Origin of the sequence: Photobacterium lipolyticum (assembly GCF_003026475.1) — a bacterium.
GTDB classification, from domain to species: Bacteria; Pseudomonadota; Gammaproteobacteria; order Enterobacterales; family Vibrionaceae; genus Photobacterium; species Photobacterium lipolyticum.
The window spans coordinates 1-57,671 of sequence record NZ_PYMC01000009.1 but is presented as its reverse complement, the minus strand read 5'-3'; the positions used below and the strand labels follow the sequence as shown (position 1 = coordinate 57,671).

Annotated in this window: 50 protein-coding genes and 2 pseudogenes (1 of these 52 running past the window's edge); 33 read left to right on the top strand and 19 right to left on the bottom strand. The window is 45.7% G+C overall.

From position 1 onward, the window contains the following. From C9I89_RS13535 to C9I89_RS13505, 7 genes are all read left to right on the top strand, one after another. A protein-coding gene (locus C9I89_RS13535; protein WP_146155068.1) for a cadherin repeat domain-containing protein crosses the window boundary here: on the top strand, positions 1–1,465 show its final stretch. The gene continues 1,625 nt to the left of window position 1, outside the view; only the last 1,465 of its 3,090 coding nucleotides appear in the window; its start codon lies off the left edge, out of view; the stop codon is at positions 1,463–1,465. A 302-nt stretch (positions 1,466–1,767) separates the two neighbouring features. Continuing rightward, entirely contained in the window at positions 1,768–2,919 is a 1,152-nt protein-coding gene (locus C9I89_RS13530) for a 4Fe-4S dicluster domain-containing protein (RefSeq protein ID WP_107283867.1), read from the top strand. Between the two features lie 35 nt (positions 2,920–2,954). Next, positions 2,955–3,734 (top strand): FAD/NAD(P)-binding protein, encoded by a 780-nt coding sequence (locus C9I89_RS13525; protein ID WP_211315250.1) that lies wholly within the window; start codon positions 2,955–2,957, stop codon positions 3,732–3,734. 1 nt (position 3,735) lies between these two features. Next, the gene (locus tag C9I89_RS13520) at positions 3,736–4,530 is read left to right on the top strand and encodes an NADH-quinone oxidoreductase subunit B family protein (protein WP_107283865.1); all 795 of its coding nucleotides are present in this window, start codon (positions 3,736–3,738) and stop codon (positions 4,528–4,530) included. 12 nt (positions 4,531–4,542) lie between these two features. Continuing rightward, a complete protein-coding gene (locus C9I89_RS13515; RefSeq protein WP_107283864.1) occupies positions 4,543–5,838 on the top strand; it encodes a Ni/Fe hydrogenase subunit alpha in 1,296 nt (431 codons plus the stop codon). A gap of 73 nt (positions 5,839–5,911) precedes the next feature. Continuing rightward, a complete protein-coding gene (locus C9I89_RS13510; protein ID WP_107283863.1) occupies positions 5,912–6,409 on the top strand; it encodes a hydrogenase maturation protease in 498 nt (165 codons plus the stop codon). Between the two features lie 209 nt (positions 6,410–6,618). Then, positions 6,619–7,089, top strand: coding sequence for a GNAT family N-acetyltransferase (locus tag C9I89_RS13505; protein WP_107283862.1), 471 nt, complete (start codon positions 6,619–6,621; stop codon positions 7,087–7,089). A gap of 112 nt (positions 7,090–7,201) precedes the next feature. On the opposite strand, the gene C9I89_RS13500 is transcribed toward C9I89_RS13505, so the two are convergent. Next, positions 7,202–8,782 carry a BCCT family transporter gene (locus tag C9I89_RS13500; protein WP_107283861.1) on the bottom strand — a complete coding sequence of 527 codons (1,581 nt, stop codon included), beginning with the start codon at positions 8,780–8,782 and terminating at the stop codon, positions 7,202–7,204. A gap of 375 nt (positions 8,783–9,157) precedes the next feature. On the opposite strand from C9I89_RS13500, the gene C9I89_RS13495 reads away from it, so the two are divergent. The 9 genes from C9I89_RS13495 (at position 9,158) to C9I89_RS13455 (ending at position 17,641) form a co-directional block, all read left to right on the top strand. After that, a complete protein-coding gene (locus C9I89_RS13495; protein ID WP_107283860.1) occupies positions 9,158–9,781 on the top strand; it encodes a DUF502 domain-containing protein in 624 nt (207 codons plus the stop codon). Positions 9,782–9,967: 186 nt separating this feature from the next. Further along, the gene (locus C9I89_RS13490; RefSeq protein WP_107284002.1) at positions 9,968–10,315 is read left to right on the top strand and encodes a RidA family protein; all 348 of its coding nucleotides are present in this window, start codon (positions 9,968–9,970) and stop codon (positions 10,313–10,315) included. 294 nt (positions 10,316–10,609) lie between these two features. Beyond that, positions 10,610–11,245, top strand: coding sequence for a DUF3157 family protein (locus C9I89_RS13485; RefSeq protein ID WP_107283859.1), 636 nt, complete (start codon positions 10,610–10,612; stop codon positions 11,243–11,245). A gap of 402 nt (positions 11,246–11,647) precedes the next feature. Continuing rightward, positions 11,648–12,373 (top strand): response regulator, encoded by a 726-nt coding sequence (locus C9I89_RS13480; protein WP_107283858.1) that lies wholly within the window; start codon positions 11,648–11,650, stop codon positions 12,371–12,373. 21 nt (positions 12,374–12,394) lie between these two features. Next, a complete protein-coding gene (locus C9I89_RS13475) occupies positions 12,395–13,840 on the top strand; it encodes an ATP-binding protein (protein ID WP_107283857.1) in 1,446 nt (481 codons plus the stop codon). A 30-nt stretch (positions 13,841–13,870) separates the two neighbouring features. Beyond that, complete coding sequence (locus C9I89_RS13470) at positions 13,871–15,133, top strand: ABC transporter substrate-binding protein (RefSeq protein ID WP_107284001.1); 1,263 nt, start codon at positions 13,871–13,873, stop codon at positions 15,131–15,133. Between the two features lie 315 nt (positions 15,134–15,448). Then, a complete protein-coding gene (locus C9I89_RS13465; protein ID WP_245905488.1) occupies positions 15,449–16,279 on the top strand; it encodes an SDR family oxidoreductase in 831 nt (276 codons plus the stop codon). 141 nt (positions 16,280–16,420) lie between these two features. Next, positions 16,421–16,903 carry a GreA/GreB family elongation factor gene (locus C9I89_RS13460; RefSeq protein ID WP_107283856.1) on the top strand — a complete coding sequence of 161 codons (483 nt, stop codon included), beginning with the start codon at positions 16,421–16,423 and terminating at the stop codon, positions 16,901–16,903. Positions 16,904–16,975: 72 nt separating this feature from the next. After that, positions 16,976–17,641: an alpha/beta hydrolase gene (locus C9I89_RS13455; RefSeq protein ID WP_107283855.1), complete on the top strand. Its 666-nt coding sequence runs from the start codon at positions 16,976–16,978 to the stop codon at positions 17,639–17,641. A gap of 232 nt (positions 17,642–17,873) precedes the next feature. On the opposite strand, the gene C9I89_RS13450 is transcribed toward C9I89_RS13455, so the two are convergent. The 4 genes from C9I89_RS13450 to C9I89_RS13435 form a co-directional block, all read right to left on the bottom strand. Beyond that, positions 17,874–18,848 carry a LysR substrate-binding domain-containing protein gene (locus C9I89_RS13450; protein ID WP_107283854.1) on the bottom strand — a complete coding sequence of 325 codons (975 nt, stop codon included), beginning with the start codon at positions 18,846–18,848 and terminating at the stop codon, positions 17,874–17,876. 349 nt (positions 18,849–19,197) lie between these two features. Further along, the gene (locus tag C9I89_RS13445; RefSeq protein WP_107283853.1) at positions 19,198–20,604 is read right to left on the bottom strand and encodes a YfcC family protein; all 1,407 of its coding nucleotides are present in this window, start codon (positions 20,602–20,604) and stop codon (positions 19,198–19,200) included. Positions 20,605–20,667: 63 nt separating this feature from the next. Then, positions 20,668–21,777, bottom strand: coding sequence for an NAD/NADP octopine/nopaline dehydrogenase family protein (locus C9I89_RS13440; protein ID WP_107283852.1), 1,110 nt, complete (start codon positions 21,775–21,777; stop codon positions 20,668–20,670). Between the two features lie 177 nt (positions 21,778–21,954). Continuing rightward, positions 21,955–22,902 (bottom strand): LysR family transcriptional regulator, encoded by a 948-nt coding sequence (locus C9I89_RS13435; protein WP_107283851.1) that lies wholly within the window; start codon positions 22,900–22,902, stop codon positions 21,955–21,957. 412 nt (positions 22,903–23,314) lie between these two features. On the opposite strand from C9I89_RS13435, the gene C9I89_RS13430 reads away from it, so the two are divergent. Beyond that, the gene (locus C9I89_RS13430) at positions 23,315–24,628 is read left to right on the top strand and encodes an anaerobic C4-dicarboxylate transporter family protein (protein WP_107283999.1); all 1,314 of its coding nucleotides are present in this window, start codon (positions 23,315–23,317) and stop codon (positions 24,626–24,628) included. 502 nt (positions 24,629–25,130) lie between these two features. Next, complete coding sequence (locus C9I89_RS13425; protein WP_107283850.1) at positions 25,131–25,865, top strand: DNA/RNA non-specific endonuclease; 735 nt, start codon at positions 25,131–25,133, stop codon at positions 25,863–25,865. A 114-nt stretch (positions 25,866–25,979) separates the two neighbouring features. Here the strand turns inward: C9I89_RS13425 and C9I89_RS13420 are convergent. Continuing rightward, a pseudogene (locus C9I89_RS13420) lies at positions 25,980–26,204 on the bottom strand (helix-turn-helix domain-containing protein); the annotation flags it as partial. Positions 26,205–26,424: 220 nt separating this feature from the next. On the opposite strand from C9I89_RS13420, the gene C9I89_RS13415 reads away from it, so the two are divergent. The 3 genes from C9I89_RS13415 to C9I89_RS13405 all read left to right on the top strand — a co-directional run bounded on the left by C9I89_RS13415 (position 26,425) and on the right by C9I89_RS13405 (position 30,183). Beyond that, entirely contained in the window at positions 26,425–26,802 is a 378-nt protein-coding gene (locus C9I89_RS13415) for a SpoIIAA family protein (protein WP_107283849.1), read from the top strand. A gap of 115 nt (positions 26,803–26,917) precedes the next feature. After that, on the top strand, positions 26,918–27,793 hold the full coding sequence (locus C9I89_RS13410) for a 6-carboxytetrahydropterin synthase (RefSeq protein ID WP_107283848.1): 876 nt from the start codon (positions 26,918–26,920) through the stop codon (positions 27,791–27,793). Between the two features lie 329 nt (positions 27,794–28,122). Then, positions 28,123–30,183 carry an ATP-binding response regulator gene (locus tag C9I89_RS13405; RefSeq protein WP_170107699.1) on the top strand — a complete coding sequence of 687 codons (2,061 nt, stop codon included), beginning with the start codon at positions 28,123–28,125 and terminating at the stop codon, positions 30,181–30,183. 66 nt (positions 30,184–30,249) lie between these two features. Here C9I89_RS13405 and cqsA read toward each other — a convergent pair. Both cqsA and C9I89_RS13395 read right to left on the bottom strand, forming a co-directional pair. Further along, positions 30,250–31,424 (bottom strand): annotated as a pseudogene (gene cqsA, locus C9I89_RS13400) (alpha-hydroxyketone-type quorum-sensing autoinducer synthase). A gap of 390 nt (positions 31,425–31,814) precedes the next feature. Then, the gene (locus C9I89_RS13395) at positions 31,815–33,614 is read right to left on the bottom strand and encodes an RICIN domain-containing protein (protein ID WP_107283845.1); all 1,800 of its coding nucleotides are present in this window, start codon (positions 33,612–33,614) and stop codon (positions 31,815–31,817) included. Between the two features lie 317 nt (positions 33,615–33,931). On the opposite strand from C9I89_RS13395, the gene C9I89_RS13390 reads away from it, so the two are divergent. Then, a complete protein-coding gene (locus C9I89_RS13390; protein WP_107283844.1) occupies positions 33,932–35,179 on the top strand; it encodes an SGNH/GDSL hydrolase family protein in 1,248 nt (415 codons plus the stop codon). A gap of 193 nt (positions 35,180–35,372) precedes the next feature. Here C9I89_RS13390 and C9I89_RS13385 read toward each other — a convergent pair whose 3' ends face one another. The 6 genes from C9I89_RS13385 to C9I89_RS13365 form a co-directional block, all read right to left on the bottom strand. Further along, the gene (locus tag C9I89_RS13385; RefSeq protein ID WP_107283843.1) at positions 35,373–36,776 is read right to left on the bottom strand and encodes a methyl-accepting chemotaxis protein; all 1,404 of its coding nucleotides are present in this window, start codon (positions 36,774–36,776) and stop codon (positions 35,373–35,375) included. 243 nt (positions 36,777–37,019) lie between these two features. Further along, positions 37,020–37,505, bottom strand: coding sequence for an acyl-CoA thioesterase (locus C9I89_RS13380; protein ID WP_107283842.1), 486 nt, complete (start codon positions 37,503–37,505; stop codon positions 37,020–37,022). 201 nt (positions 37,506–37,706) lie between these two features. Then, positions 37,707–37,868, bottom strand: a complete 162-nt coding sequence (locus C9I89_RS22535; protein ID WP_170107698.1) for a hypothetical protein — start codon at positions 37,866–37,868, stop codon at positions 37,707–37,709. Positions 37,869–38,022: 154 nt separating this feature from the next. Next, on the bottom strand, positions 38,023–38,256 hold the full coding sequence (locus C9I89_RS13375) for a thioredoxin family protein (protein WP_107283841.1): 234 nt from the start codon (positions 38,254–38,256) through the stop codon (positions 38,023–38,025). Positions 38,257–38,266: 10 nt separating this feature from the next. Beyond that, entirely contained in the window at positions 38,267–39,250 is a 984-nt protein-coding gene (locus C9I89_RS13370; RefSeq protein ID WP_107283840.1) for a permease, read from the bottom strand. 77 nt (positions 39,251–39,327) lie between these two features. After that, positions 39,328–39,855, bottom strand: a complete 528-nt coding sequence (locus tag C9I89_RS13365; protein ID WP_107283839.1) for a sigma-70 family RNA polymerase sigma factor — start codon at positions 39,853–39,855, stop codon at positions 39,328–39,330. A 504-nt stretch (positions 39,856–40,359) separates the two neighbouring features. On the opposite strand from C9I89_RS13365, the gene cspE reads away from it, so the two are divergent. The 3 genes from cspE (at position 40,360) to C9I89_RS13345 (ending at position 42,586) form a co-directional block, all read left to right on the top strand. Further along, positions 40,360–40,569: a transcription antiterminator/RNA stability regulator CspE gene (cspE, locus tag C9I89_RS13360; RefSeq protein ID WP_107283838.1), complete on the top strand. Its 210-nt coding sequence runs from the start codon at positions 40,360–40,362 to the stop codon at positions 40,567–40,569. 579 nt (positions 40,570–41,148) lie between these two features. Continuing rightward, entirely contained in the window at positions 41,149–41,823 is a 675-nt protein-coding gene (locus tag C9I89_RS13350) for an ATP-binding cassette domain-containing protein (RefSeq protein ID WP_107283836.1), read from the top strand. Then, positions 41,816–42,586: an ABC transporter permease gene (locus C9I89_RS13345; RefSeq protein ID WP_107283835.1), complete on the top strand. Its 771-nt coding sequence runs from the start codon at positions 41,816–41,818 to the stop codon at positions 42,584–42,586. Before C9I89_RS13350 ends, C9I89_RS13345 begins: the two co-directional genes overlap by 8 nt. A gap of 297 nt (positions 42,587–42,883) precedes the next feature. On the opposite strand, the gene C9I89_RS13340 is transcribed toward C9I89_RS13345, so the two are convergent. The 3 genes from C9I89_RS13340 to C9I89_RS13330 form a co-directional block, all read right to left on the bottom strand. Then, a complete protein-coding gene (locus tag C9I89_RS13340; RefSeq protein ID WP_107283834.1) occupies positions 42,884–44,017 on the bottom strand; it encodes a helix-turn-helix transcriptional regulator in 1,134 nt (377 codons plus the stop codon). A 305-nt stretch (positions 44,018–44,322) separates the two neighbouring features. Beyond that, on the bottom strand, positions 44,323–45,666 hold the full coding sequence (locus tag C9I89_RS13335) for a nicotinate phosphoribosyltransferase (protein WP_107283833.1): 1,344 nt from the start codon (positions 45,664–45,666) through the stop codon (positions 44,323–44,325). Continuing rightward, positions 45,653–46,258 (bottom strand): nicotinamidase, encoded by a 606-nt coding sequence (locus tag C9I89_RS13330; protein ID WP_107283832.1) that lies wholly within the window; start codon positions 46,256–46,258, stop codon positions 45,653–45,655. Before C9I89_RS13330 ends, C9I89_RS13335 begins: the two co-directional genes overlap by 14 nt. A gap of 269 nt (positions 46,259–46,527) precedes the next feature. On the opposite strand from C9I89_RS13330, the gene glgC reads away from it, so the two are divergent. Beyond that, entirely contained in the window at positions 46,528–47,745 is a 1,218-nt protein-coding gene (glgC, locus tag C9I89_RS13325) for a glucose-1-phosphate adenylyltransferase (protein WP_107283831.1), read from the top strand. A 94-nt stretch (positions 47,746–47,839) separates the two neighbouring features. Here the strand turns inward: glgC and C9I89_RS13320 are convergent, their stop codons facing one another. Together C9I89_RS13320 and C9I89_RS13315 are read right to left on the bottom strand one after the other, a co-directional pair. Beyond that, a complete protein-coding gene (locus tag C9I89_RS13320; protein WP_107283830.1) occupies positions 47,840–48,211 on the bottom strand; it encodes a hypothetical protein in 372 nt (123 codons plus the stop codon). Positions 48,212–48,271: 60 nt separating this feature from the next. Next, positions 48,272–48,850, bottom strand: coding sequence for a CDP-alcohol phosphatidyltransferase family protein (locus tag C9I89_RS13315; protein ID WP_107283829.1), 579 nt, complete (start codon positions 48,848–48,850; stop codon positions 48,272–48,274). 287 nt (positions 48,851–49,137) lie between these two features. Here C9I89_RS13315 and C9I89_RS13310 point away from each other — a divergent pair, with 287 nt between their 5' ends. From C9I89_RS13310 to C9I89_RS13280, 7 genes are all read left to right on the top strand, one after another. After that, positions 49,138–50,247 (top strand): tetratricopeptide repeat protein, encoded by a 1,110-nt coding sequence (locus C9I89_RS13310; RefSeq protein ID WP_107283828.1) that lies wholly within the window; start codon positions 49,138–49,140, stop codon positions 50,245–50,247. 31 nt (positions 50,248–50,278) lie between these two features. After that, positions 50,279–51,802 carry a 4Fe-4S dicluster domain-containing protein gene (locus tag C9I89_RS13305; protein WP_107283827.1) on the top strand — a complete coding sequence of 508 codons (1,524 nt, stop codon included), beginning with the start codon at positions 50,279–50,281 and terminating at the stop codon, positions 51,800–51,802. Beyond that, complete coding sequence (locus C9I89_RS13300) at positions 51,802–52,119, top strand: hypothetical protein (RefSeq protein WP_107283826.1); 318 nt, start codon at positions 51,802–51,804, stop codon at positions 52,117–52,119. The genes C9I89_RS13305 and C9I89_RS13300 overlap by 1 nt, the downstream gene beginning before the upstream one ends. Before the next feature lie 123 nt (positions 52,120–52,242). Continuing rightward, a complete protein-coding gene (locus C9I89_RS13295; protein ID WP_107283825.1) occupies positions 52,243–53,511 on the top strand; it encodes a 4Fe-4S binding protein in 1,269 nt (422 codons plus the stop codon). Then, entirely contained in the window at positions 53,508–53,726 is a 219-nt protein-coding gene (locus C9I89_RS13290) for a hypothetical protein (protein WP_107283824.1), read from the top strand. Before C9I89_RS13295 ends, C9I89_RS13290 begins: the two co-directional genes overlap by 4 nt. A gap of 193 nt (positions 53,727–53,919) precedes the next feature. Next, positions 53,920–54,801: a helix-turn-helix domain-containing protein gene (locus C9I89_RS13285; protein ID WP_107283823.1), complete on the top strand. Its 882-nt coding sequence runs from the start codon at positions 53,920–53,922 to the stop codon at positions 54,799–54,801. A 331-nt stretch (positions 54,802–55,132) separates the two neighbouring features. Continuing rightward, positions 55,133–57,508, top strand: a complete 2,376-nt coding sequence (locus C9I89_RS13280; RefSeq protein WP_107283822.1) for a Lon protease family protein — start codon at positions 55,133–55,135, stop codon at positions 57,506–57,508. Positions 57,509–57,671 lie beyond the last annotated feature (163 nt).

Sequence of the window (57,671 nt, the reverse complement as noted above, 5' to 3'; positions counted from 1 at the left end):
CTTTGATGTCATCAGCGGAGCAAGCGAAAACTACCTGGCTTCGGCAGCGAAGCTTCTGGATGTCACTATTACCAAGGCGAATTCAACCCTTGCCGTTGCCGGGAATGTCCGTGCGGTTTATTCGCCAACAGGCACCCAGTTGGATTCGCCGACAGTGAGCGGGGCGGGTGGAGTACTGACCTATAGCCTGCGTTCGGGTTCACCTACTGATGTCGTCGACGTTGATCCGTTAACGGGCGCGTTGGCAATTAAAAACGCCGGAGCAACAACTGTTGTGGTCACCGATGCCGGCGGTAATGGGGTTAAATCTGGTACAGCAAGCTTTTCTGTCCTTATCGACCGGGCGGAAAACCCGGCTACCGTGACCTACCCGGAAACGGTTTATCAGCCGGGTAAGCAGCTTATACCTGAAATAAAAAATAACGTTACCAGTGTTACGTTCAGTCAGTACGATGAATCGCGAGATCCCGTGAAGCTGCTTGATACGGTAACCGGTAAGGTAGAGATTAAAACCGCCGGTAACTATCATTTTTCGGTGGTTGCAGGTAACACGAGAAACTATAACGAGCATCGATTTACCGTCGAAGGCTCGGTGAAAAAAGCGCCGCATCCGGGGTTAGCCAAGACATTAATAACGGTAGAATATGCGCCGTTGAAAAAGGTTGCATTACAATCACAATTACCGAAGGCTTTAGGAACACGCAGCTACAGCCTTGGTGATGAAAAAACCAAAGCCTATGTCGAGGTTGATCCGAATACCGGTGAGCTGACTTTGCTTGATTACGAAAGCTTGGGTAAAACAACAGCAACGATAGTGGTTTCAGAAGCTGAAAGTGACAATTATCTGGCTATGCCGCCAACCTCGCTCCTTTCTGCTCCGTCGGTTACGATCACGCCGCCGCAACCTGGGCATGCAACCCGGGATGCGACATTAGCGCCAATAGGGTCAATACTGGATAGCAATCTGAACAATGCTCAGTATACAAACCTTAAAGAGACTGAGGTACATTTTGCCGGTGTCGGTAATGTACTGAAGCTAACCGATGATGAGCTGCAAAAGTACGGGCCCGGCGTGAAATTTGTGGTTAGCATGCAGAAGGTTGGTGAGACCGATATTACGAAAAGAAAAGCCGTTATGTTTTTTGCGCTACGCTATGACGGTTGTGCATCGGAGGTCAATATCCTGACGTTGCCAACATTACTTCAAAATAAGCAGTCTATTGAAATGGATGCGCCGGGAGCCTGTGAGTTCGGCACAACAAATCGTTACCTGAAGCTTATTGCCATTGATAACACCCTGACCGCAGGCGACTGGCAGCTGGCGAGTCCGTTTGTGATTTATCGCCGTTCCGATCGGTTCTTCTCACCGGCAAGTTTCGGTGGGACCTATGTCGGTGGCGTACCTGGCGTGACCCCGTCCAACCTGCACGAGTGGGATCGAATTGAATTTAGCATCAGTAAATAATTTGGCACAAAGAAGTGTGTGACGACCTTCTTTAGAAGCTAAAGATAAAAAAATTTAAGTCCCGGCCATCGCGTCGGGATTTTTTGTAAGTATTACGACCCGCCAAATGTTGCTTCTCCATCAATGGGCGAGTTATTCCTTGTATGTCTCAGAGTACTTTTCACCTTTGATTTCCGGCTATTCGACGGTATTGCCGTTACAGCAGGGTTCAGAGCAAACTCCTGGTATAAAGACCTTGCTTTAGCCATCTGGCCAACTCCCCATGTTCTATACTGATAAAAAATGACGACGTGGATTAATGGTTGGAAAATATTTCAAACCCGCATAAAAAAATATTAGACAGGGAGGATTTCCACGCCCTGTTTGATGTGTTGCATGCACTTGATTACAAGATTGTCGGGCCGGTGGTCAAAGATGGCGCGATTGCCTTTGATCGTGTCACTTCTCCCCGTCAGCTTGCCGCCGGCGTGATTGATGAGCAATTTCCCGGCAGCTACCAGCTGACAGCAAGTCATTCACCGCGCTATTTTGACTGGAATACCGGCCCTCAGGCGATAAAGCCATTTCTTTTCAAGCCTCGTCAGGCACTATGGACTTGTGATGTCGATGACCACAACCTGGTTTTTAATCCATGTACTGTTGAAGTCGAAAAGCAGGCTTTTATTGGTGTAAGGGCCTGTGATTTAGCTGCGCTGGCTCTCCAGGACAAACACTTTTTGCAAGGCGCCTATCAGGACGAATTTTACCAGGCACAACGAAAACAGATGTTGATCGTGGCGGTCAATTGCAGCCGGAGCGGCAATCAGTGCTTTTGTGTTTCGACCGGAGACGGCCCCGAGGCCAGCTTTTATTACGACATTGTGCTCGATGAGCTCGATGAAGGTTTTTTGCTTGATGGCGGCAGTGAAAAAGGCCAGCAAGTGATGGCGCAGCTTCCGCTGACATCTGCCACTCCTGCTCAGCAGGGCAAAGCCGAACAGCAAGTGAAATCAGCGGCAGAGGCCCAGAAAAAAAAGATGCCGAGAAAATCCCAGCTGGCCGGTTTGGTTAAGGTTCTGGACAGCGATCGTTGGCTGGCGGTGGCCGAGCGCTGTTTGGCTTGTGGTAACTGTACCTTGGTTTGTCCTACGTGTTTTTGCAGTAAACAGGAGTCAGAGAGCGACATCTGCCTGGCGAGTGCTTCGCAAGTCAGGCTATGGGACTCCTGTTTCAGCGAGGATCACAGCTATATTTTTGGCAAAACGGTTCGTCCGACAATTGCCTCACGCTATAAGCAATGGCTGATCCACAAGCTGGTGGTCTGGCAACAGCAATACGGGCGTTCAGGATGTGTCGGCTGCGGCCGCTGTGTCACCTGGTGCCCGGTTGCCATTGATTTGGTCGCAGAAGCGCAGTTATTGGTTAACGAAGCCAATGGAAGCGAAGGCAAAAATAATAACGGAGGACACGGATGACCAAAGCGATGCCCATACCGGCCACCCTGATAAACATGACAGAAGAAATCCCCGGCATTGTGACGTTGTCACTGAAGCTTGAGGCGGATGCCCCGTTTGAGTGCCATTACGGCCAGTTCAACATGCTGTATCTGTTCGGCGTCGGCGAGGTGGCCATTTCAATTATGGGGTGGAAGGAGGGTGTGCTGCTGCATACCGTCCGTGCCGTCGGGCGAGTGACGCAGGCACTTACGGCCATTAAGGTCGGGCAGCAAATTGGTCTTCGGGGTCCCTTCGGAAATGGCTGGCCGCTGACGGAAGCCATTGCCAAAGATTTGGTGTTTATTACTGCCGGGCTGGGGTGTGCCCCTGCCGTTGCGGCGATAAACCATGCGATCACGCATCGTCAGAATTATCGTAAGATCGTGATCCTGCAAGGGGTGAAACATCGTCAGGATTTGTTGTGGAAACAACAGTATGACACCTGGCGTGATCATCATAACTGCCAGGTATTGCTGGCTGCCAGCGAGGAGAAAAAAGGCAAGATGCACTGGCAGCTGGGCTTGGTTACCGAGCTGCTTAACAATGCGGATTTTGATATCGACAACTGTGTCGTCATGATGTGCGGTCCTGAAATTATGATGAAGGCGGCGATCAAGCAACTCGCCGAGCTTGGTGTTGCCGATGATGCTTATTATTTAAGCATGGAACGTAACTTTCAATGCGGTCAGGGATTTTGCGGACACTGTCAGATTGGCCCGTATTTTGTCTGTAAGGACGGGCCGGTATTTCATTTTCCAGCCATCAAGCCCTGGTTTGGACTGAGCGGATTTTGATATGTCAAAGTTGACGGTTGCCATTCATAAACTGACTTCCTGCTCCGGTTGCCAGCTGGCCTTTCTCAATCAGGGGGAGGGGCTATTAAGTTTGCTCGAGCGGGCCGAGATCCTTCATTTCATTGAAGGGGGGATTTATAACCCGGAGTGTCCGGTCGACATCGCCTTTGTCGAAGGCAGTATATCGACGCCCCATGATCTGGAGCGGGTAAAAGCGATCCGAAGTCGCAGTAAGCTTGTGGTTACTATCGGCGCTTGTGCGACTTCAGGCGGGGTGCAGGCCCTGCGCAACTTTTCGCAGTTGTATGGCAAGGCGTCTTCAATGAAATTGCAGGTCTATGCCCGGCCCGATTTTATTGAAACACTGGATAATTCTGAACCTGTCGCCAGCGCAATCAACGTTGATTATGAATTGTGGGGCTGTCCGGTTTCAGCGGCGCAGGTTAATCGATTTTTGGTCCAGTTGCTGCTCGGAACAAAAGCCAAAGCGGAGAAAGAAAAGCTCTGCATGCAGTGCAAGCGACAACAGATTGTTTGTGTGCTGGTCACCAAGCAGGCACCCTGCCTCGGCCCCACCACGCGTACCGGATGCGGGGCAATGTGTCCTGCTTACGGCAAAGCTTGCTACAGCTGCTACGGACCTTCAGAGCAGCCCAATTGCCGCAGTCTTGCCAATCGACTGAAGGGGATTGGGCTGGTGGATTGGGAGGTGGTAAACCGTTTTGCGCAAATTCATTGCCATTCCCCTGAATACCGTAAAGAGATCGAGTATTGGGCACCGGACAGCAAAAAATAATAAGGAGCGGATATGGCCAGGCGGAAAATCAGAATCAAGGTGCCTTTTATTACCCGCGTCGAGGGGGAAGCATCACTGGAATTTGATGCCGATGATGATCAGATAGATCGGTTGCATTTGAAGATCTTTGAGCCGCCCCGTTTATTTGAACAATTCTTGATAGGAAAAAATTATATTGATGCCCCCGAATTGAGTGCCCGTATTTGCGGGATCTGCCCCATGGCCTATCAGCTGACGTCAATTTTGGCCTTTGAGAAATTATTTCAGGTAGAGATCCCCGAACCTATCGCACAGTTAAGGCGGGTGATGAATCTGGGGGAGTGGATTCAAAGCCATGCCCTGCATATTCACTTTCTCGCCTTGCCGGATTTCTTCGGTTTTGACAATGCGCTTGAGATGGCAAAGCATCATCCCGATGCCTTTAAGCGCGGAGTCAGGATCCAGGCACTCGGCAACGATGTTATGGCACTGCTCGGTGGCCGCAGTGTTCATCCGATCGGGTTAAAAGTCGGTGGCTTTGAACGCTTGCTTGCTCATGATGAACTCAATGCACTTAAATCAAAGGCGGAAGATACCCGCCAGCTGGCGCATGAGCTGGTTGTTTTCTGCGCTTCGCTGAAGCGTCCAGATTATTCATACGGTTTTGATTATGTGAGCTTAAAGTCAGATAACTGCTACCCCATCAATGGGGGCAGGATTGCCAGCGCTTCGGATCTGATCATTGATGTCGAAGATTATCAGGATTATTTCAAGGAGCATCAGGAGCCTCATTCGACGGCACTTTATTCGATGTTGAATGGACAGGATTATCTGGTGGGGCCGCTGGCACGGTTTAATAACAATTTTGCTCAGCTAGACGATGAAACCCGGCAGTTGGCGGTACAGGTGGGTCTGGACGGGGCGAGCCTGAATATGTTTGACAGTATTGTGATCCGGGCACTTGAACTTCACTATGCCATCAATGAAATCTGCCGCCTCCTCGATAGCCTCTATTTGCCCGACGAGCCGAGCGTGGTCGTCACGCCAAGGGCCGGGGATTGCTGCCATGCAACCGAAGCGCCCAGGGGCCTGATTTATCATCGTTATAAGCTCGATGAAAAAGGCAGGATAATAAACTGCACCATAATACCGCCAACAAGTCAGAACCAGGCCCGGATCGAGCAGGATCTAAAACACTCGGTACAGGTATACGGACTTGAACATAGTGATGAAGAGCTGAAGCTGTTCTGTGAACAGGTGATCCGCAACTATGATCCCTGTATTTCCTGCTCGACTCATTTCCTGAAACTGAAAGTCAACAGAGTCTGATACAGAGCAAATTCAGTTATGCTCACCGGCAACAGGATTTGGGGATATTACATGCGCGGTAAAACGGAATAAGATGATCAATATCATTTGCTTTGGCAACCAACTTTGCAGTGATGACGGTGTGGGTTATGCGGTATTTGAACTGTTACAAACAGAACTGGCCTCCAGGCCTGCAGACGAGTCACGCATTCAACTGTTTTACGCTGCTAACTCCGGACAGCGGGCATTGCCTCTTTTTTTCAATTGCACCCATACCATTGTGGTTGATGCGCTTGAAAGTCAGTCATTCGGACGTCCAGGCAAGCTTTACTGCTTTGATGGGGATGATCTAGCGTCAATGACTGGCACAGACAGAGAAACGCATGTCAGCAGCCACATGATGGCATTGCCGCAAATCTGGCAGTTGATAAATACGCTGATGGATACGCCGCCTGAAATGACCGTTTTTGCGATAGAAGTGGCTGACGTAACAACGTTTAATCAGGCCATCAGCGGCAAGGTCGCCAAAGCGGTTCCGAAAGTTGCTCGCCGGATAATCCAATTCTGCGACCGATTGCCAATGACCGAGTGATAATATTGCATTCTGTTTACCTAAAATTTTAATTCTTTGATCTGCTATGCAAATAGGTGTTTATAAAATCAATAAAATACATTGATGAGGTCGATGTCTCGTTAAGACTTATATTCAAGTGAATCCCTCACCTTGAAGCCACTTGGGTATATACAGTCAATGCTGTTGTTGGCTTGAGCATATTCTATGGAAGCATTAGAAAAAAAATCATGAAATTACGATTAGCGACAGAAAAGGATTTAGACGAAATCTGCCATCTATCACAGCAGATCAATACACAGCATTACCATGGCGCGCCCCAGGTTTTTGCTGCGCCAAAAAGCATTCACAGAGACAGATCATACTGGCGCGATAACTTTAATGCAGAAGGGGCCGTGTTCATCGTGGCTGAAATCGACGATAAGGTTGTCGGTATTATCCTTGCGTTTATTACTGAAAACACGACAGTCAGCTTCATACAAAAAAAGAAACTGTGCCGGATAAAAACTATCGTCGTGTCAGAGCGTTTTCAAGGTCAGGGCATTGGTAAAAAATTAATGGAGGCTGTCGAACTGTGGTCAATCGGCGAAGGTGTTGATGAAGTCCGGCTGGAAGTCATGGAATTTAATGACAAAGCACAAGAGTTCTACGACTCCATTGGCTTTCGAACCCAGTCGCGGATATTATCAAAATCGATCTGATGCGGAATAAAAAATCAGTCTCAACCACTGGATTGAGACTGATTAGGAAATACCCCATGATCATTCAAGTCAGCTTAAATGATCAACATAACAATGGGGTAACGGTTAATCATTATCGGTATAAAGCCCGTTCGGTGTTTAAGCCCTTAATCAGGCTGACGCACATCAACAACAGAACAAAGGTGAATGGCAGGGCTGTCGCCACCACGCCAGACTGTAATGCCTGAAGTGCTTCTTTACCGCCAATCCAAAGCATGACTGCTGCGATGGCACCCTCTACCGTTGCCCAGAAAATTCGCTGCGGAATTGGTGCATCCACCTTACCACCAGCCGTGATACTGTCGATCACCAGTGAGCCTGAATCCGACGAGGTGATGAAGAAGATTAATACCAACACAATCGAAAGGACAGAAATTACAGAGCCAAACGGTAAGGCATCGTATACGTGGAACAAAGAGAGTGAGATATCACTCAAACCATTCGCACCCAGCTCACCGACTTTATTGGCCACCTGATCAAGAGCGATACCGCCGAAAACCGACATCCAAATTATGGTCATTAGCGTTGGAATAAAGGTCACTGCAAACAGGAATTCGCGTACGGTACGGCCTTTAGAGATACGGGCAATAAACATACCTACAAATGGTGACCATGAAATCCACCACGCCCAATAGAACACTGTCCAGCCGTGCATCCATGTCGTGTCGTCACGACCATGTGGGTTGCTCAGGCCAATGATATTTTCCACGTAAGCCATGAATGTTTCTGGAATCGAATTCATCACAACATCAAAGCCGACGTAAGTAACGAACATCAGCAGGGCTAATGCAAACAACATATTGATGTTACTCAGCACCTTAACGCCGCCATCGATACCACGAACAACAGATAAAATGGCAATAAAAGTTACGAACGCAATGACGACAAGCTGCATACCAATGCCGCCATCGGTACCAAATACGTGGTTGATACCGCTGGTGGCTTGTTGAGCGCCCAGACCAAGAGAAGTTGCCAAACCAAACAGGGTTGCCAGTACCGCCATAATATCGACGACATGACCAAGCCAGCCCCAGGCTCTATCGCCAAAGATCGGGTAGAACACAGAACGCATCGACAGCGGTAGCCCCTTGTTAAAGGCAAAAAAAGCTAGCGCGAGTGCGACAATCGCATAGATAGACCAGCCGTGGATACCCCAGTGGAAGATAGTCGCTCCCATGGCGAGTGATTTTGCTTCTGCCGTGTACGGCTCGACGTTAAACGGCGTGCCCCACCAGTCAGTAAAGTAAGCCGTAGGTTCAGCTACGCCCCAAAACAGAAGGCCGATCCCCATACCTGCAGCAAAGAGCATCGCCAGCCATGAGGCAGTAGAGTGCTCTGGTGCGGTATCTTTGCCGCCAATACGGATCTTACCGAACGGTGACAGCATCAATACCAAAGTGAAGAGCACGAAAAAGTTGGTTGACCACATGAAGAAGACGTCAAAATCTTCAATGATGCTGTTCTTAAGGTTGTTTAGCGCTTCTTTAGCGGTATTGGGATCGACGATTAGCAGCGTTGAAAGGAACAGAAGAATAAGGCCTGCGCTGATTCCGAATACGGAGTTATGAATATCAAAACCCCACTTTTGAATGTTGTCCTGACCAACCTGATAATCGGTTGTTTCGATACTGTATTTCTTTAATATGTTATCCATAAATGATATTCAAACGTTTCGTTTTTGATCCTTTTTTATGAAAAAAGTAAAAGTGGAATGACCCTTAGAAATAAAGATAATTAGACCACTAAATATAAATCTGGCGAAATATTAACAAATACGGCATTAAAATTCAAATCAAGCTGGTTTGTACAGGTTTTTCTGCCGGGTTGGCGGTGTTTTGTTGTGGCTTTATGTTACGTGTTCTAAACGTTTATTGGCGGGGTGAGTTAGGTCTGAAATACTGACAGCGGTTTCGATTTAAGTGTTGAGCAATAATTACTTAAATTAGAGTGCTACCAGCGCATTGAAAGTGTTTACCCGTCGAAGGGGGCCTATGCTTTATATCAGCCCCCTTGCATGGAGAACGTCACAATGTTTGGTTTTATCAGCAAAAATATTATTACCGGGCTTGTGACAATATTGCCTGTTGTACTCACTCTCTACCTCCTCTACTGGTTTGCTGTATCAGTAGAGTCAATATTAGGAGGTCTAATTCAAGCACTCCTCCCGGGTGAATGGTACTGGCCGGGCATGGGGCTTGCTGCCGGACTGCTGGTCTTTTTTACCGCCGGACTGATGATGAATGCCTACCTGGTGCAGCGCCTGTTCGCCAAAAGTGAACAGGTTTTCTACCATATGCCGTTAGCCCGAACCTTATATCCTGCTCTCCGCGACTTTTTTGACTACTTCTCACCAACGACCCGCAAGGAATTTGAACAGGTTGTCGCCGTGACTTTGGGGGAAACCGGGATGCAAGTGATAGGTTTTGTTACCCAACCGCTCCCAGAACGAATGCCGGAGTCTTTTCGCGATGAGGACAGTGTCTTAGTTTATCTTCCCTTAAGCTATATGATAGGTGGCTACGCAGTGCTAATCCCCCGCAGCGCAGTACGTCCCCTTGATATGAAAATTGAAGAAGCGATGCGGTTTAGCTTAACCGCCGGGATGGCCGGAACCACCTCTAAGACCAGCCCCCCAGATCATAAGGATGATTAACTTGGGTATATCTCATTTTGCCTGTTGTTCTTGGCTAAGCGATGGGGGGATAAAATTTGTGTAAAGTTACTATTTTTTATTATGTTAGCTTTTAATAATACCGTTACACTATGTGTCTTATGCCCTTTGATACCGATTGATATTGGTGAGGGCATTTTTTATTAATTACAAAGAAGGCTGATGATAATGATTGAACGTCTGGAAACTGGTGCCCGCATGAGCCGTATTGTTAAGCATAACGGCACTATTTATCTATGTGGCCAGGTATGTAAAGACGCAACTCAGGGGATCAAAGAGCAGACTGCAACCATGCTGGAAAAGGTTGAAGATCTTCTTGAGCAGGCAGGCAGTGATAAAGAGCATATGCTGTCAGCAACTATCTATATCAAAGATATGAAAGATTTTGCAGCAATGAACGAAGTTTGGGATAACTGGGTGCCGGAAGGTCATGCTCCTGCCCGTGCTTGCGTTGAAGCAAGTATGGCGCGTGACGTTTTACTGGTTGAAATTTCTGTTGTTGCAGCAGAAAAATAAACCGCAGTAATTTTGCTTAGGGTTGCTAAGGTTAAACGTTATTTCTTTTGCGTTACTTGTACTACAACATCGAAGCTCCGTACTGGGGCTTTTTTTGAAGATTGATATTAATACATCATGAATCCTGATGTTGTTACGGCTGTTTATTAATACTGATATTCGGAAATATGCCTGTACACCATTTACGTTTTAAAGGGGTAGGCCTCTTTAGGCTATCATTAAACCTGTTACTATTTGCTGTAGTATCAGGTGATTGTATTGATTGGTATAAGTAATAAGTAATAAGGATGAAAAATGAAAACAATGACCCGGTTATGTGGGGTATTGGTGGCATTGGCAACGACGGGCAACGCTTGGGGCGCCGATCAAATCGTCAATCTGCAAGATGGCAGACAGGTTGTGTTGCATGATGATTTTACTTGGCAATACGTCGCGCCTGTTATTGAAAGCCCCAAAGCTGTCGGGAAGACACAGGCTGACGTTAAGGTAGGTACCGATAGTGCCAAGCCTGCGGTTATGGCAATTCCAGTAGCCACCGCAAGCCCTGCGGGGATTCCGGTGGCAACAGCGCAAAAAGCCGTTCGGGTTGAATTGGGTGTGAGTAAAAATATCCAGCAACTCAGTAAAAGCGGTATTGATGTGTTATTGCAATCAGCACGGTATGAAAACGGCGAATTGGTCATTCCAACCATGTTAACTAATCAGGGGACGGGATCCGTTGTTTCGGTGGTCCTGAAGGTAAAACTGATGAGTGAAAACGGTAGGGAGCTGGCCAGTGAAGATCTGCCAATCTGGTCATCTATCAAGCGCGTGCCAGAGACTTATTTCCGCCCGAAAACCCAGCAGGAAGGCAAGCCAGTGAAACTTCCTGTACCTGAAGCTTCAGCGTATTTTATCAGTGCCGAAATTATTGAGGTTGAACACTGGTAATAATGGCTTATTGAATAGACAGCAGGCATGCCACCACATGCCTGATTTTGTTTTTATCGCCAACCACTTCAAGACGAGATTCAGATCTTCCTTTTGAGATAGAATTCTTGCTGTTCTGGCCATTCGACCCGTTTAAAGAAGGTAACCCTTTACCGTTGTAATACCTATTGGGATAATAGTCTGAATTGCCCCGATAATTGTACTGTGATTAGTATTATTGGCCTGTAGCTTATGAGCTGCGGTGAATAATACGTGTTTTGTGGTGCATGAAAATGCCCTCAAAACCCTGCAGGCTTCAAATTTTCAACCAGATAACAGTGATTTCAATTAAACATTGATTAACACTGTGCTGATAGTATAAATAGGCTGGTTTTTTAGTAGCCAGTATTAAAGGAATACCGGATGATTGCGAACAAAAAGGTCCTCGTAGTTGATGATGATCAGGAGATTCGTGAACTCTTAGATGAATATCTGACAAAAGCGGGTTTTGACGTTACTACAGCGGCTGAAGGCGAGGAAATGAAGCGTCGGCTGTTGATGGGGTATCCTGATCTCATCCTGCTGGATGTGATGATGCCGGGTGACGATGGTTTTACCCTGTGTCAGCATATTCGTAAAACCTCTGATGTCCCGATCATTATGCTCACAGCAGTATCAGATGAGATGGATCAGATCATTGGATTAGAGCTGGGTGCTGATGATTATATCGCCAAGCCATTTAGCCCGAGACAACTAATGGCGCGAATTAAAGCGCTAATGCGCAGGGTGCGTCCGACAGAAACTCAACAGCCTGCAGCAGTCCCGAAAGTGATTTGCTTTTCTCACTGGCGGTTAGAGACCCTGTCTCACCGTTTGTATGATTTGGAAAAAAATGAAGATTACGAGCTGTCAGGCAGTGATTTTTCGTTGTTAATGCTATTTCTATCCCGTCCCAATGAAATATTGGATCGAGATACTATTTCCTGTGCGACCCGTGGCCGTGAAGCCTTGCCTTTAGAACGTGGGATTGACGTGCAGCTGAGCCGTTTACGCCAGCGTTTAGGTGATAAAGGCAAACATCCGAGGCTGATCAAAACGATGCGTGGAAATGGTTATATTTTTACCGCAGATGTGACGTACGAAAACTAGCCAGGTTTGGGTAATGATTGAATGAATTTGAAAAAATTATGGCCAAAATCGCTGGTGGCGCGCACCTTGTGGCTGACTTTACTTGCGGTGTTTCTGGCACAGATGATCGCGACCTTGATTTGGTACGGCCAATCGAAACAGCGGGATCTGGAAGGGCTCGAATCGACTTCTGCCAGTATGGCGACCATGTTCGCTTCCACGGTGAATTTTTTCCAGTCGTTACCCCTGCAATACCGGCACATTGTGCTCGATCAGTTGCGTAATATGGGGGGGACTCGTTTTTTTGTTTCTTTCAATGAAGAAGAGATCCTGATTGATCCCATTCCGGCGTCAAAACTGAAAAACACGGCAGTAAATGCCATTCAAAAAGTACTGAATGAAAAGTTACCGAGGCTTAATGTTATCAAGGTGGAATTCTCACGCCCTGAGACCCTGCACGTGTTAAAAAATGACATTTTGCTCAGTGATTTACCGCCTTCCTGGGCGGATCATACTCTGAGTTTGGAACCGCTGAACCCTCCGATTCTGGTTGTTCAGCTTGAGCTGGCAACCAACGAATGGTTGTATATTGCCGCATTGCTTCCCGCGCCATATGTCATGCTGGAAGATGAAATTATTACCAGGCAGCAGGTGATTTTTCTCGCGTTTATTACCGCTTTGCTGCTGGTCTTTACTTACTTCATGGTTCGTCGCCAGACGAAGCCTCTCAAGCGTTTAGCCAATGCCGCAAATGCGTTAAGCCTGGATATCTACCAGCCTCCGCTGAAAGAAGAGGGGGCCAGCGAGTTAGTGACGGCAACGCAGGCTTTTAACCGAATGCAGATGCGATTACGCCGCTACATAGATGACAGAGAACACTTGTTCTCGGCTATTTCCCATGATTTGAAAACCCCCATTACCCGTCTCAGATTACGCGCAGAGCTGATAGACGATGAAGCGAAAATCGAGAAATTCAATCGGGATCTGGATGAGTTGGAGATGATGGTAAAAGGGGCGCTGCAAACGGTTCGCGATACAGATTTGCATGAGAATTTAGTGCAGGTTGATCTCTCTGAAATGCTGCAGAGTATCGCCGAGAGCCATAATAACGGTCAGAAGATCGTGACTATTCCTGATACGCCGATTGCACCGTTAATGGGTAAGCCTTTAGCGCTTAAACGTTGTCTGACCAACCTGATTGATAATGGCGTGAAATACGGCGAGAAGGTCGAGCTTATCGTGGCAGATGAGCCTGATGCACTGGTATTAATCATTAAAGATCAGGGGAAAGGGATCCCGGAAGAATCAATGGAAGCGGTGTTTGAACCCTATTTCCGAGTAGCAACGGATGATGAAGGTCATGGCTTAGGTATGGGGATCGCCCGTAATATTCTTCATGCCCATGGCGGCGATCTCACGATTCATAATTCAGAACAGGGCGGCTTAGAAGTTAAAGTCTTTATCCCGCGACTGGTTGAAAATGTCTGACGCGGCGCTGAAATACAGAAGAACGAGATGATGAAAATAACCCGAACGCTGTGTGCAATAACATTCGCAATGACTTTCGCCGGTACGGCGGCCACCGCCCATGCCGGGGAAGTGGAAGTACTTCACTGGTGGACATCCGGTGGCGAAGCCAGATCAGTTGCGGTGCTGAAAAGCATGATGGAGCAACAAGGCAACAGCTGGAAAGATTTTGCGGTTGCTGGTGGTGGCGGTGAAAGTGCGATGAGGGTGTTAAAAACGCGTGCGGTATCAGGTAATCCGCCATCTGCAGCTCAGATCAAAGGGCATGATATTCAGGAGTGGGGCCGGTTAGGGTTTCTGACTAATCTGAATGACGTTGCAACAGCCGAGCAATGGGGGGAGGTCATACCGGAAGTTGTTGCGAATGTGATGAAGTATCACGGTGAGTATGTTGCGGTACCCGTGAATGTTCACCGTGTTAACTGGTTGTGGGCAAACCCGCAAGTGTTCAAAAAATCCGGTGCACAAGTGCCGACAACGCTTGATGAGTTCTTTATCGCCGCCGATAAAATAAAAGCCGCGGGTTTTATTCCTTTGGCTCATGGCGGACAGCCATGGCAGGACGTGACGCTTTTTGAAGCGGTCGCATTAGCGGTTCTTGGCTCTGAAGATTACAACAGGGCATTTGTTGATCTGAATATGGATGTGCTATCTGGCGAGAAGATGGTTGAAGCCTTCACGCAGTTCAAAAAAATGCATGATTATATTGATACGAAAGCCCGTGGACGCCAATGGAACACGGCGACCTCAATGGTCATTAACGGTGAAGCAGCAATGCAGATCATGGGCGACTGGGCCAAAGGTGAATTTGCTGACGCAGGTAAAGTACCGGGTATCGATTATATCTGTGCCCCGGCTCCGGGAACGGCTGAGCAGTTCACCTTCAATATTGATAGCTTTGCCTTTTTCAAGCTAAGCGGTGCAAAGGAAGATAAGCAAGCTCAGAAAGATCTCGCAAAAACTATTATGACCAAGGAATTTCAGGAGATCTTCAACCTCAATAAAGGGTCGATTCCGGTTCGCTTAGATATGAATATGAAGAAATTTGACCAATGCGCACTGGACTCTATGGCATCGTTTAAAGCCACGGCGAAAAGCGGTGATCTGGTGCCGAGCATGTCACAAGGCCTGTCAACAACCAGCTATGTTCAGGGGGCTATCTTCGACGTTGTCAGTAACTTTTTTAATCGAAAATCGGCCGATCCTGAGATGGCTGTTCAGAAGCTGTCTCGTGCGGTGAAAGCGGCGATGTAAGGGAGCTGAATGAATACCTCAGCGGTTAGGTAACCGACATGCAAGCCAGGTCATGACTGATCCATCCGTCATGCTGAAAATTGTATCTAACACTGTACTTCGATGGTGTTGTAAGCCGCACTCTGTGAGCCGCCATAGTTCATGAATCGTGGACGAAATATAGTCCGTCAGATGCAACGGCAAATATACCCATATCGCTACAATCAGTGCTTAAAATGTACGAACATGGGCAAGTTAGCGTTAAAATAAAGTAAAAGCATCAGGGATAAACAAAGCGTCTATACTTAAGGTTTGTCATGGAATGGATGCAGAATTATGATGACACCGCTAACAGGAAAAACGGTTTTTATTACCGGTTCAAGCCGCGGCATTGGTCGCGAAATTGCGCTGATTTGTGCAGAGCAGGGGGCCAATGTCGTTATTGCGGCAAAGTCTGATCAGCCGCACCCTAAGCTACCGGGTACCATTCACAGTGTTGCTCAAGAAGTTGAAGATGCCGGCGGTAAGGCGTTGGCGATAAAGTTGGATGTTCGTGATGAAGATGCCGTCCAACGTGCAATGCAAGATGCCGCTGAAAAGTTTATCGGTATTGATGTATTGGTCAATAATGCCAGTGCCATTTCGTTGAGCCGACTGCAAGACACGGATATAAAGCGCTTTGATCTGATCCATTCGATTAATGTTCGCGGTACATTGGTGTGTTCAAAGGCAGCTATTCCTTATCTTAAAAAGAGCCAGAATGGCCATATTATTACCTTATCTCCGCCTATTAATCTCTCCTCCCATTGGTTAAAGCCTTATATCCCTTATACGTTGACAAAATACGGTATGACTCTATTAACCTTGGGGCTGGCAGAAGAGCTAAGGGGCGACGGTATTTCGGCAACCACATTGTGGCCGCAAACCACCATTGCCACAGCAGCAATTGAGTTTGCCCTTGATAAAGATCTACTGAAGCGTTCGCGAACGCCACGCATAATGGCGGAAGCCGCTTTGGAGATTATCAAGTCAGAAAATTTACAACTGAGTGGCCAGACACTGATCGACGAATCCTTGCTTAGAGATCGGGGGATCTCTGATTTTGAGCAATTTAAATTTGATCCTCATGCACAAGATTTGATGCGGGACTTATTTCTCGATGCATGATTGTTAAAGATACCAGCACTGCAATGCGGTTTCTTTACGTTTTATCAGCCTTAAATCGGTGGAATTGACTGTCTGCAGCCCGTTATTCTGGGGTAGGATGTAGCCATTATTGTCCCACCATTTTATTGAAGATCTAAGAATATGAATAAATCCTTGTTGCTCAAGCAAATATTAGCAGCACTTGAGGCTATCCATCAGGGAGCCGTTGATGCTGCCATGCGGGCTTATAATACTGCTACCGATGATGAGAATGTCGCTGAAAACAAATATGATACTTTGGCTCTGGAAGCGGCTTATCTGGCACAAGGACAAGCTCAGCGTGTTGCCGAATGCGAGGCTGATTTAGCCGCTTTTGAAAAGCTGGAACTGGCGAATTACTCCGATCAAGAAGCGGTTGGGCTAGGAAGCCTGGTCTACCTTATCGATGAAGCAGGTGCTGAGAAATATCTGTTTTTAGGCCCTGCAGCCGGTGGGCTTAAGCTGACATTTTTCGACAAACAAATCATTATTATTACCCCATCGGCTCCGCTTGGGCAGATCCTGTTAGGGCGTTTTGTCGATGAAGAAATCGAAATCAACATTGGCGGTCAAATTAAAAGCTACGAGATTGCGGCCATCTATTAGTCGGGCTATACCCATTTCGCTTTGTTTCGGTGTATGGTGGGGGGATATCTCAGATTATCAGAAAAGCAGATCATGACTTACCTCTCTTGTGTTGAAGTAGAACCCAATGTTGAAGCCACCGCGACGGTTATCTGGTTGCATGGCCTAGGAGCCAATGGCCATGATTTCGAAGCCATTCTTCCTGATTTAAAGCTCCCCCAGAACGCGCCGGTACGGTTTATCTTTCCTCATTCGCCATCGATGCCGGTGACCATCAATGGGGGGATCGTAATGCCGGCATGGTATGACATTCTGGAAATGGGGGCTGGCCGAAAACTTAATACAGATCAGCTGCTACATTCTGCCAGTCAGGTCGCGGCACTGATTGAGCGAGAGATTGAGCGCGGTATTTCCAGTGAGCGTATTGTTATCGTCGGTTTTTCGCAGGGGGGCGCTGTCGCTTACCAGACTGCCTTGAGCTTTCCGAAAAAATTAGCCGGACTACTGGCACTTTCGACCTATTTTCCGACCGCAGACAGCATTGAATTTGCGGAATGTAACCGCGCATTGCCGATTGAAATCATGCATGGCCGTTTTGATCCTGTTGTTCTGTCAACGATGGGTCTGGAGGCTTCGAAAACGTTGGAGAACGCAGGATTTAAGCCTAACTGGCGTACCTACCCGATGGAACACAACGTCTGCCTGGAGCAGATCCAGGATATCTCAGCCTGGCTAAAGTACATACTTAATATTAAGTGATTAGTCATATCGGTTTCACAATGAAAGGAATCATCTAATGATGAATGAGTTTAAGCTAAATAATCATTCATATTCAAACCCTTATTTTGTCGATGATGATTTTATCCTAGTCGGTGTACAGATTTTTATTAACATCGCAACGATGTAATTGAAATCATAACCAGTAATAAAAAAGCCACTGCATCTTTAATGAGCAGTGGCTTTTTATCTTTAACACTTTATTCCAGCCAGATTAATAGACGGGTAATTTAAAATCAGTAAACATCTCTTCAATCTTCGAACGGGTCGTTTGACTCAGCACTTTTTCCATAACTTGCTTGGTTAAGTGAGGGGAGAAAGAAGAAATAAAATCGTACATGTAATTCTGCAACAGAATATCTTTGCTAAAACAGATCCATGCTTTGCTCGGCTCAAAAACATGATCCAGACTAATACAGGTTAAGCCCGTATGTTCTACATCTTGCGCAGCCAGCGAGGAAATGATGCCAATGCCAAAACCTAATTCGACATAACGCTTAATCACATCGGCATCCATTACCGTCATAAAATAATTCGGGTTCAGATCTTGTGCCGAGAAGGCCTCTTCCTGTGTCGCTCGGCCTGTTGCCCCCATTTCATAGCTGAGGATAGGGTACTGGCAAAGCTGCTCTAACGTCGGTTTTTCGCCATTGTCCAAAGGGTGTCCTTTGGGAACCACTAGAGAGAGCGTCCATAAATAGGCCGGGAGAATGATTAGGTCATTATCATGACTCACATCGTGCGCCACAATCGAAAAATCGGAATATCCTTTACTGATCTTTCCTTTGGTTTGTGGCGGCAGAGTCGGGTGCAAATGAAAAGAAATTTTCGGATATTTATTGATAAAATAGGAGACAGTTTTAGGCAGTAAATAGCGTGCGATAGTATGTGTTGTGTAAATATTTAAAGAACCTATGCTCGGGTCTAAATACTCGCGGGAGATGGCTTTTATTTTCTCTTCTAAAGCGAGCATTTTATCAAGCTCTGTAAATATTTTCTCGCCGACAGGAGTTATACCATGCAAATTCTTACCGCGCCGTTCAAAAATACGCACCCCTAATTCATTTTCTAATAAGGCGATTTGCTTACTGATGCCAGGCTGAGTTGTGAAGAGCATTTTAGAGGCGGCAGATATATTAAGATTATTATCCCTAACTGACTTTAAATATCTTAGTTGCTGTAATTTCAAAGTATCGCTCCTGCATGTATATTTTTAATATCTGCGATCAATTATATTGATAATAAAATTAAATCTTAGTTATCAATATGCTACTAATCCTAACATATTACAAGCCTCGGGTTGGTTTTGAACCAAAATTGACTTTTTCCAATCGTTTGAATTTTAACCACTTAACATTATCAAGATAAGTTTCTCATCACTTGAAGGCGCACTACTGGCCGAAGCCATCGCCAACTGATGTGGTTTTATTTGGAAGGGGAAACGTTGAGGATGAGTTTCGGGGTTTAGAAGTGACGGTGAGCTGATAAATAGATCGGCGGAAAAAGAGGGCCGAAGCCCTCTTGGAGACAGGGTTTATTTAGCCTAATACAACCCCTAAACTTAGCAGGGCCATTACCATGACACTAAGAATGCCAATTAATGGGCCGATAAACTTGAGCCATGATGAATAGGCTACGCGACCAATGGCTAATCCACCCATGACAACTCCCGACGTAGGGGTCACAAGATTCGGCAGGCCAGAGGCTGACTGGAATGCGGTGACAACTAATTCACGACCGACACCGGCAAAGTCAGCTAATGGCGCAAGCACTGGCATAGAAAGTACGGCCAGACCTGAAGATGAAGGCACCACTAAACAAAGCACGGCTTCAATCCAATAGATGGCATTGATGAAGGCGATTTCATGCAGTCCGCCTAATAGACCTTCTGCATAGTTGAGAATAGTGTGGGTAATATTGCCATTATCCATTACAACCACTAGGCCGCGGGCGATGGCGATGATTAATGCCACGCCTAATAAATCTCGCGCGCCGTCAACAAAGCTATCGGTGATTTCGACCTCAGATAACCGGCCGACAAAACCAACGATGATACTGGATCCGATGAACAGTGCAGATAGTTCTGCCATCCACCAGCCAGCCACCGAAACGCCCCACATCATCACAGCAAAGGTCAGGCCGAAAATCGCTAATACCGTTTTTCGGGTGCCGGTTAGCTCTGGCGCTTGCTGTTCTTTACTGTGTAGGAAATGACGTTCATTGTCATCTTTCTGATGAGCCACAATCGATGCTGACGGGTCGTGTTTCACCTTATCGGCATAACGCATTACATAGACAACACAGACAATCCAACCTAACGCGAGAATAATAGCGCGTAAGATGATGCCTTCCATGAAGTTGATTTCAGCGGCATTAGACGCAATAACTGTTGCAAACGGATTAATGGTCGAACCTAAACAGCCAATACCCGCACCCACCATGATGATGGCGACACCCACAATACTGTCATAGCCAGCTGCAATCATTACCGGAATTAACAGGGCATAGAAAGGAATGGTCTCTTCCGCCATGCCATAGACTGTGCCGCCCATCGCAAATAATCCCATTAGAATTGGGATCATCCATTTTTCGCGCCCGCCTAAACGTTTCATCGTGCCAGCAATACCGGCATCAATGGCACCTGTGCGGGTGACGACTGCAAGAAAGCCACCAATGACCAGGACAAACAAGGCGACATCAACGGCGCGAGCTGCGTAGCTTGATGGATCGTAGAAACCTTGAATGGGCGCCATTAACACTTCCACTATCCCTTGTGGGTTAGCTTCTACGGTTTGATAAGATCCTACCTGAGGCACCATGCGCCCCAGCGTTTCGTTTTTCTCCATTTGGTATTGACCCGCGGGTATCACCCACGTCATTGCTGCCATTAAAACGGTCAATATCATTAAAATTGTGTAGGCAGAGGGAAATTTAATTTTCGTCATCAGGATGTCCTCATTGAGTGGGGCAAATCGCCCCACAATTTGGGTGGTATTCCACCTTCTTTTTTATGCTACGAAGTCCATGATTGCTTTAACGGACATACCAGCAAGTCCCATTTTTTCCAGTGTTCGGCCTTCCTTGAAGTAATCAATATCGTTATAAGCGTTATCAATGTGCAGGCAGGATGTGACTAATGGTGTTTCTACCCCGGCGAGTTTGCCTAACTCATAGCAAGGTACCAGCAGATACGCGGCATCTTCTGTGATGTAGCGGTTACTGGCGGAGTTAGGGGCACTGTTTAACTTACCGTGAGTTTCTGAAGTGCGGTTAACGTCATAAACGCTCTCGCATTGCATTGCATAGAGCGCATTCATGGCCTCAAGCTCAGGGATCAGTTCCAGCCCCAGTGCTTTACCGACTGACTGGCGTTCATGCTCCATCACCGCTGCTGCTTTGGCGGTTGATACGGAACAGCAGTCTTTGTAGTAATTAAACTGGCCGTCAAAGTTCTCAAGCAATCCCATGTTGAGCGTGGTTAGTAGCGGATGGCCACCAAAATTAATATTCTCCATTCCGGCACTGATCACGTTCGCCAAGCCGCGAAGTGGTAAAGGCATCACGGCCTGAAGCCGTGTAATGGCCCAGCTGGTTTTACTGGCAGGCAAGGCTGAAACGGGCAGAAACTCTTTCATGCCTAAAATGGCAATTTCTGCTGGGCCGACGATACGGGTTGCCCATGGGATCGAGATGGCATCGACAAACGTAATATCGAGATCGGCATAACCTTGCTCTGCTTTAATACGATTGAGTACCAGCGAGCCGTAGTTACCCGGCATCAACATGATAACTTGCCCGTCGCGCAGGTGAGGCAGCATTTCGACAAATAAAGGCTCTTGGGCAAAGGAAGGGACAGGTAAAATCAGCAGATCAGAATAAGCAACTGTCTCTGCCAGATCCCTGCTTACTTTATCAATGGGCTGAAAACCTGAGTAGGTCAGGGGCACGCCGTTAAATTCGGCTAAAGCCGCGATGCCGCCGCGTTGCTCGATATCGGTAAGTGGTTGGTCAAAGCCTTTGGCACCAAACAAGCATACTTGTGCGCCATGAAGCGAAAAATGGTACGCCGCGGTTAACCCCGCATTGCCGGAACCTATGATGGATACTCTAGCGTTCATCGTTCTTCCTATCGTTATGTTTCCTGGTGAAATCAGACTAAGGAAGAAGGGGCGTTTTTGCCCAATGCAGAACGGCTAAGGCAGTATGCAAAAAAGTTATAGTTGGCGGTAGGCTTCATTTTAATTCATTGTTATTAATCGTTTATATTTGTTTTTTTATAGAGGCCTACTTCCCGGCTATCTGTGACCTGGGCCCATGTCGGCTTCATCGAGATCGCGTATCGGACCAATTTTAAGGTGAATATCCATTTCATCGGCGAGCAACAGAAACTGCTCGATGAACTGTTCGGCATGGCGATGAACAGGCTTAAGGGCAGGATATAGAATGTCGAACTCAAACGGTAATGAGAAGACCAGCGGGCGCATTACAACATCTTTGTGTTCGCTGGCCATGTGGGCGGTAAACGGATCGGTGATTGCTATGCCCACACCTTCCCGAACCAATGCGGCGGCAGTACTGGCAAATGAAACTTCAATGTGTTCAATGGTGGTCAGATCATAACGCCGCAGTAAGGCATCAATGCGCCGCTGGGTGACATCCTTTTCATGGCGTATCAATAGCTGGCCGGCAATATCATAAATATCAATCACGTTTCTTCTTGCCAGCGGTGACTGTGCCGGTAACAAGCAGACGCATTCACATTCAACTTTCTGTGCTTTGACTCCGGCAAGATATTCATCGACAAAAGCAAAGCCGATATCGGTAGTCTGGCTCTGAACCCGGCGTATGACATCCTCTGAGCGGTAGGTCTTAAACCCTACCTTCATCCGGGACGAGTCTTTTAAAAATGTTGCCAGGATCCGGGGAAGAAAGGCATTTGACAGTAATGGCATCGCCGCAATATTCAGGCTGCCAAATCGATGCGAGCGAATGGAATCTGCGGCATGATCCAATCCGGTGACGGCCTCGAACACTTTGGCCACTTCAAGGTAAAAAGCTTGCCCTTCATCACTTAATACCAGGCGGTTTCCTTTTCGAAGAAAAAGATCGAATCCCAGCCTCTGCTCTAGGCCGGACAGTAAGCGGCTGACAGCCGGCTGGCTTAAATTCAACCGTTCTGCTGCAGCCGTAACGGTTTGACATTCAATGACGGCTTTAAAGGCATTGAGTTGTGAGAGCTTCATGTGAGTCAGTTCTTGATTTTGGATAGCTAACGCTAACAGAACTGGGTGTATATACCAATTCTATTCATAATTGAAAATAAGAAAGTGCTGTGGGTCAATTCTCATAATATTGCTGTGGTGACTATTATCGAGGCTTTCCGGGGAGGCTGTATGCCCGTGTATTCAATAATTATTATCGTGTCAGTTATAAATCTATCAGCCACCTATCTACTAAACATCTTTTTAAAGAATAAAATACAATTTCCAGTTTAATTATTAACAACACAATGGACAAAACAAAAATAACCACTTTATTAATAATGTTATTAATGGTTTGTGTGATGAATGTTTGATTGTTATTGATATAAAACTAATAACATGTGCAACTTGAGTTTTCATGCTGTTTTTAAACGTTGTCATCAAGGAGATTGATGTGTTTGTAATTGAATTTCTTATTGTACTTGTCTGTATTTTGATTGGTGCCCGTATCGGGGGGATCGGTCTGGGCGTGATGGGTGGTGTTGGTCTGGCGATATTGAGTTTTGTGTTTGGCTTACAACCGACCAGCCCGCCGATCGATGTCATGTTAATGATCATGGCCGTCGTCGCTGCTGCCGCTTCCATGCAGGCTGCCGGAGGTCTGGATTTTCTGATCAAAATTGCGTCAAATATTTTGCGTAAAAATCCTCGTCAAATCACTTTTATTGCGCCGATTGTGACATATGTATTCACCATGATGGCGGGTACCGGTCACGTTGCTTATTCTGTGTTGCCGGTAATTGCTGAAGTAAGCCGTCGTAGCGGTATTCGTCCTGAGCGCCCTATGGGCATGGCAGTTATCGCATCTCAGTTTGCGATTGTGGCTAGTCCGATTGCCGCCGCGGTGGTCGCGTTAGTTGCGTTCCTTGAGCCTCAGGGTATTACCCTCGCCGATGTGCTGATGGTAACCATTCCGGCCACTTTCCTCGGCCTAACGGCTGCGTGTGTGATTGTTAACAAGCTAGGTAAAGAGCTGAATGAAGATCCTGAATACCTTCGCCGTCTGGAAGATCCTGCTTTCCGTAAGGAAATGGAAGAAGAGGTGAAGGTAGCGGAAATTGAGATCAAGCCCGAAGCAAAAAAAGCAGTATCTCTGTTCCTGTTTGGCGCACTTGCGGTTGTTGTGATGGGGGCTTTCCCGTCATTGCGTCCGAGTTTTGATGGCCATGCGATGGGCATGGCACACACCATTGAAATTGTGATGCTCTCTGTTGCGGCACTAATCATTCTGATCTGCAAGCCTGATGGTTATGCGATTACGCAAGGTTCTGTATTTCATGCCGGTATGCGTGCAATCGTGGCTATCTTCGGCATCGCATGGCTGGGTGATACGCTTATCGGTGGTCATGGTGCAATGGTGAAAGAAACAGTAGCTGGTTTGGTTGAAGTGGCACCATGGACTTTTGCATTTGCGTTGTTTGGCTTGTCTGTAATGGTGAACAGCCAGGGTGCAACGACTGCAGTCCTGGTACCTGTGGCGATCACGCTGGGTCTACCACCAGCAGTCATTATTGCGACTTTTGTAGCAGTTAACGGTTACTTCTTTATTCCTAACTACGGTCCGATCATCGCATCTATCGACTTTGACCGCACGGGAACCACCAATATTGGTAAATATATCTTCAACCACAGCTTTATGATCCCGGGTTTATTGAGCATGGTGTTCAGTATTATCTTCGGCTTCATTTTTGCCGGGATTGTGTTGTAATACGACGTTCTTGTAAGTCGTTAGTGATCAAATATCTCATGATGCTATGTGATCTTAACGTCAATATTCGCGAGATTTAATTATATAAAAGCACTGAGTAATTTCAGTGCTTTTAACTTATTGGCGTTCTTATATGAGTAAGATCCCCATGATCAGGTTTAATAATAAATATATCGATTATTCTGAATGGCACTCAGAGCCTTATTACTGATTAACACCAACATAAGCAATTGATTGATTATTGGTTAAGAGCGGCAGTCTTATTTAAATTATCGAGTAAGTGTGACAAATACGTGTTTGATGAAAATGAATTTTCAGTTGTGCATTTGTTATTTAATATAATTAAGTGCTTAATGTTGTTGATAAAGTGCGGTTTCTCTCACTCCTTTTAATCGTCGTAAGATGAATGTCACGAATTATTCGTCAATCAATATTAATTATTGATAATGTTGATATTATCCCCCGTCCTATATAACAGCTAAATATAACAAAAGGACACAACATGAAACATCTATTATTTGCGATATTTACTCTTGCGCTATCTGCGACTGCTTCAGCCGCCGTCTGTAATCAACATCTGGACAAAGGCACACCGAGCGATAGCGACCAAATTCTTTGCCGCGATGGCTATGCTGCCGGTTATAATTACCAAACTAAAGTTTCTGACTGGGTGGCTTATCACATCACGAAAGACAGTGTGAATGCTTTTTTTGAGCGATCTAATAATTTTACCACCGATAAAGAGCTTCCTGATGCCTACCGTGCAGTAAGTAATGACTACACAGCAACAGGCTATGATCGGGGTCACCTTGCACCATCAGGTACCATGGATTTTACTCAAGAATCGATGAAGCAAAGTTTTTTAATGTCTAATATGGCGCCGCAATTACCAGGCTTTAATCGTGGTGGTTGGAAAGGACTTGAGGAAAAAGTTCGACAATGGGCGAATGACTACAGTGAGCTTTATGTTGTCTCAGGCCCGATCTGGGATGGAAATGAAACGTACATTGGTAATGGCGTCTATATTCCAAGTCGTTTTTATAAAGTCATCTTAGACCCATATTACAATGATGCGATCGCATTTATTGTTCCACACAGAAAGGTCTCTTCATCAGAACTTGTCACTTTTATTACCACTGTTGACGAAGTAGAGCAGCTAACCAACCTCGATTTTTTCAGTGAGCTACCAGACAGCGTTGAGAATGATATCGAATCTGTCATGTGGGAAATGTGGTAATTACGATACTAAGTAATCAATTCTGTATTGTTATATAGGTTAAATGGGGCAAGCTTGCTTTCGGGCTATTGACAATTTGCCCCATAATCTTATTTATTCTTTTCGGTACTGTTATTACGTTTGTCTGATGTACTGGCTTGGTGTTCCACCGGTCTGTTTTCTGAAAAAGCTGATAAAGGCGCTATCGCTGGAAAAATCCAGGGCAAACGCCACATGCGAAACACTGCATCCTTCTGCAAGTAACTCAATCGCTTTCATCAAGCGCCATTGCTGTCGCCACGCCTGGTACGGCATGCCCGTCTCTTTGCTGAATATACGGCTGATCGTTTTTTCACTGGCTTGTGTGTCGGCTCTGAGCCATAAATCACCGCAAAATGGTGTGGAATGTGATGGCTAAATCGCTGAAAGCCGCGCAATACAAAATCCATTAATTATCTGAAAGGTTGAATAATTAATAGATTTGGTATAACCAACGACACAGTAGTCTAATCTTTGAGTTGGGTACTTGTTGAATAGGGTGAGTACCCGAGAAGCCAGAGGCATGACTTAAGGAGGCTATATGGCGGATTCACATGGTTTAACTATGGTGGTTGAGCGCGACGATGATAATTTCCTGATGGAACTGAAAGCTATCGGGAAGCTAACACATGCTGATTTAGAAAAGATCACCCCGGAGATGGATAAGGTGCTTGAAGGGATCAGCGAGCCGACGGTTAATATTTTTTTTGATGGTTCTGAGTTTGAAGGCTGGGAGCTACAGGCTGCCTGGGATGATTTAAAGCTGAGCCTTAAGCATGGTAAGAAGTTCAGCAAAATTGCTGTCTACGGTAATAAGAGATGGCTGGATGTGATGGCTCATGCCGGCAGTTGGTTTATTTCCGGTGAGGTGAAGTATTTTGAAGAGCCGATGAAAGGTTTAGCCTGGTTGAGGGAGTAAGGAGGTTTGGGTGTAAAGAGTGGATGATCTTTCTGGCTCCGGTTTACTACGCATTTCAGGTGGGTATAATGCCCGGCTTAGTTAAACGACAACCATTATCAGAAAGGACTTCAGTTTGAAGCTATTTGTCAGAGATCTTACCGTTATCGACGCCTCATACCTGTGCGAGGAGCGCGGCATGGTTGGTGAAAGTTGGATTCTCGATGTGGTGATGTCGGGCGAGCTGAATGAAATGAGTATGGTGCTCGATTTTAGCCGAGTCAAAAAGCAAATCAAACAGCTGGTGGATCAGTATGTTGATCATCGCCTAATTGTGCCGACGAAAAATGTTAATGTAAAAATGAGTCAGAGTAAGAATGGCTATGCCACAGTAGACTTGCTGCGTGGTGATAAAAGTATTCACTTACATTGCCCGGAACAGGCTTATTGCCTGATCGATGATGAGAAAGTAACGATTGAATCGGTTACCAGACATCTTCACCAGGTATTAATCGGTAAGCTACCTGCCAATGTGCAAGGGCTGGAGCTAACCCTGCGCCAGGAAAAAATTAATGGTGCGTTTTATCACTATACTCATGGCCTGAAAAAGCATGATGGTAACTGTCAGCGAATTGCTCACGGTCACCGTTCTCCGGTTGAACTCTTTGTTAACGGCGTACGAAGTGATACGCTGGAACAACAGTGGGCACAGCGCTGGCAAGACATTTATCTGGGAACCGCAGAAGATCAGGTTACTGTCTCTGAGTTGAACCTGAGCGACTACGCAGCAGGTTTGTCAGACGATAAGCATTTCGGTTTCCGCTATACCACTGAGCAAGGCGAGTTTGAATTGGCTATTGCCAAATCAGAAACGGAAGTCATTGATACCGACACCACGGTTGAGCTTCTGGCTCATTACATCGCAAAAGAGGTGAATAAGTCATTACATGGCGAGTCACTGGAAGTTGTCGCGTATGAAGGTGTAGGTAAAGGTGCCATGGCGTCGGCCTGATTGATTTAGCACCATAGGTTCTTGCAGATAAAAATGCTTCTCGATCCCTGTTATTCACTAGATAACAGTACGATGAGAGGCATTTTTTGTTTGACAGAGGTGGTTGATTCTTTCAATAGGGATACGTTTTTTGCTGTGATAGTGTGTATTACTGGCCTTTATCAGAATAGATGTTCTTTTTAATCAAATCTTAATAACATTACGACTACGTTACGAATTAATACTATCTAAGTTTCAGTGAGTTATATATCATAATGGCTATATGGGGCGTGTAACAACTATCAGCCTGAGGATTGATCTTAGGGGTGATGATACAATCAGGGGATTTAATGTACCTCAATCAAAAAGCAAAGGAAATTTATAAGTATGCTGAGCCCAACCTGCTCCTTGTAGGGCTATTTGGCGTATTAGGTTTTCCTGCTTACTACATCCTTTGGCAATATGTTTTTCCGCAAGCTTATGAAAATTTACCACTGCGAATTTTTTGTAGTGTGCTCTTCATTCCCTTTATCATAAAAGACTATATGCCTTCTCGGTTTAAGAAATATCAGCATCTGTACTTCTTAATCGCCGTGAGTATATGCCTACCTTATTTTTTTTGTTTCATGATGCTCAAAAATGACTGGTCAGTGGTATGGATGATGTCGTTTCTGGCGAGTATTTTTCTGTCGATACTGCTGGTATATGATTGGCTTGTCATTTTAATCGCTTCTGTTTTCAGTTTTGTCTGTGCTTTTGTTTCAGTTTTTTTGCTCGATGGTTATGCTGCGCATTTTCATTTCGAGTGGCCATATATAGTTGTTTTTGTCTTCGCCTATATGGGGGGGATTGTATTTAACTATCGTAATCAGGTCGAACACGAAGGACGTATACTGTTTGCAAGAACTTTCAGTGCTGCTATTGCCCATGAAATGAGAAATCCGCTTGGTTCCGTATATAGCTCTATTGAAGTGGTTAACGAACTGCTTCCTAAAAAGGGTCGTCATAATGCTAATTCTGAGCATGTGATCTCGGAGGCAAACCTGATAAAAATTGGCGAAATAATTAAGGATAGTTTAGCTGTAATCGACGGTGGTAATGAAACCATTAACCTGTTGCTTAGCTCAATTAACAATCAAGAAATATCTAATAAAACGTTTAAAAGATATTCCATCAGACATGTTATTGAACTGACTCTTAAGAGCTACGGATATAAAAAACCTGCAGATAAGAAGCTGGTTCGATTTGATTATGAGAAAGACAGTGATTTTTTGGGAAGTGATGTGTTGCTTCGCTATGTAATCTTTAATTTGTTGAAAAATGCGCTCTATTACAAAAGCAAAAAGGGTTTTAGTCTTAGTATTAGTCTGCTTGTTGAAGAGAATTGCAATATTATCCGAGTCAGAGATACGGGGGTAGGAATCGCGAAGAAAGATCAAGAGCATATCTTTGATGAGTTTTATACCTCGGGTAAAAAAGGAAGTTCTGGCCTTGGCCTTCCGTTCTGTAAAAAAGTGATTACGGCATTTGGTGGTGAGATAGCTTGTCGTTCTAAATTAGCGGAATGGACCGAGTTCAGTATCATTTTGCCCAAATATAATTCTGAAAAGACAGCACGATTGAAGTCCGATCTTTTGGCGACCAAGAAGATGCTGTATGTCGGGACTAAAAGCGATATATATTCAACATTACAGGGGCATGCTTTTTATCGTGGTTACCATTTTACGTCAGCAAAAGGTGATGCGTTTGTTGACATGGACGAGAGTGAGTTAGCTGTTGACGTCATCGTGGTTGATTTAGAGTGCATAGCCAAAAACGCAGAAAGCTTCGAATTAATCGAAAACAAATTACAGATGTTAAAAGCGCGTATTGTTTATTTGTACAGCCGTATTATGCCTAATGAAGTTCGATTTAACCGTATGATCCCGTTTGAGTTGCTTGATAAGCAAGCGAACAGATATTACCTTATAAATAAGCTGGATCAGCTGTTCTTTGAGCCAGTTGAAGAATACAAAACTGACGTGTTGTCAGCGGTTAATAATAAGCAAAAAATTATGATTGTGGATGACAATGTTTCCCTGAGAACCTATTCAGGTCTTTTACTCGAAAAGCAAGGTTACGAGGTTGTACATGCAGAGAATGGTTGCGTGGCACTCGATTATTTGGAAAATGATCGTTTTGACATGATTTTAATGGATCTGGAAATGCCATATATGGGGGGAATAGAAACCGCCAAACAGATCCGAAGTGATGAACGGTTTAAAGAGCAAAATCAAGTGCCGATTATCTGCTTTACAGGGAATATGAGTGAAGAGGTAATAAAAGATATCACAGATTCTGGCATGAATGATTATTTACTAAAACCGACATCGAAAGAGCACTTGCTTTCTAAAGTTGCGTCCTGGACTTAACTCATGGTTGCTTTGGTATATGCAGTCCCTTGAAAACAAAACTCAGTCTTCAAGGGCCAATATTAGTTACTTATTAAGCACTCTCCTTACTTTGTCACAGGCTAAGAGTATTTTTCCGATATCATCATCGCTTAGGCTGCTGTTCACAGAAAACCGGATCAAATTACGATTTTTGGGAGTGGCAGGCTGGCAGAATACCGAGCCAAAAATGTTATCTGCTTCAAGCAGATCACGTATTACTTCAGTTCTTGCTTCGGAGCCTGTTTCCAAGGCAATGATTTGAGACTGACTTTGAATACGAAAACCGAGTTCTTCTAAGCCATTTTTCAATTTACTTGTCTGAGAAAATAACTGCTTCCTTCGTTGATCACACTTTTTAATTAGGTCTAGCGTGGCTGTTAATACCTCAACTTCATGAGGAAGCAATGCGGAACTGAAAATAGCCGGATGGGCTACAAAAGGGAAACATTGACCGACTTTATCGCTACATAAAATAGCGCCAGCACGGTAAGCAAAACTTTTCGCTAAGCTAACGGTGATAAAATCAACATCCTTGCTTAGACCTAATTCTGCAACCAACCCTGAACCGTTGAGGCCATGAGTACCCAGCGAGTGTGATTCGTCGACCACGGTGGCACAACCATATTTCTTTGCGATTGCGACAATTTCTGTAATTGGAGCGATAGTACCAAGCGTGCTGTAGACCGAATCGACCAGAATAAGCCCCGGGCCATGCTTTTTAATCATTTTTTCAAGATGTTTTACATTATTATGAAGAAATGAATGGATGGCAGCATTGGCAGTTCTTGCTCCTTCCCAAAGAGACATATGGGCAAAAAAATCAATATAAACCGGTGTGTTGGCAGGGATGATAGTTTGAATTAAGCCAATATTGGCCGCCCAGCCTGATTGAGAAAGAATGCAGTGCTCATAGCCTGTAAAACTTGCAAGTTGTTGTTCAAAGCTATCTTTTTCGCCATCTTTATGGAGGAAAATAGCGGACATCACGACTTCCTTATCGGTTTTTATAAGTGCATCGATCTGAGCATTACGTATTGTGTCGTGGTTAGAGATTGCCAGGTAGTCGTTGCTTTGGAGTAAAACCGCTTCTTCTGTTGGCTTTTTTCCCAGCACTAAATGCTTTTTATTTTTTCTCGGGTAGATCAACTCGCTAAGATGATGGTCTACTTTTTTTTTATGAATTCTGGCAGCGTTCTATTTTTATTTACGTTGTTAATCATATTAAACCTCACAAAATAAAGTGTGTAGCCATAGTCCATTTGACGTCTGGCCGTTTTGCAGTATCACACTGTTTTTCTTGATCCATTAGAGATGCAAGAAAAGCTATCTTGCTGTTTTTTATGTTATAACGCTGTGATTTGAAGAAGGATATTGTTGATATCACTAATCTTAGTTAGAGGAGGCGGATGTTTTGGTCGCTGTTTACCGAGAGCATGTTGACACGAATATTTTGCTATTGTGTTAATTTGTTTCGCATCCAGCCTTGAACGAGTCTTCCGGGCTATTATGTTACAAACATGACGTACGACTCCTTGAAGAGGAGATAGTGGTTTGATGTTGACAGAAAAACGCCCCGGGCTATCAACCCGGGGCGGTGAAGAGATCAGAGCTTATGGTCTTATGGTACTAAAATCCGTAAAGCGACTCGTATACAGTACGTTTTCAGGCATTTCATCAGTATCATCAAGTGTAACAATGCCAGGGATCTCAGCCGATGCGTCAATAGCATTGATAGTCCTGTCATTATTCACTGTGTAAAGAACATCATTTGCAAAACCGTTCGGCTCTTGCCAGTACCAAATTTGAGTATTTCTGGCAAAATCATCGGAGCAGTCAGTGCTTAATGTTAATTTGCCTTCGGCTGTGTCTAAGCACTGGTTAATATTCGCCACACTTCTATATCTTTTTTCCTGATCATAGATGAACGATTGTGACTTGGCTCCTTCTACACAGTCTGTAAACTGTAATGCAGAACCATCCACGACTGCCAGGCATTGTGGCGATTCTTGGCTCAATAAAGTGGATTTGATTGTTACTGCGTCGGCGCCTAAAAACCACGGGCTATTCCAATCAACCGTCACTGCAAACTGATCTGAATAAACCAGCTTCTCAAAATCCCGGTATGTTTTCCAATCCGGATCAGCACTTGTGTTGTCAGTCCATAGCTGGCTACCTGAAGCATAGCGGCGACCAATTACCCAGTTATTATGACCAAACAAGGCAAGGCTATTCACCGTTGTCTTAACCACAATTTCTGATGAGCCAGTCGTTCCTTCTTTTGCCGCAATTTTGGCTACAAAATCCGGCCGCAGACCACTAACCGCCAGCGGATTATTTGCTCTCAACTTATCAAAATCCCAAGGATTGCCCCGGCGCTCATCATAATCCCAGCACCAGCCATCGGCGGTGCCCAAATTGCAGAAACCGTGCTCTGGATCGACCGATGAACCATACTTATTGTTCACGTATTTGATGTTGTAGCCGTCCTTGTTTGTTTTAGCGACCAGGCCAAATTCCTTTTTATTGGTAATGCTATATTTGTCGGTAAACTTGTACTCAATGTCCTTGATCGGAATCTTAGGTGAAAAACCCAGCCCTACTTTTATACTTGTACTCGTTTCCTTTTCTATTTTCGATTCAACTTGATCTTGCATTCTCGGATACAGATCATTTAGATAGATCTGTCCGGATGACAGTTTAGTCTTATCATTTACCTTAATGCCTACGTCTATTTCATCAAGGTACTCATTGTATACGTAGCTTGTGTGACTATTATGATACCAACGGCGATAAATATCGGACCAGTTGTCTGACATCCCCATATCAACACCTGAACCCTCGGCGAGCACAATTTCCACGAATTTATCTTTATCGCCGGATCTGGCGTAGAAAGGTGATTTGCTGTAATACCTGACTTTATATTTTAACGTTACATTGCCCTTACCCTGTCTTTCGACATTGAAGCGTCTATGTATGATGAACTCCATCACATTACCGTTGTCTTGAGAGACGGAGCGACGGATTCTACTTGATTTACTTAAATCGGTTACAAGATTTGAAGCAATATATTCAAGATCAAGTGTATCAAGAAGGTAGATTTCTCGTTTTTTGATCTCGTTTGGTTTGGTAACTAATACATACTCACTATCCACCCCTAGGCCCAAAAGACTGGATGTAAAAGATCTCCGCTCCTCGGAATTTATACCACTGAAATTTAAGATGTAATAATTGCAGTTGGGTGAAATAATTTCTTCAGAGCCGTATAAATGACATTCTTCCTGGAAGTAAGGTGTAGTTGTCTGAATCAAGTCAGAGATGGGATCTGTTTGGGCAACATTTGACGCATAACAGATTGAGCTTGATGCCATCACTAAGCTCATGCCAATAACAGAATTTACTATTTTGCTCATGCTATCTCCTTTTGTTAGAAGCTGGCCGCCAATCAACCAAGTAGGTCGATATCTGATCGAGCATGTTAAGTGATCTCTCAATAAAATGCCCAGAAAGCCATGCTGTGATGGGTAAAATTGCGCACATTGTCATACTATCAACCTCTTTTATGCTTCCGGTAAATGCCGTTTTACCCGCTAGCAGCCTAACTGCGCCTAAAATTCAGTACATTTATTGTGAGAATTGTTCAGGAAATTGGATGGATGAGGTGAATGGAAATTGTTGTAGTGTTCTAATTTAGACTAAATACTCAATAACAAACAATAAGTAGGTAATAATGAAAAAATCCATTTTACTGCTCTCGCTGCTGCTTCCATTGGCTTCTCAAGCATCAGATAGCGCACCACTAACGCCAGAGGCAATTACTGCTGCCGAAGTCAGTAGTGTTCAGTCTTCAGAAACGTACACCTATGTCAGGTGCTGGTACCGCCCAGCCGCCACCCACGATGATTCGGCGACGGAATGGGAATGGGCATTGAATGAAGATGGCAGCTATTACAGTATTCCGGGCTATTGGTATTCTTCCGTATCATTCAAAAACATGTTTTATACCAGTGAGCCTCAGGAAAATATCAAAGAACGCTGTGATAAAACCTTGGATGTAACACACGAAACCGCAGATATAACTTACTTTGCGTCTGATAATCGTTTCTCATACAACCACTCAATCTGGACGAACGACAATGTATTTCAACCATCTGCGATCAATAAAATGGTCGTGTTTGGTGACAGCCTGTCGGATACCGGTAACATGTTTAACGGTTCTCAATGGGTTTTCCCGAACAGTAACTCTTGGTTCTTAGGCCACTTTTCTAACGGTTTTGTCTGGACGGAATACCTAGCTAAAAGTAAGAACATCCCGCTTTACAACTGGGCTGTGGGTGGAGCTGCGGGTACAAACCAGTATGTCGCACTGACAGGTGTCTACGATCAGGTAACCTCTTATCTGACCTATATGAAGATGGCCAAAAACTATCGCCCAGAAAATACCTTGTTTACGCTTGAATTCGGATTGAACGACTTCATGAATTATGATCGTGAAGTGCCGGAGGTAAAAGCCGACTACAGCGCCGCGATGATCCGGCTAACTGATGCGGGGGCGAAAAACATCTTATTGCTGACTCTACCTGATGCAACCAAAGCGCCTCAGTTCAAGTATTCTACACAAGAAGAAGTGTTGGTGGTCAGACAGAAGATTGAAGAGTTTAATCAATACATCCGCGAACAAGCCGAGTACTATCAAAGCAAAGGCATCAACGTGCAACTGTATGATGCGTATTCATTGTTCAAACAAATTACAAGCAATCCGCAGCAACACGGTTTTCAAAACGCGTCAGAGCCTTGCTTAGACATCAACCGTAGCTCAGCCTTGGATTATCTATATAGCCACAGCCTAACAAACGAATGTGCGTACTATGGCTCTGATTCACACGTATTTTGGGGCGTGACTCATCCGACTACCGCAACTCACAAATACATTGCAGATCGTATCCTTGAGTCCGCCTTCAACAAATTTGTGTTTTAAGTAAATTTGAGTCTACTAAGCTGACATAACATAGGCTAAGCACTCCATGCTTGGCCTATCTTTTCTGTACTTTTTCTATTATTCCTATTTATTTGTGCAGGAAGCTGGAATTGGAACAGAGAGCGAGGCTTATTGGGACAAGATGCTGCCCCAATAAGTGCTTTACCAAGAAGAGGTGTGCGGTGCTGAGAAGTTAGACTATCAGATCCTTCATTAAGCTTTCCAGTACATCGGCTTGCTGGTTGAGGCGCTGGATCTCACTGGCAGACTGGGTCACCATATCAGCAACTTTACGTGATTGCATGCGTACCTGCTCAACGTCTGAAGCAATATTGTCGGCAACCGCGCCTTGTTCTTCTGCCGCGGCGGCGATCTCGATACTGCGATCAGCAATATACTGGTTCTTTTCTGAAATCAGACCAATATCCTGGCTGACGGAGGTCATCATCTGTTCACTGGATTCAGCATTACTCACCGTCTGGTGCATCACTTTCATCAGACTCTGACTGTTGTTTTGCAGCGCTTCAATCATTTTCTGGATTTCAACCGTGGCATTCTGTGTACGGCCAGCCAGAGTGCGAACCTCATCGGCAACAACCGCAAAACCACGGCCTTGTTCGCCAGCGCGTGCCGCTTCGATTGCCGCGTTGAGTGCCAGTAGGTTGGTTTGTTCTGAAATAGCATTAATGGTGGTGACTACGTCATCAATCTGAGCAGCGTTGCTATCTAGTTCGGCCACGGCTTCCGCGGCTGAATTGATCTCAGTACCCAGTTGGTTAATGGCCGTGAGGGTTTGGGTGACTTGTGCCAGGCCCTGCGCCGTTACTTGTGTTGCTTCGCTGGTCTGGGTTGACGTGTCCTGTGCATGGCTGGCAACTTCACGAACAGAACCTGCCATCTGTTCTGTGGCACTGGCCAGAGAATCAATGCGTTCTTGCTGCTGGTTGGTTAAGCCTTCGTTTTCACTGCTGCGCTGGCGAAGCTCAGAGCTGATTTGCTGAATTAACGCGATAGCTTCCTGAGTCGCTTTGACTAACTGATGCTCACGTTCGGAAACGCGATCGACAGTTTGTGCGATCAGATTAAATTCATTACGGGCAGGGGCATAGTTGATGCGTGCTGCAAGATCACCATCAGCGAGACGCTTAACGGCCTCGTAAATGTTAAACAGAGCGCCGCCCATAAACGTCATGATGTAGTGCAAACACAGAATAATAAACAGACAGGCGGCAGCAATAATAGCGGTATGGGTAATCGTTAGTTCAGAAAGCAGGCTAGGTTGCGCTTTCGTTGTCAGGCTGTAGCCAGCGTTTGTAACCTGGGTGGTTTCAACCCCGTTGGTACCAATCTGAATATTACTGTTTGTCAGAATACGGCTGACATCGCCTTGGTTAAGATCGGATTGTGCAATCAGAGTGGCAACGGTGTCCATCTCTTGTTGTAGCAACCGACTTTGCTGGCTCTGTGAGGCATCCATCAATGTCATACTCACAACTATGATGGCCAAAAGCGGGGCAAAAAAGAGGATTAAAAAGTTTTCCTGCATTTTTACATCTACAAGATATTTATCGATCCAACGGAATGCAACTTCTTTCATTATTAGTATCCTGACAGTTGGTGTAAGTAGCGCGACCTATTAAGTTGTTCGTATTATGAATGCAAATGGAAATTAAATACGTTGATGCTAGTGACCTGGCTCACGTTAAGGTGAAAAATATTTTGAAGGTTGCGGTATGAAATGAGAGTAAATGCACTAAATGGCGGGCGTCGACTTTAAATCGGTCTGATAAAGACTGCCTGAGCGACAGTCTTCAGATTTAGAAGCAAAGTATGGCGATCATCATTTTAAGTACTGGACATGAGCCTCCATTTCTTCACCAATTTCTTTGCGCATATTCATTAATTTAATCGCGGAATTTCGCAATTTTTTATCTTCATCTGTTTGCGGAATCCATTCAGGAATTGGTGTCGGTTGCCCATCTTCATCAACGGCAACCATAATGACAATGCAATGTGTGGTTAAGCGTCTTTCCAGCTGTTTCGGATCGCTTGCCTGTACATCAATGGCAATGTGCATTGAAGATCTGCCGGTATAAATGACCTTGGCACTGACTTCAACCAGATTCCCCACATGGATTGGTGCGACAAAACGGATCCCCCCGGCATAGGCGGTAATGCAATACTTGGCACTCCAACCCGCCGAGCAGGCATAGGCCGCCAAATCGATCCATTTCATTACTGCGCCACCATGAACCTTGCCGCCAAAGTTAACATCACCGGGTTCGGCTAAAAATCTGAGTATGATGTCGCGCTGTCCACCTTCCATATAGCAACCTTACAAGTGTTAAGGAAATGATGTAATTCTGTGATTGATTATTTCATCATTGTAAGGTTATTGATAGTTCAATCGTGGTTAATACCAATCGGGATCATTATCCCGACTGGTATAACAGCAGCTTGTTCTTTTCTTCAGTTCCGTAACCGGTATTAGTTCGACGTGGACTAATACCGACTGAATATAGCGTGGTTACTTGTTATCACTATCGTCATCGGAAGGAGCACCTTTAGCGTGTTTCTCATTGCGCTCATCAAGTGTACTTTGATCCTCTTTTTGCTGTTCGATGATTGTCTCTGCTTCGTCTTTTTTTGACGAAAAAAAATCTTTTAATCCTTTCGTCCATTCAAACATGATGTTGACCCTCTATTGCTTCTGCAATGGCTATTTTGTAATGCGTAGCCATCTACAGTTTAGTATTTATTGCTGGCAAATGATGATCAATATAGCGCTATGGATGGGCTGCACCCCGTCTGTTTATGTTGAGTAACAGTGCGGGGTGCTTGTCTTACTTAAGTAAGCTTATGACCTTGTTATAGTCAGGTACGGAACCTGAGTGGCATAACTGACCATCAATCGCGACTGCAGGTGTACTCATTACGCCTGCTTTCATGATCAATTCCAGATTTGTTACTTTTTCAAGTTGGATCTCCACCCCCAGCGATGCTGCGGCCTGAGTGAAAAGATCAGCCGTTATTGAACAATTTTTACAACCAGAACCATAGACCAGTACGTGTTTCATCGTTGACTCCTTAAAATACAACGTAGTTGAACAGCCATCCCACCACCGTGAAGGCGAGGAAGAGATAACTGAAAATGATAAATAGAAGGCGGTAAGTCATAACCTGTTTCAGCATCATGAATTCCGGCAGGCTGGCTGCAACAGCACTCATGCAGAATGCCAGGGTGGTTCCGAGCGGCACGCCTTTGGTTAATAACGTTTCCATGATGGGAACAATCGCAGTGGCATTGGTGTACATAGGAATCGCGATCAGCGATGCCACAGGTACAGACCACCATTGACCCGCTCCCAAATTTTCGCTGATCCAAGCTTGCGGGATAAAGCCATGTATAAAGGCACCAATACCAACACCAATAATTACCCATTTCCATATTCTGGTAATAATCATCATGGTTTCTTGTTTCGCAAATTGATGGCGATCTTTCAGCGTTAGTGTTTTGTGTTCAGCGGATACTTGAGACACTGCCTCGGCTCCAGCGGAATATTGATTTGCAAGAAATGGCTGCAGCCAGCGTTCGGCTCTCAAGGCGTCGATGAGGATCCCACCTGCAATGCCAAGCAGCAGGCCAATAGTGATGTAAGCGAGCATGAACTTGAAACCAAGCAGGCTACCCAACAAGACAATAGCGACTTCATTGATGAGCGGAGAGGTCAGTAAGAAGGCCATTGTTACCCCTAATGGGATACGAGCAGACACAAATCCCATAAACAGCGGGATGGAACTGCACGAACAAAAAGGGGTGACGGAACCAAAAATTGCGCCAAGAATATAACCCAGAAAACGGTTCTTACCTTGCAGGTAATCACGAACACGTTCAACGTTGAGAGAAGCGCGAGCCAGGGCAATAAAATAGATCAGCCCGAACAATAACGCATAAATTTTAGAAGTGTCTTCAATGAAGAAATGAACGCCATCTGCCAGTCGGGAGCCAGGTTCAAGCTGTAAAACTGAGTAACTGAGCCAGGAGGCGAACTGCGTAAATATCGATAACATGGATCTTTTCTCGCTATGTATTATGGTAACTAACACGAAGCAAGGTCGAAAAGGATGCAATTATCTTCAGGTATTTTTCATAGTTTGTGGCGTGGAACATAACTACATACTTTTTGCTCCGCGAATTTTACCTGGCAGGCACAGGTCAGATGTTGTTTCAGTTTTTGTCGTGCTCGCTGAATACGAGATTTTGCACCTGCTGTAGAGATGTCTTTTAACTGAGCATAATCAGCCTGAGTCATTCCGTTTAAATCACAGCATTCAATCACATCTCTGTCTTCATCATCTAGCTCTGAGAGTACCCGAGGTAAACATGATAAAAGACCCATGATTGGGGCTTTTTCTTGTGCGGTAATACCTAAATCAGCGGTGAGTTTATCAACCGGGTGCTGAGTTCTTATATGGTCTATCAGTGTGTTGCGGACCATTTTAAATAACCAGGATCGAGCATTGTCTAAGGAGCAGAATCTTTCCTGATGCTTCATAGCTTTAAGGAAGGTTTCTTGCATCAGATCTTCTGCTTGCTCAACATCGTGGGTTTTGCATATCAGCCAGGCTTTAATGTCGCTTTCATTATGCTGCCAGGCTTGCATCAGACATTTCATCTGTGACCCCCATATAGATAACTGATTAAAATTATTTTCACTGTAAATAATACCGAACAGTAGTGCTTCACATAGAGTGTATTAATGTGATGGCTAAGAACATTTTTTCAAGGGCTTGTCATGTTTTCTTAAGCCACGGAAATTCAGACATAGCTAACCCGCGGGATAGTAACCAGACAGACACACGGCGTCGATTTGGCTTAATCAATAGTTGGTGGTGAGTAATTGTATAGGAAAACAGCAGTCTGATGGTAAAGCCCACTTTTGCTCAAAAAACTGGAAATAAACATACACAAATCACAGACACATGATACTATTCGTGTCGGCTGTAATTCAGACCTATTTATATGCAAAATTATGTTTTAGAAAACCTTCGCTGCACCGCTTTACCGAGTATGTTGTTATGAAGATTTCCACTCATAAGTTTCGTTCACGTAAATAATTCTTGTTCTGGCTAAAACCGCATTATTGCGAATTATTTTATTGAAAAATTTTGGAGACATCATGTCTAAGACAACTGGTATCGTTAAGTGGTTTAACGAAGAGAAAGGTTTCGGTTTCATCACTCAAGACAACGGCGGCGCAGACGTATTCGTACACTTCCGTGCAATCGCTTCTGAAGGCTTCAAAACTCTTGCTGAAGGTCAAAAGGTTTCTTTTGACGTAGAACAAGGCCAGAAAGGTCCTCAAGCTGCAAACGTAGTTGCTCTATAATTTAGAGTCTATGTAACCAGTATAAAAAATGTCGGCGCTGCCGGCATTTTTTTTTGCCTGCCATTTGAGTTTAAGACTAAATTGAAAGACCAACAGCCTCCATCAGAACGCTGTTGGAGGCTGGTCTGTGTTCGATGAGCACCAGCTCAACCCCGTGAGGGGGCAGTATGCTGCTAATTGCGAGTTCTTCACCGCGGTGCGACACCTGATTGACGGTAAGATGTGCGTAGCGGTTATTTTCAAGGTTGTTATCACCTTGAAGCGCACTGGAATGCACCTGAATCGGTAGCTGAGTACCAAGAGCTCCTTAAGTAATAGCTGGGCGCATGTAATATCATGCGTCTGTTATAAAATAACCCCCAGCCTTGCTGGGCGTTATCGTTTTTACGTTAGCACTCTATTTATTAACTGCTTTAATGGTGCTGATGATTTCTATCAATTTGAGTCATATCTTGCCCTCCAATACACTGTACTGTCTACCCACTTAATACCACTTTTCATAATAACTGGCCGAGCTGCGAGAATGAAAAGGCACTGGTACAAGGCGTTTGTTTGGGTAAATGCACTCTGGAGGCAAAGATGGCGGGATCAACGGACATTCTACTGCTTATTACTGAGCTGAGCTCCGGGCTGGAAGCATCGGGTTGCGGGCTGTTAACCGGGGCTTTGCGAGCCGGTGAGCACCTGGCGATATCGGGAGGTTCGGGCTGCGGAAAAAGCAGTTTGTTGCAGGTACTGGCCGGTTTACGCCCAGCGGTTCATGGCGTTTTTAGCTGGCAGGGCCGGGACGTTTCGGCGAATGATCTTGCCTGGTGGCGACAACAGTTCTGCTATCTGCCACAACAGCCTGTTATGGGGGCAGACACCATAGGTCAGGTCCTTCGATTACCGTGGACGCTGAAAGCGATGTCGGCGTCTCTGCACCCTGCATCTAGCCCGGCTCCTTCCTCTGAACCCGATGAGACATTATGCCGTGAAGCGCTGGATCGGGTCGGTTTGACCCAGCCACTTGAGTATGCGGTTGCCCAGCTATCTGGTGGTGAACAGCAACGGCTGGCGATAGCCCGGGCCCTGTTGATGCAGCGTCCGTTGTGGTTATTGGACGAACCTACCTCGGCACTGGACGCTGTCAGTCGAGACAAGATCATGACGCTGCTGGATACGGTGGCTCCGGCAAGGGTGTCGGTGTCTCATGATCCGGTCTGGCTAGCTGCCAGTGACTATCACCATCGCATGGAGCTGATCAATGAATAATGCTGTTGAGATCAGCAATCTGGCACTGGCTGGATTTTATCTGTTATTACTCATTCCCCTGTTTCTTTTTCATCGCTGGCAACTGGGCTTAAGCCGAACGCTGATTGAAGCCGTATTGCGTATGACTTTGCAGTTGGCGGTTGTGGGTATCTACCTGCAGACTCTGTTTGACTGGCAGAATCCGGGCTTGAATGTGTTATGGCTGACTGTGATGGTCTTGATTGCCGGATTCAGTATTTGCCGCAGGGCTGAGATGAATGTTCGCAAAGTGCTGCCTGCGGTGTTGTTGGGGCATGTTGTTGCGCTTGTTGTTGTTTTACCCGCAATGCTGGCAGGGGTAATTCAGGCAGAACCCTGGTGGCAGGCGCAGTATATGATCCCGGTCGCGGGTATGTTGTTGGGTAATTGCCTGACGGCGAACGTGCTGGCGCTCGAACGCTGGTACAGCAGCCTGCGTGATAAACAGAATGAATATCAGTTTTATCTGGCGTTAGGCGCGCCCAATCCAGGTCAGCCTTTTATTAAAACGGCGGTGAAAGCGGCATTGGCCCCTCAGTTGGCTACAATGGCGACCTTAGGTATTGTCAGCTTACCGGGTATGATGACAGGGCAGATCCTCGGCGGTACCGAGCCGATCTTGGCGGTGAAATACCAATTGGTGATCATGGTGGCTATTTTCATTGCGGGCATACTTTCTGTTACGACGTGTCTGGCGTTTGTCAGCCGCTTTGCGTTTAATCGCTACGGTCAGCTGACACTTTAAAATGATAGTCCCCATTTGGGGACAATGTCCTGTTTAATAAGCTCTGAATGCCGAGTTTATATTCAATGTGTTCTATATTTGATTCCCAGTTATCTAGTCCTCTTCCACATAAATATGTCATCCCGGAATCGAGAAACGAGATATCCGGGATCCAGCTCTAACCGCGTGCTCCTTAGATTCCGTATAAGTTCGTGCCTCACTTTACGGAACGACGAAGGTGGTGACTGAATTCGTCAAAACTTCTGTGATGAAGTACTAGAGGGTATAGTTAAATTGCCAAGTTGATTATTGAGTTGATTATTGAGTTGATTCATGGTCAACGGTCGAAGACGCAGGGTAAAAGGCCGGGCTGGCCATCAGTTTGGCAACCAGTTCATTTTGACGGGTCGTGCCGGTTTTTTTCATCACGCGCTTAATATACGTCCGTACCGTCTCATATGATAAGAAGTGTAAATCGGCGATTTCTGCCGGGGAGCGGCCGCAGACCAGTTCGCAACATACTTTTCCTTCATTTTGGGATAGATCGAATAAATCACGGAGGATCTGTAAATCCAGAGTAGGTTGTTGATCGCTGTTATAAATAAAAATGGCGAGGCCTTTATCTGCTCCGTTGGTATCTTGGACTAATGGAGTCAGGGTTAAAGCTAATGCCGGATAGCTGTCTGAAATCAGGTGAAGAGTTTGCACACTGCTCTCGTCTAAGCAGCGTTGAATCGCTTGCTGTACTTTGCCGTTTTTACTTGCGGCGGTCCATTGAAGACGTCGGTTGACGATTTTCAGCGGTGAAGATTTAGTCAGAAAGTTATCAGCCTTTTGATTGCAGTGACACACGTTGCCAACATTATCTAGCAGTATTACAGGCAGTTGGATTTGATCGAAAAGGAGCTGGGTTAACAAACGTTGTTTGTCTTGGGCAATTTTAATATGGAACAGCTGCGTTGCATGCTGCATATGGGGGATTAATTTTTCGAGCAAAACCTTTTCGTCCGGGGTAAATGCGCCTTGCTCTTTGCTGCGGTGGAAATACATCTGACTAACCCACTCCTTGTCGGTGGCCAGTACTGCGCCGATCACATAACGAATGTTTAACACACCGTTTAAGCCCTGAAAAAAGTCAGGGTGGGTTATTTTAACTGCTTCAGCTTTTGCGTCATCTGCTGTGATCAATGTTCCGGGTGAAGAGGTTGTCAGTTCTTGGATAAGAGGATCTTGCTTTTCAAAGTTCTCAAAAAACAGTGAAACATCCGCAATATTAAGGCCATCCATCCAAATAACCTTCACCTCATCGGTGTTGTTATTGACCATAATAATGGCACCGGAAAGCAAATTACACTTTTGTATTAGTTTACTCAGAAAAGGTTTGAAACCTTGCGGATCAACCAGAGAGCTGTAGAGTGATTTAACTAGATCGCTATAGTTTAAATTCTTCATACACATCCCTGTTTTCTTTTTGATATGGATTTTATTTTAATATGTATATTTAGATTACAAATCTATCAGGTTTATGTGTAGCAGCATCGTAGGTAGCGCACAACTTCTATATATTAGACTGTTCGGCATAGATGCAAGTGCAGATATTAATTTGCAATATAACAATATAAATAGAGCGGTTGCTCTGGGCGGTTAAAAAATGACAGAGGTTAATGCTGCAGCAAAAAAATAATTTGGAATTTTAATTTTTTTCAAATGTTTAGTTTAATTGTTTTCAGCGTGGTTGAAACATAACCGATCCTAGGTTAATCATTAAAACGTTCGTCTGTCTGGCGAGTGAGTTCTTGCAGGGATTGCGAAATATTCAGCTCCAAGCAAGCCTGTTGTGACAGATTAGCCAATGCCGGAGTCAGCATTAATAACTGTTGTTTAACCCGCTTACGTAATGTATCGAATGACTCTTGCGCGCCCAGCCGTTTACCCTCTAGCATTACCGGCTGCAGTAATGGTTGTCCGTTTTCAGGCTTTTCTGTTTCCAGGCAAAGCTGATCGAAGGCGAGTTGTCCATCATCCTTCACATGGCGATAAACTTGCTTGCAGCCAGGCCAGGTCGCTTTACCGTGGGAGCGTTTGCGACGCGGTATTCCCGCGTATTCCTGTAGCTTATAAGCACAATTGAGAAAAGGAGCATCTTCTGAGGTCGTCAGGCTGGTTCCAATACCGTAACCATCAATAGGTGCTTGTTGTTGCCCTAAGTGTTCGAGCAAATATTCATCGACACTGCTACTGGCAAAGATACCAATTTCAGAGTGGCCTGAACGATCGAGACGATCTCTTACCTTGATGGCCTCATGTCCCAGCTCACCGCTATCGATCCGCACGGCCTTGACAGATTTACCTTCGGCTTTTAACTGCTCTGCCAATTTAATAACCCGTTCAGCACCACGGCAAGTATCGTAGGTATCGATCAGCAATACGAGGTTATCCGGTTGGCTGTCTGCAAAATGACGGAACGCGTCAGTTTCCGAGTCATGGGCCTGAATATAAGCATGTGCCATCGTGCCAAAAATCGGAATACCGTATTGCTGACCCGCAAGGACATTTGACGTACCATCAAAACCCGCAATATAGCTGGCACGGGATGCCTGCATCCCTGCTTCCGCGCCGTGGGCGCGACGCAGGCCAAAATCGACCAACAGCTTATCGGCAGCAGCAAGCCGGCAACGTGCGGCTTTGGTCGCGACCAGCGTCGGTAATTGCAGCAAATTAATCAATCGTGTCTCGATCAACTGCGCTTCCGGCAGAGAGGCAGTTATGCGCACAACCGGCTCATTGGCAAAAAAGAGAGTCCCTTCCGGCATCGCATCGACTTGCCCGGAAAACCGGAACTTACTGAGGTAATCAATCAGATTACTGCGGAAAAAACCGCTGTTGGCCAGATACTCCAGTTCTTCATCGCTGAACCGAGCCTGGGTAAGAAAATTAAGTAACGGCTCCAATCCTGCAGCCACCATAAAGTTACGTCGTGATGGCAGTTTTCGCACAAAAAATTCGAACACCGCCTTATCATTCATACCATGATCAAGGTAGCTCTGCACCATAGTAAGCTGGTAAAGGTCTGTTAGCTGCGGGCTATCATAGAATGCCATTCTCCAGTACCTCCCCCCGAATACTGGTGGCTCCGGCCTTTTTCATCCGGGCAATCGCATTATCACCATCACCGGGGTTCAGGTTTACAGCTCGTGTAGCATCTTCCAGCAGAACCACATCAAAGCCTTCCCTGATCCCGTCAAGTACCGTATTTAAAACACAGTAATCGGTTGCCAATCCACCAATAAACAAGCGTTCACAACCTTTGGTACGCAGCTGCTTACTGAGATCTGTGCACCTAAAGCCCGAGTAGCTATTTAATGTTGGCGTGTCGTCCTTGGAAATAATCTCGACATCTTCAGGCAGCCGGAGATCCCCGGCAAACTCAGCCCCGTGAGTATGCTGCACACAATGAGTCGGCCAGATACCGCCATTATTTTTAAAGGAGCAGTGATTCAAAGGATGCCAGTCACGGGTAGCAATAACGGGTAATTGCCGTTTCTGAAAGACTTTGATGTAGCCGTTAAGCACAGGAACCACCTGATCTCCGTCTGGTACAGCCAGACTTCCACCAGGGAGAAAGTCATTTTGCACATCTACCAGAATCAATGCGTCCCGCGATGTCAGTTTAAGTGAGCGGTGGCTATTCATCGTGTACTTCCCATGTATTATTTTTGAGCTTTTACCTAAGGTTAGTTCATTTTTAAGTACCCATTCTTTTAACTCGAACCTGATTTATGTTGACTAAAAAATGTTCACTTTTTAACCCTGAGTTTTACCATTTATCTTACTGGCATATGCAAAAATGCAACATACTTCAAGCATTTCAGAAGTGCGTTAATCTGTTGTGCAAATAAGCTCATAAACTGTATATGCTATTTTGGTATATGTGTGCAAATGCTTAGTCGTGGAGGTATAAGATGTCTGGTGTATTAGCGATGATACTGGCTGGGGGAGAGGGCTCAAGATTACGGCCATTAACAGAGGGCCGCAGTAAGCCCGCAGTACCATTTGGTGGGAGCTACCGGCTTATCGATTTTGCATTAAATAACTTTGTTAATGCAGATTTTTTACAAATCTATGTGCTAACTCAATTTAAGTCACAGTCCCTCTATAAGCACATGAAAAAAGGTTGGAGCCTGTCTGGTATCACAGACCGGTTTATTGATCCGATCCCGGCGCAGATGCGTAGGAATAAGCGCTGGTATTCCGGTACTGCAGATGCGATTTATCAGAATATTGCCTTTATAGAAATTGCAGCCCCTGATCAAGTTTGTATTTTTGGCAGTGATCACATCTATAAAATGGATGTAAAACAGATGCTGGATTACCACAAGGCCCAAAAGGCTGAGTTAACTGTATCTGCAATCAAAATGCCTTTAAGTGAAGCGAGCTCATTTGGGGTGATCGAGGTTGATAAAGAGGGACGAATGATCGGTTTTGAAGAAAAGCCGGCCAACCCTAAATCTATTCCCAACGATCCTGACCATGCGCTGGTTTCCATGGGGAACTATATTTTTGAAACTGAGACCTTGTTACATGAACTCGAAGAAGACGGCAATGACGACAATTCAAGCCATGACTTCGGGAAGGATATTATCCCTAAGCTTTATCCGAAAGGCCGGGTGTTTGTTTATGATTTCAGTACCAACGTCATTGAAGGAGAAACCGATCAGGTTTACTGGCGGGATGTCGGTACTATAGATGCGTACTGGCAGGCGCATATGGATTTGCTTTCTGAAGCGCCGCCGTTTTCTTTGTATAACCGCAACTGGCCGCTGCATTCCTATTATCCGCCGCTGCCCCCTGCGACCTTCCTTGATTGTGACTGCTGTAAAGTAGATGTGAATAACAGCCTAATTTCTAATGGTAGCTATATTCGGGGGGCGAAGGTCCACAACTCCGTACTCGGTTTTAGCTGTAACATCGGACACTGCAGCACAGTCAGCGAATCAGTTATCCTGGGAGATGTGAAGATCGGTGAAAACTGTTCAATTCGTCGTGCAATTCTTGATAAAGACGTTCAGATTGCATCGGGTACCGTGATTGGTGAAAACCTCGAAGAAGACAGAAAGAAATATCACGTTTCAGATGAAGGTATTGTCGTCATTCCCAAAGGTGCAAAAATTGGTTTCTAAGAAAGCCGTCTGCAATCAAGCCGCTTAAGCCTCTAACTTACATCAATGCGTCGGCACCTTAGCCGGCGCATTAATTTTTCGCCACGCCGCATGACTAAACGAAAGCGTAAATAAGAAATGCGCCAAATGCCCCGGCTATCACACCGCCAATACGACCAATCGGCTTGGCTAAAGATAAAGCCCACGACATTAACCGCTTGAAATTACGACGCCCTATAACAGCGAAGATAATAGCGGCAACTATAGAGATCCAACCAATAACCTCAATGACCAACGGAAATCTCGATACGTTGGATTGATATATCAGAAAAACACCAAGAACAAGTCTGACGGCAACAGCCAGAATATGCAGTATCGGCTTGTCTAGGTGATTGCGCAGAAAGCTGAATATAATTTCCGGTTTGATGATAATGACTATTCCTGCGAAAAGAGTCAGAATACCAAACAGTATGATCAATATGGTCATAATCGATTTCCTATATCAATATAACGCTGTAATCAAACCTGTGTTGCAGACATTGCCTTGTTAAGTATCGGATTGGTTTTTACCCTTTTGTAAAGCCCGTGCCTTTACTCCCCAGGTATAGACATAATGTCCGCCACTGACGACAACCATTATAATCACTAACCATAACCCGATTTGGAAACTACTCACTGGAAAGACCGGATACACCTGATGGGTTAACAGCATCAGGGCATAGAGAATCTGCACTGCGGTGCTGGCCTTGCCCCAAATACTCGGTGCCACGTCATAACGCCCGAACCGCCAGTGATAGGCGAGGGCACCAGTAATAATTACCACATCCCGCATCACGATAATTACGGCTACCCACCAGGGCAACAAACCCACCACGACAAAAGCGATATAAGCACTAATCAGCATTGCTTTATCGGAGAGCGGGTCAACGATAGCCCCGTAACGACTCTCGGCATTCATCTTACGCGCAAACCAGCCGTCGACACCGTCACTGAGCCCGGCAACGAAGGCAATCCACAAGACTGCCGGGTAGTTTTCGTCCAGGATCAGCAAGCAGATAGGCAGCGCCAGAATAAGGCGTAATGTCGTTATGATATTCGGGATCAGTTTGATTACACCACTAGTCATTAGACGTTAATCATCCGCTATTAAGCTGTATTCGCTGAGGTCTGTCTTATTCCAGTGTAAACCCGCATCAGGATTTCGACTTTGTTTTCCCTCTCAATAAAACCATCCCGATATTTATGGCTCCCGCAGTCCCGCTGATTTAATTGGGGTTTGATCAAAATCAATTCCTAAGTGTAATGGCGCATTTCTACCATTTTTCGGCTTACTACCACCTTTAGACCACTCGTGTGATGGTTATCATGACGGCAGAATTGGTTGTGATGTATTGATAAAGAAGTGGCAGATTTATGATTAGTAACAAGTGGCTAAATTTGCTGGGTTTTCTTCAGCAGCAAACCCATACATTCGCCCCCGATGCGCAACTAACTGATTTGCTCAATAGCAAATTTACCTTCTTAAAAAATCAGTTCAGTAACGTTAATCACGGTAACGATCCCCGTTATATCGATTGGATTGAGCACGAAACGTTTACAGCGGTACTCAGCGATGTCATGCGTGAACAATCTTTCACCGAAACAGAGTTGTGCTGTGCGTTTGATCTGTTGATATCGGCCAAACTTTTCCAGTTGGCACTGAGTGCGGTGATGAATCACCAGCAGGTGTTAGAAAAAGATAGCTTTGAGATCAAGCGCGGAATTGCAATGCAGCAACTTGGTGAGAACCAGCAAGCGGAACAGGCCTTTACTGCCGCGATCGCCATTAACCCGGATAATCATATGGCGCTGTTTCATCTGGGGTATATCCAGATTTGCAGCGGCAACATGGAAAAAGCAATCGGATATTTTAAAGAATGCACCGAGAAGGCACCTGACTTTGTCGGTGGCTATCAGAACCTAGCCGGTTGTTACTACCAGGATGAAGCGTTTGAGCACGCCGCGGAGTGTTGCGAGCAAGCGCATCGAATCGATCAGACGGTTATCTCCAGCTATATCACCGCAGTAAGTAGTTACCTTGCGTTAGGCCAGTTGGAAAAAGCCGGTGACTGGTTGCAACGTGCCCGCGAACATCAGATCGAGAACATTGAGCTATGTCGCCTGGGCGGTATCTGGGCCCACCAGAGCGGTAAACACCAACAGGCTATCTCTGAGTTGACGCGCTACCTTGAGGCTAAACCGGAAGAATTGGATGTGCTGGCGATCCGTGCTCAGGCACTGGCGGCAGACAATCAATGGCAACCCCTGCTCGCGGATCTCAATGTGCTGTTAGAGCTGGATCCGTTTGATGGCTGGAATCTTGAGCAGATGTTTCTCGCCTCTTATCACACTCAGCAATGGGAACAGGCCGAGCGGGTGATGGCAGAGCTATCCAAGATATCAGCCCATTACAAGGTCAGTCATCGTCGCCTAATTGAGGACATTCGCAAACAGCAGGCCATTCTGATGACGGCTGCAGGTTAACAATAGATTCTAATATATTCAGAGGTAAGTAATGGTAGGTAAAAAACACGCAGATGAAGCGGCTGCTAACCCTTCACGGCGTAATTTCCTCAAAATGGGGGGAGCTGCAGCGGCAACGGCGACTGTCGGCGCTGCCGCTGGCGCGGGTTTTGTGCTCGGTCGTGATCCGGATGCCAATGTCGGTTGGGGCAGAACTGAAGCCGGTAAGGACATGTACTTTAACCGCGAACCATTTCGGGTCGATGTGCCACCGACACTGAACGTGGTCGGTACTGTTGAACGTCCGGAATGGAGCGATCTTCTGTTCAACCGGGTACGCAGTATGGGCCGCTCGATCAAGAAAGATGGCTGGGTACCGACAGCAGACTGGGGTGATATCCCGGACCCTAGGGTACGCGCCTATTACGCCAAATACCCTGAACGCTGGAAAGAGATGTTATTGTCGTTCAGTGCGAAAGTGCAGCACGATGCGAACTATGAAAAGTACCGTGACCGGTTTGCGTTGTCATGGGCTTATGCTGGTGCATTCAACAAAGGCCTGCATTCAGATTTTCCACCTGAGCCTACAGAGCATCCTGATCAGGATGATTTTAAGTGGGTGCAGCGCGACCCTATGGAGTTCCAATCGCCGGCGCATGCTTCAAAGCTGATCAAGCAGATGGCGTTCAAATTTGGCATGAGCCTTGTCGGTATCACTAAGCTCGATCCCACTTTTGTCATTAAAAATATGATGCGTGGTGTACCGGAGTGGGGCGATGAAATTCCGAAGCACTGGAAGAACATCATTGTGTTTGGGGTGCCGATGAACTGGGATCCTATGTATGCTGCCGTTGGCTACTCCACCTCTTATGATGCCTATTACCGCGTCAAACAGGCTAGTGGCCTGATGGCAGCTTTCCTGGGTGAGCTGGGTTATTCTGCCCGTCCTCAGTTCCCGGGTGCCAGCTATGAAGTTATTATGCCGCCGATAGCTATTCAGGCAGGCCTTGGTGAGGCAGCCCGTAATGGAGTGCTGATGACGCCGGAAGTCGGACCGAATATCCGTTTGGCTGCAGTGATCACCAACCTGGATCTGGAGCTGGATAAGCCGGTTGATCTGCATATGAAGCACTTCTGTGAAAGTTGCAAAATCTGTGCAGAGGCTTGTCCGAGTGGTTCGATCAGCAAAGCCGACAAACCGGATGCTGTGGTACGCGGATTCAAGAAATATGAATTTAATCAGGATGGCTGCTGGCGATTCTGGAACCAGGGACCGACGCCTTCTGGCCTTGGTTGTCGCGTATGTATTGCTGTTTGCCCGTATACACGTAAGAACAACTGGATCCACGCATTGGTTAAAGAGACCGATCCACGCGATCCGACCGGGTTAACTCGTACCGCACTGTTGGGAATGCAGCACAATTTCTTCTATTACCCAGAAGCCGAGTCATTCCATCCGGAATGGACCGGAGGAAACTTCGCAAGTTATCACCAGCCACCAGAATGGATGCGCAGTGAAGACTATCTGAAAGTAGAGAAAACCTGGGAATATGACGGCAACTGGGAGGGTATTTAATGTTTCCGCAATCAACTGTATTAGATCCGTTATTCTGGATGTTATTAGGCGCGATCCAGGTTTTGGTATTTGCTGGTGCAAACCAGTGGGCGAAAGAGTATCAACTGGGCATGAACTGGTGGAAGTGGACGCTAGTGGGGGGCTGGTGGTTTAGCATGCTCTTGACCATTGCCGGGGCATTCACCTTATTAGGCGAAAACGAAGGGTATGCCGGCTGGTACTTCCTTGGCTTCGTCGGCACGCTGCTGGTGATCGGTGGCGCGGGAATACTGAAAGTACTCCTAATGCTAAAACCTAAGTCACAGCAGTTGGCATAGTCACACAAGACAAGCTAATACCAAATCCATTAATAATCTGAATGATTAGATAATTAAAGGAATTGGTATAACTGACATTAAAGCCTTGAAGGACCTAGGTTCTTCGAGGCTTTGTGAGGTCATATGAAAAAAAAACAACGCAAGCAGTCAAATAAGCTGGTCGATAAACTCGCCAGCGTGGCGTCAGTCCTGTTGCTGATCCTGGCCTGGTATCTGGGCGGATTACGTATTGCTGACAACCAAAACGACTTTCTTAATAACCTGCTGGTCGACGGTGACACGTTGCAGGCCGTCAGTTCCACCCTGTATCAGGGCACTGCTTCGCCGGAGTCGGATCCGGTTGAGTGGATCGGCATCGGTACCGGCATAGGCTATGGCGGTGAGATGGAGGTGGCGCTGACGACATCACCGCAAGGTGAGATCAAGCGCATCGCAGTCCTGTCTTCGAAAGACACTTCTTCCTACCTGGAAAAGGTGGTACAGGGTAAGGTCATCGATAACATGGTGGGGCAGAATATTAAAACCACCGTCGATGTTGATGGCATTAGCGGGGCGACCTTATCTTCAAACGCGCTGGTACAAGCTGTTAATGCTGCCGCCGATCCTGTCCGTAACCAGCAGTTTGGCTTTACCTTAAGCGATCAAACCAGTGAACTACCACATTTTCGCTGGCTGGATCTCATTGCGGTGCTGATGTTTGCTGCTGCAGTGTGGGTGAGTAGAACCCGCCACCCGAAAAAAATTGCGTTTAACTGGGCTATCTTGCTGACGTCTATGGGTTTGTTTGGATTCTATTCTGCCACCTTATTTTCTTCTTCAACGATGGGAATTCTGGTTTCAGGCTCCTGGATGTCTGGGCTTGCTAACTATACGGCATTGATTTTACTTATATTAAGTGCTGGCTATATTCTGGTGTTTAATAAAAATGTTTATTGCCAAAGTCTGTGCCCGTTTGGCGCAACCCAAGAGTGCCTGGGGAAAATCGGCAATGCCAAAGCGGTGACATTCAAGCATGGCTTTTTTGTTTGGTTCCCGAGAGTTATCTTGCTTGCGACATTGTGTTTTGGAGTCTACTTCCGCAACCCGGCGTCGTTCTCTTATGAACCCTTCGGCATTATGTTTGGCATGATTGGTCCCCTGTATCTGTTTGTGTTGACAGTGCTGGTGCTGATCACATCTTTAATGGTGCGACGACCGTGGTGTCGATCCTTGTGTCCGATGAATGCGATGACCGACTTTTTGAAATTCAATAAAAACTGGGCTAAGCAGTCGTTGAGACGTCGTCCAAAGTCCCAGGCTAATCAGCGAACGGTTAAAGCTGCGGGAATGGCAACGAAATCTGGCGCAGTGATATGGCGTGAAGAGGCGGCTGACCGGAGTAACGTATCATGAGAAAAAAGATAATGGCGGTGTTTTATACCCTGGCATCTGTGCTGACTCTGACGCATATTGGAACACGGCTTGTCACTATGAATAATGCACAGCTGAGTGACCAACCGCTGTACGTGATCTCTCAGGAGTCGGATACGGCGACAGGAGAGCAGGAGAACCAGCAAGCGGTGGATTATCTCATGTGGGCACAGAAGTATAATAAACAAGTAGAATAAATAATTAGTGGAATTGGTATAACTAGCATCAGGCTAGCCCGGGCACCGCAGGCCATGGTTTTGTTAGGGACTGTTAGCGGTGCCCCTCGATCGTATTGCAATTATCGTTGCTGTTACTTTCAAGCAGAATAACTAACAATCGCGTGATGTAGACTACCGCAAATGATGAAGGGATCCACCCAGGGGAGTGCTAATGGATCAACAAGATATTCACGGCGTGGAACTAGAACAAATGAGAACGGAGTTGGAATTCACCATATCCACCATCGCGCAATTGTTTGATGAGTTTGAACCAAGTGTATTCGCGAAGCCACACCGTGTCAGTTTTAATGCGATTATTTATATCGCCAAAGGGCAGGGCGAGCATCATATCGATCATAAATTGTACCGATACAAACCCGGCACCATCATGTTTCTTTCCCAGTATCAAGTTCATCACTTTGATTATAATCCCGATATTGAGGGGTATGTGGCTTCGTTTAAAGATGAGATGTTGTATTACGGCAATGATGATCCTTACGAAAGCAAAATAAAAACGGCCCTCGAAAATGTTAACTGTATTTATGATTCAGATGAAAAGTATAGCTTTTATTTCGAACAATTGTCGCAAGAGTACCTGAACCAGCAAGATAACCTTAGCGGAGAAATTATCCGCAGCACGATGCGGACAGTGATGCTAAAAACGCTGGTTCGGCATTATCAGTCGTGTTTAACGCATCAGAACAGGTCGCCTGATGCGCTTGATTTTATGCGGTTAAGAGAACTCATTGAGTCCCATTATAACGATACCCGCACTGTGGCGGATTATGCCCGGATGATGGGGAAAACAACCAAAAAAATCAATCAGATAGTTAAGGATAATACCGGCAGGACGGGAAAGGAGCTGATCGATGACCGGGTGATGCTCGAAGCAAAACGGCTGCTAGCTTATAGCCAGTATTCGATTACAAATATTGCGGTGATTTTAGGATTCAACGAAGCAACCAATATGACCAAGTTCTTTCGCCGCCATACCGAACTGACACCAAAAGAATTTCGCGAGCTGTGCCGTCATAATGTGGCTAAAAGCTATTAATCTACTCTCCATATTTATCTGCTAACCAGAACGGCAAACCGCTACTATTAAAGCAGAACGGGTATTGCTTTTCGTACCGCTCCTCGCTGATGCTGAACCAAAGCTATTACATGAATCCGAGATCAGCGCTGTTGATTTCTGATTTATTTGGATAAAACCAGATTTTATTGCTTTTCAAACCAACCGTAGACCCACGACGACATAATTACAAGCTCTCAAACGGAAGCTAAATCACTAAAATATAATAATTTAGTGACTAAACTAGGATGATACCAATCGGGATGGTTGTCTCGATTATTATGATCTAACTGTCATATTAAGAGGGACATGTATGCCAATTAAACCTCTGAGCAGTGACAAGCTGTATCGTGTGTCTGAATTGAATGATCTTAGTCCGGATGTGTGTAAATCGACTAAGCACCTGATTCCGTTGGATGAAATTGTGGGACAGGAGCGAGCGCAGCAAGCTGTTGAGTTTGCAATGTCCATTAAAGAGAAAGGCTATAACATTTATGCCATAGGTCGTAATGGTCTGGGTAAGCGTACGATGATGCTGCGTTACCTGCATCGCCATGAACTCAATGGCAATAGCCGTACGATCTATGATTGGTGTTATGTGGTTAACTTTGAGGAAACCCGCAGCCCGAAAGTGCTCAAGTTACCTGCAGGAATCGGTAACCAATTCAAAAAAGACGTTGAAAAGCTGATGATGCGTTTGGTGAAAGCCTTGCCGCTGGCTTTTGACAACGAGATGTACTATTCCCGCTCGGAAACGTTAAAAACCCAATTAGCGGAGAAGCAGGAGACCGCATTGGTTAACCTGACCAAGGAAGCCAAAGAGAAAAATATCAGCCTGGCGCTAACCACTCAGGGTGATTACCAGCTTGTCGCTTTAAATGGTGAAGAGCCGCATACTGAAGAAACGTTTGATGCCTTGTCGGAAAAAGAGCAACGCCAGTTTGAAGCGGTCATCGCAAAACTGGAAGTGAAGCTGCGCGGTATAATACGCCAGCTGACTGAATGGGAAGAGGAGTTTTCCGATAAGCTCGAAAAGCTGAATGAAGAAGTGGCACTGGAAGTCTTGAGCCATTTTATTAAAACGCTGCAAGAGCAGTACCACTCCCTGCCTGAGGTGAAAGCGCATTTATCGGCGATGCAGAAAGATATTTTGGAAAACCTCGATATTTTCCTGGAGGAAAGCGAAGAGCAGGTCGCTCTGGCTTATGCGGCGCTTGATAAGAAGATGCCCCGTCGCTATCAGGTGAATGTGTTAGTGAGCCAGGATGAGCATAAGTTTCCGATAGTGGTGGAAGAGAGCCCGAACTACCATGCCATTTTTGGTTATGTCGAAAATGCGACCTACAAAGGCACCGTGTTCACTGACTTTTCATTGATTCGCTCGGGGAGTTTGCATCGTGCAAACGGTGGCGTACTGATGATGGATGCGGTGAAAGTACTGGAGCGGCCCTATGTGTGGGATGGCCTGAAGCGTGCGCTGCGTTCACGCAAGTTGAACTTAAGTTCGCTGGAGCGGGAAGTCACCCTGTCCGGAACGATTTCATTAGATCCGGAGCCGATCCCATTGGATGCCAAAATCATCTTGTTTGGCGATTATCAGACTTATCAGTTACTCCAGCATTATGATCCTGAATTTAGTGAGCTGTTCCGGGTGACCGCCGACTTCGAAGATGAAATGCCCCGTACCGATAAATCGGAAGAGCATTATGCACGATTCATCTCCAGCATTATCCATGATAACGATATGCTTCATTGCGATCGCCGGGCAATCGCTCGGATCATTGAATATAGCTCACGTCAGGTTGAAGATCAGAACAAACTGTCGCTGCACTCTGCAGACATTGCTAATTTACTGCGCGAGACAAACTATTGCGCCCGATCGATGAATGCCACGGTGATCCGCAGTAGCCATGTCGAGCAGGCATTAATGAACCAGGAAAAGCGCGTCAGCCGATTAAAAGATCAGGTGATGCAGAGTTTTATGAACGGTACGACCCTGATCGATACCCAAGGTGATGCCGTCGGTCAGATCAATGCACTGTCGGTGATTGCAACCTCAGACTATCAATTTGGCGCACCAAATCGCATTACTGCCACGACGGCGTTTGGTGAAGGTGATGTGTTTGATATTGAGAGGAAAGTAAAGCTTGGTGGCAGTATCCACTCGAAAGGGGTCATGATCTTATCGGCCTATCTGGCATCGATTTTTGGTAAAACCGCCAAAATACCGCTGTCCACGCATCTTACATTCGAGCAATCGTACGGTGGCGTGGATGGTGACAGTGCATCAATGGCAGAATTATGCGCCATTGTATCAGCCTTTTCTCAGCAACCGTTGCGTCAGGATATTGCCATTACGGGATCGATGAACCAATTCGGTGATGCCCAGCCTATCGGTGGGGTGAACGAGAAAATTGAGGGCTTCTTTGATGTTTGTACGATTAAAGGACGTCTGTCAACGCAAGGGGTGATTATTCCTGAGTCTAACGTTCACAATCTGATGTTGCGTAAAGATGTGATTGAAGCCGTTGAGAAAGGTGAATTTCATATCTGGGCTATTGGTCATGTGACGGAAGCCATTGAGATCTTTACCTCAAAATTGGCAGGGACATGGAATGAAGAAGGCGGATATGCCAGTGATTCTATCTTTGGCATCGCTCAGGCAAAATTGAATGCCTTAAGAAAATAACGCGATAGTGTGGATCAGGCTGCCTAACAGGCAGCCTTTTTTTGTTTGCCCAGCAAAGCTGGCAAACCCGTTCACTTGAAAGATAGTGGAGTCACCCCGGCTAAGGGGAAGACAATCCGAATGGCAAGGGCGTCACTGGCTAACGGTGGGGTCTGAAGGAAGC

Excerpts from the sequence above, each read along its gene's own strand:
- C9I89_RS13525 (WP_211315250.1), top strand. The coding sequence starts at position 2,955 with ATGACAGAAGAAATCCCCGGCATTGTGACGTTGTCACTGAAGCTTGAG.
- C9I89_RS13520 (WP_107283865.1), top strand. The coding sequence starts at position 3,736 with ATGTCAAAGTTGACGGTTGCCATTCATAAACTGACTTCCTGCTCCGGT.
- C9I89_RS13515 (WP_107283864.1), top strand. The coding sequence starts at position 4,543 with ATGGCCAGGCGGAAAATCAGAATCAAGGTGCCTTTTATTACCCGCGTC.
- C9I89_RS13510 (WP_107283863.1), top strand. The coding sequence starts at position 5,912 with ATGATCAATATCATTTGCTTTGGCAACCAACTTTGCAGTGATGACGGT.
- C9I89_RS13505 (WP_107283862.1), top strand. The coding sequence starts at position 6,619 with ATGAAATTACGATTAGCGACAGAAAAGGATTTAGACGAAATCTGCCAT.
- C9I89_RS13500 (WP_107283861.1), bottom strand. The coding sequence starts at position 8,782 with ATGGATAACATATTAAAGAAATACAGTATCGAAACAACCGATTATCAG.
- C9I89_RS13495 (WP_107283860.1), top strand. The coding sequence starts at position 9,158 with ATGTTTGGTTTTATCAGCAAAAATATTATTACCGGGCTTGTGACAATA.
- C9I89_RS13490 (WP_107284002.1), top strand. The coding sequence starts at position 9,968 with ATGATTGAACGTCTGGAAACTGGTGCCCGCATGAGCCGTATTGTTAAG.
- C9I89_RS13485 (WP_107283859.1), top strand. The coding sequence starts at position 10,610 with ATGAAAACAATGACCCGGTTATGTGGGGTATTGGTGGCATTGGCAACG.
- C9I89_RS13480 (WP_107283858.1), top strand. The coding sequence starts at position 11,648 with ATGATTGCGAACAAAAAGGTCCTCGTAGTTGATGATGATCAGGAGATT.
- C9I89_RS13475 (WP_107283857.1), top strand. The coding sequence starts at position 12,395 with ATGAATTTGAAAAAATTATGGCCAAAATCGCTGGTGGCGCGCACCTTG.
- C9I89_RS13470 (WP_107284001.1), top strand. The coding sequence starts at position 13,871 with ATGAAAATAACCCGAACGCTGTGTGCAATAACATTCGCAATGACTTTC.
- C9I89_RS13465 (WP_245905488.1), top strand. The coding sequence starts at position 15,449 with ATGATGACACCGCTAACAGGAAAAACGGTTTTTATTACCGGTTCAAGC.
- C9I89_RS13460 (WP_107283856.1), top strand. The coding sequence starts at position 16,421 with ATGAATAAATCCTTGTTGCTCAAGCAAATATTAGCAGCACTTGAGGCT.
- C9I89_RS13455 (WP_107283855.1), top strand. The coding sequence starts at position 16,976 with ATGACTTACCTCTCTTGTGTTGAAGTAGAACCCAATGTTGAAGCCACC.
- C9I89_RS13445 (WP_107283853.1), bottom strand. The coding sequence starts at position 20,604 with ATGACGAAAATTAAATTTCCCTCTGCCTACACAATTTTAATGATATTG.
- C9I89_RS13440 (WP_107283852.1), bottom strand. The coding sequence starts at position 21,777 with ATGAACGCTAGAGTATCCATCATAGGTTCCGGCAATGCGGGGTTAACC.
- C9I89_RS13435 (WP_107283851.1), bottom strand. The coding sequence starts at position 22,902 with ATGAAGCTCTCACAACTCAATGCCTTTAAAGCCGTCATTGAATGTCAA.
- C9I89_RS13425 (WP_107283850.1), top strand. The coding sequence starts at position 25,131 with ATGAAACATCTATTATTTGCGATATTTACTCTTGCGCTATCTGCGACT.
- C9I89_RS13415 (WP_107283849.1), top strand. The coding sequence starts at position 26,425 with ATGGCGGATTCACATGGTTTAACTATGGTGGTTGAGCGCGACGATGAT.
- C9I89_RS13405 (WP_170107699.1), top strand. The coding sequence starts at position 28,123 with ATGTACCTCAATCAAAAAGCAAAGGAAATTTATAAGTATGCTGAGCCC.
- C9I89_RS13395 (WP_107283845.1), bottom strand. The coding sequence starts at position 33,614 with ATGAGCAAAATAGTAAATTCTGTTATTGGCATGAGCTTAGTGATGGCA.
- C9I89_RS13390 (WP_107283844.1), top strand. The coding sequence starts at position 33,932 with ATGAAAAAATCCATTTTACTGCTCTCGCTGCTGCTTCCATTGGCTTCT.
- C9I89_RS13385 (WP_107283843.1), bottom strand. The coding sequence starts at position 36,776 with ATGAAAGAAGTTGCATTCCGTTGGATCGATAAATATCTTGTAGATGTA.
- C9I89_RS13380 (WP_107283842.1), bottom strand. The coding sequence starts at position 37,505 with ATGGAAGGTGGACAGCGCGACATCATACTCAGATTTTTAGCCGAACCC.
- C9I89_RS22535 (WP_170107698.1), bottom strand. The coding sequence starts at position 37,868 with ATGTTTGAATGGACGAAAGGATTAAAAGATTTTTTTTCGTCAAAAAAA.
- C9I89_RS13375 (WP_107283841.1), bottom strand. The coding sequence starts at position 38,256 with ATGAAACACGTACTGGTCTATGGTTCTGGTTGTAAAAATTGTTCAATA.
- C9I89_RS13370 (WP_107283840.1), bottom strand. The coding sequence starts at position 39,250 with ATGTTATCGATATTTACGCAGTTCGCCTCCTGGCTCAGTTACTCAGTT.
- C9I89_RS13365 (WP_107283839.1), bottom strand. The coding sequence starts at position 39,855 with ATGAAATGTCTGATGCAAGCCTGGCAGCATAATGAAAGCGACATTAAA.
- cspE (WP_107283838.1), top strand. The coding sequence starts at position 40,360 with ATGTCTAAGACAACTGGTATCGTTAAGTGGTTTAACGAAGAGAAAGGT.
- C9I89_RS13350 (WP_107283836.1), top strand. The coding sequence starts at position 41,149 with ATGGCGGGATCAACGGACATTCTACTGCTTATTACTGAGCTGAGCTCC.
- C9I89_RS13345 (WP_107283835.1), top strand. The coding sequence starts at position 41,816 with ATGAATAATGCTGTTGAGATCAGCAATCTGGCACTGGCTGGATTTTAT.
- C9I89_RS13340 (WP_107283834.1), bottom strand. The coding sequence starts at position 44,017 with ATGAAGAATTTAAACTATAGCGATCTAGTTAAATCACTCTACAGCTCT.
- C9I89_RS13335 (WP_107283833.1), bottom strand. The coding sequence starts at position 45,666 with ATGGCATTCTATGATAGCCCGCAGCTAACAGACCTTTACCAGCTTACT.
- C9I89_RS13330 (WP_107283832.1), bottom strand. The coding sequence starts at position 46,258 with ATGAATAGCCACCGCTCACTTAAACTGACATCGCGGGACGCATTGATT.
- glgC (WP_107283831.1), top strand. The coding sequence starts at position 46,528 with ATGTCTGGTGTATTAGCGATGATACTGGCTGGGGGAGAGGGCTCAAGA.
- C9I89_RS13320 (WP_107283830.1), bottom strand. The coding sequence starts at position 48,211 with ATGACCATATTGATCATACTGTTTGGTATTCTGACTCTTTTCGCAGGA.
- C9I89_RS13315 (WP_107283829.1), bottom strand. The coding sequence starts at position 48,850 with ATGACTAGTGGTGTAATCAAACTGATCCCGAATATCATAACGACATTA.
- C9I89_RS13310 (WP_107283828.1), top strand. The coding sequence starts at position 49,138 with ATGATTAGTAACAAGTGGCTAAATTTGCTGGGTTTTCTTCAGCAGCAA.
- C9I89_RS13305 (WP_107283827.1), top strand. The coding sequence starts at position 50,279 with ATGGTAGGTAAAAAACACGCAGATGAAGCGGCTGCTAACCCTTCACGG.
- C9I89_RS13300 (WP_107283826.1), top strand. The coding sequence starts at position 51,802 with ATGTTTCCGCAATCAACTGTATTAGATCCGTTATTCTGGATGTTATTA.
- C9I89_RS13295 (WP_107283825.1), top strand. The coding sequence starts at position 52,243 with ATGAAAAAAAAACAACGCAAGCAGTCAAATAAGCTGGTCGATAAACTC.
- C9I89_RS13290 (WP_107283824.1), top strand. The coding sequence starts at position 53,508 with ATGAGAAAAAAGATAATGGCGGTGTTTTATACCCTGGCATCTGTGCTG.
- C9I89_RS13285 (WP_107283823.1), top strand. The coding sequence starts at position 53,920 with ATGGATCAACAAGATATTCACGGCGTGGAACTAGAACAAATGAGAACG.
- C9I89_RS13280 (WP_107283822.1), top strand. The coding sequence starts at position 55,133 with ATGCCAATTAAACCTCTGAGCAGTGACAAGCTGTATCGTGTGTCTGAA.